Below are 56,169 nucleotides of genomic sequence, written 5' to 3'. Positions count from 1 at the left end.
ATGTTCGCCCGCGTCCCCGGGCCCGCGGACCGGCTCGAGACCGAGGCGACGATCTCGGCGTACGGCACCGGGACCACGGACGAGACCGCGTGGACCATCGGCACGGTGGCCTGGCCCCCGCACGTGATCATGTTGACGTTGGGCGCGTCGAGGTTGAACGAGAGGTTGACCGGGGGGCAGAGGTAGGGGCCGACCGCCGCCGGGGTGAGGTCGACGGCGACGATGCCGGCCTCGGCGTACCGGGGCGCGTTGGCCTGGTGCGCCTTCGCCGAGGTGGCCTCGAAGACGATGTCGGGCAGCTCGTCCTGGGCGAGCAGCCAGTCGACCCCCTCGGCGCTCGCCTCGAGGCCGATGCGGGCGGCGCGGCGCAGTCCGTCGGAATCCGGGTCCACTCCGACCATGAACCGCGGCTCGATGATGTCGCTGCGGCGCCTCAACTTGAACATGAGGTCCGTACCGATGTTGCCGGATCCGACGATCGCCGCCGTGCCCTTCCGTCCGCTCATCTGACGTCCTCTCGATCGGTGGCGAACCGGGCGGTCACCGAGCCCAGTCCGCCGAAGGTCGCGGTGATGGTGTCGCCGGCGGCGACCGGGACCATGGCGCACACCGAGCCGGGCAGGATGACGTGCCCCGCCTCGAGCGTCACGCCGCGGGCGCCCACGGTGTTGGCCAGCCAGACCAGGGAGGTGATCGGCGAGCCGAGGACGGCGCCCCCTGCGCCCGTGCCGACCACGGCCCCGTTGCGGGTCATCACTGCGCCGGTGAGCCGCAGGTTCACCGCGCCGAGGTCGGTCGGGGTCGAGCCGAGGACGACGGCGCCGGAGCTGGCGTTGTCGGCGATCGTGTCGAGCAGGCCGATCTTCCATGCCTCGATGCGGCTGTCGACGATCTCCAGCGCGGGAAGGACGAAGTCGACCGCGGCGATGGCCTCGTGCACCGTGACGCCCGGACCGCGCAGCGGCTTCGCCAGGACGAACGCCACCTCGGGCTCGATCCGGGGCTGGAGGAACCGGCCGAGCGGGATCGGCGCGTGCTCGAGGTGGAAGAAGTCGTCGAGCAGGTGGCCGTAGTCGGGCTCGCCGACGCCGAGGAGGCGCTGCATGGCCGCGCTGGTCAGCCCGACCTTGTGCCCCTTCACCACGCGTCCCGCGGCGACGAGCTCCTCGATCTGCAGCAGCTGGATCGCGTAGGCGTCCTCGAGCGTCAGGTCGTCGTAGGTCGAGGTGAGCGGTGGGATCGGCTTACCGGTGCCGTATGCGTCGAGCAGCCGACGGGCGACCTCGACCCGGGTCATCGGGTCCACGGGACCTCCTCCTCAGGGCGACCGCGGCCGGTGCCGGTCACAGCTTCAGCTCGAGCCGGGCACAGGTCGGGCGCGAGACGCAGATCAGCATGCGGTCCATGGCGGCCTGCTCCTTCTTGGTGAGCACGAGGTCGCGGTGGTCGACGGTGCCCGTGACGATGGGGGTGATGCACGAGCCGCAGATCCCGTCGCGGCAGTCGTTCTCCACCTCGACGCCGAGCGCGAGAACCTTCTCGAGGATGTTGGTCTCCGGGGGCAGTCGGAGCGTGTGACCGCTCTCGGTCAGGACGAGCTCGTAGGCGTCGGCGTCCATCGGCGACGCCGGCTCCGCCTCGACTCCGGTGCGGCTGAACAGCTCGAACCGGACGACGTCCTGGTCCGGACCGCGCACCGCGTCCGCCGCCGTCTGCACCGCTCTGAGGAGCCCGACCGGTCCGCAGACGTAGACCAGACCTCCCTCGGGCAGGGACCGGACGATGCCGTCCAGGTCGGGGCGTCCCTCGACGTCCTCGGCCAGGAACGTGCAGCACTCCCCCAGCTCCGCCAGGCGTCTGCGGAACGCCATCGACGCGGCGGTGCGCCCGCCGTAGGTCAGTGTGAACGGCCGCCCCTCGCGGGCCAGCTGCTCGGCCATCGCCATGATGGGCGTGATCCCGATCCCGCCCGCGACGAGGGCGTACGCCCCGGCGTCCTCGAGGAGGAAGTGGTTCTTGGGCCGGGTGACCAGCAGCCGGTCCCCCACCCGCAGCTCGTCGTGGATGTAGGTGGAGCCACCGCGCGACTCGGGCTCGCGCAGCACCGCGATCTGCCACGAAGACCGGTCGGCGGGGTCTCCGCACAGCGAGTACTGGCGGGTGGTGCCGTCGGGCACGTAGACGTCGATGTGGGCGCCGGGCTCCCACGCGGGCAGCGGATCCTCGCTCTCGATGCGGGCCAGCCGCACCGACACCACGGCGTCGGCCTCCCAGGTCATCTGGACGACCCGCAGTTCACGCTGCTCAACCATGCGGTTCCTCCTCCGGGAGGCCGAGCAGGATCCGGACGGCGTCGAAGCCCGCGTCGGGCACGGCGGGGTCGAACCACACCGACGGGATGCCGAGGGCCTGCGCGCCCCGGATGTTGGTCATCTGGTCGTCGAGGAACACCATGTCGACGAAGTCGACGCCGAGCCGGTCGGCGAGGATCTCGTACAGCCGCCGATCCGGCTTGAGGTAGCCCTCGACGGAGCCGTCGACGAGGACGTCGACGTCGCCCACGATCTCGATCTCGTCGACCCACTCCTGCGAGTGGAAGGCCCGCAGGTCGTTGGTGAGGATCGCGACGGGGTGGCCCGCGGCCCGCGCATCACGGATCAGGGTCCGGGCCTGCTCCCGCACCAGCTGCGGTCGGGCGGGCTCGTAGAGGTGCGCCATCATCGCCGAGATGTCGGGGCCGGACCCGCCGGCGCCGTGCCACTCCCGCGCCCGGTGCGCCCAGTACGCCCGCTCGGTGATCCGGCCCTCCTGGAGTGCGGTCCAGTCGAGGTCGGGCGCCGCGACCGTCGCCAGCGGCCCGCGGCCGAACAGCAGCTCGTGAACGGGGGTGCCGCGACGGTCACCGACGAGTTCGAACGGCGTCAGCAGCACCGGACCGCCGAAGTCCAGGACGAGCGCGCGGGCACCCACTAGTGCTCCGGTTCCTCGATGACCGCCCGGTCGAACAGCACCACGTTGCCCGTCCACCGGCAGGCCGGGCACCAGGTGAGGAAGACCCGGTCGGAGCCGCTCCACCACTCCGAGACCAGCCCTCTCTCCAGCGACGCGGCGCACATCGGGCAGTGCTTCGGGCGGTCCAGGAGGTGGCGGGCCGCGTCCGAGGCGAACCAGTCGCCGGGCGGTGGCAGCCGGTGCGGATCGGGTGGCAGCGTGGGCATGGACCCGTGGTGGGCCGCCCGCCCCGCCGTCTCGTTCAGGTCAGGCACCGGAGCCGGCCTTCTCCCGCGCCGCGGCCGCCTCGTGGTGGAGGGCGAGCAACTGCTCCCGGATCGGGCTGTACCGCATGGACCCGCCGTTGATCCACTGGTCGACGAAGGCCGTGCCGGCACCGAACTTGTCCTTCTCGCAGGGCAGGTGGATGACGTCGTGCTTCACCCGGACGACACCCGGCGGGTCCTCGCCGTCCTCGACCGCCGCCATGGCCTCCTTGAACATCTTCCGGAGCATCGCGACGCCCTGGTCCGAACGCCCGAGGTGCTCCTGCGAGCGGTCGGTGATGGCACCCTGGGAGACCCACGCCATCACGTCCTGGCCCTCGACGTAGTCGGTGATGAACTCGCCGTTCTCGTCACGGAACGGGAACTCGTACACGACCGGCCGGTCCTGCTTCTCCCACTGCCCGGCTTCCGGGTGGTGCAGGGTGTAGAAGAGCTTCCACGTCGTCGTGTCGTCGATCGGCACGCGGATCTGCATCTGGTCGATCCACATCCCGCCGACCCGCATCCCGTACGGGAACATCAGCGGGTGGCCGATGGCCCAGTCGTCGTCACCCTCGCCGTGTCCCTCGAGCACGCGGCGCTTGATGATCCCGTACTCGAACTCGTCGAAGGCCACCTTGATGTGCCTCTTCTGGAACGACTTCGGCGCATCGAACCCTTGCGTCTGACCGAGGAACTCGAAGTAGTAGCCGTGCAGCCACTCGACGTGGTGCGGGTCGACCGAGTTCTCCATGATCTGCAGCCAGTTGCACGGCAGGGTCGCCGTGCCGACCTCGCGGACGCCGTCGAGGACGTAGACGTCGAACCGCGGCAACTCCGGTACGGGGGCGGGGCCGACGTAGACCCACACCATCCCGCCCATGACCTGCGCGGAGCCCGCCTTGGCCTTGATCTTGTCCCGGAACGTCGTGTTGTCGTTCTCGGCCGGCTGCTCGACGCACTGACCGTCGAAGTCGTACTTCCAGCCGTGGTACCCGCAGCGGATGCCGTCCTCGTGCACCACGCCGTAGGTCAAGGACGCCCGGCGGTGCGGGCAGGACTCGCCGATGATGCCGTACCGACCGGACGGCGTCTTGTACAGCGTCCAGTCCTCCCCCAGCAGCCGAACGGTCTTGCTGGGCTTGGTGTCGAAGTCCTGCTCGAACGCGATGGGATACCAGTAGCGCCGCAGGAGCTCGCCCATCCTCGTGCCGGGGCCGACGCTGGTCAGCTCCTCGTTCTGCTCCACGGTGAGCATCTGGTTGTTCTCCTTCGTCTGCGTGTGCTGGACGGTCAGGAGGTCCCCGCGACACGTGCGGTCGCGGGGATCTCGGGTTCAGAGGATCGTGACCTTGCCGGTGTTGCCGTCGACCCTGAGCATCTGCCCGGTCGTGATGGTCTTGGTCCCGAAGGCCGTGCCGGTCACCGCCGGCAGGCCGTACTCGCGGCAGACGATGGCGGCGTGGCTCATCATCCCGCCGACGTCGGTGACGGTGGCCTTGATCTTGCCGAAGACCGGCGCCCAGGACGGGGCGGTCAGCGGGGCGACGAGGATCTCGCCGTCCTGGATCTCCCCGATCTGGTCGGCCGAGGAGATGACCCGCGCCGGGCCCTCCACCAGCCCCGGTGAGGCCGCGAACCCGGAGAGGACGCCTTCCTCGCCGTCGCCGCCCGCGTTGAGCCACGCGGCCACGGAGTCCGACGTGATGCCCCAGAGCATCACGGTGAAGGGCTCCGTCACGACCTCCGGCGGCACGCCGAGGGCGGGCGGGGCCGACCACTCCTGCAGCGCCCGGTGGATGCCGCGCCGACGCTCGATCTCCTTCGGCCAGAGGGCGGGACCCCGCGAGGGGGCCCCCACCGCCCAGGCGGAGTAGAGGTCCCACAGGACGTCGGCCAGCTCGTTGCGCCGGAACATGAAGACGTCGTCGGTCCCGGCGATGAAGCCGGCCGCCTGCAGCACGCCGCCCAGGTCGCGCATCTTGCGCCACAGGACCGAGTGCGCCCAGTGCTCGACGTAGAAGTTGTGGTTCTCGACGTAGGGGAACACCGTCCGCGACAGCCCCAGCTTGGCGTCGAACGCGTCCCGGTCCTCGTCGGAGTCGAGCAGGTCGCGGTACTCGGAGACGACCCGGTCACGCTCGGCGTGCAGCGCCGCGACCGGCCGGTCGAGGTCGACGCCCGCCTTGACCTTGGCGATGTAGTCGGTCACGTACCCGAGGGGCACCTCGACGTTCTCGATCCAGATCTTGTCCGTGTGGTAGAAGCCGGATCCGGTGGAGAAGTTGAACCAGGGTTCGGCGGCCTTCTCCCACTCGGCGACCCACGCGCGCCCGACCTCGTCGGCCTCGAGCTTCTCCCAGACCTGCGGCACCCCGCCTGCGGTGAACCGGTCGTCGATCCCGCTGCTGACCGCCAGCCTGGCGAGACGCTTGAGCTCGTCGTCGGGACGGAAGAGGTCGACGTCGACGCCGGCCACCATCTTGGCGATCGCGAGGTCGGGGATCGAGGGGAACGCGGCCTTGCAGAACCCGAAGAAGTCCAGGTAGGCGGCGTAGCCCAGGTTCAGGAACTCGAAGTGGTACTGCCAGAGGGTGAGCCCGAGGTCGAGGAGTCGGTGATAGGAGGCGAGGAGGGCGTTGCCGGAGCCCTTGCCCGCCCCGGAGGTGATCACCTCGCGGTCCTCCATCGCTGGAAGCGGCTCGAACCGCAACTCGGTCATCTGCTGCACGAGCCCGCGGATCTTCTCGAGCCAGTCGCTGTACAGCCGGTCCCAGTTGCCGAAGTAGAAGCCGGCGCGGTCCAGGAACAGCGGCACCCGCGCCTCGATCTCCTCGACCGGCGCGGGAACGGGGCTGAGGTACACGTAGCCGTTGAGGATGCGGTAGTCGACGCCGTAGGCCGGCGGGATCATGTAGTGCCGGGTGTTGTACTGCGACAGCGACGCGAGGGCGAACTCGAGGAACGTCGTGTCCCACGGCGTCATGGCCTCGGGCCAGTGCACGCCGTCGTGGAACCAGAAGCCGCCGTCCTCGTACTCACGACGGTCCTCGGAGAAGAGGCTCGAGTAGGTGTAGAGCTCCTGCCAGCCTTCGGCCCCCGCGGGGGTCTCGATCTCGAAGGGGCTGGGGAATCGGTCGGCCACGGAAGACCTCCTGTTAGGTCGGGAACGAGGGACGGGTTCGCTGTGCGGCCCGCGTTCCGCACGGGCGCGGTCGTGCCTGACCCGGGTCAGGCCGGCTGGGCCGGCCGGTTCCCCCTCCGGGCATAGAGCGGATTCACGAGGGTGTCGACGATCGAGGACACGAGGTCGGATTTCGCACCGATCGCGTGCCTGCGCTTGCTCCACACGGTCTCGGGGCGGGCCTGGAGCAGCACGACGTCGCGGCCGGCGGGCAGGTCGTCGTCCACGGCCCACTCGATGTCCTGCGGGCAGCCGTAGTGCTTCTCCGCCGTGCGAGCGAGCCGGGCGATCGCGAGGATCTCCTCGTCGGTCAACGACGGCACGTCCACCTGGTGCTCGGGCAGCGGGACGCGCCCGACCCGGGGGCATTCCGACGTCCCGTCCTCGATGAGCAGGTGCGCGTGGGTCTTCGGGCTGATCGTCCGGCGGTTGATCGACCACATCACCTTGTCGACGAGGAAGTTGTCGGGCGTCACGTCCCCGGAGACCACACCTTCACCGAACCCCCAGGCGGCGTCGATGCAGATGCCGGAGCGGTCCCCGTTGCTCGGGTCGAGGGTGAAGGCCACCCCCGCCGTCCGGGGGCGGACCATCTTCTGCACCGCGACGGCCATGTCGACCTTCGCGTGGTCGTAGCCCATGTCCAGCCGGTAGGCGATGGCCCGCTCGGTGTAGAGGCTCGCCCAGCAGGCACGGATCTTGTCGAGGACGGCGTCGGCGCCGCAGACCCACAGGTAGGTGTCGTGCTCGCCGGCGAACGAGGCGTCCGGGGAGTCCTCGACGGTGGCCGACGAGCGGACCGCCACCGGCAGGTCGTCGACCTCGCACTGGGCACAGAGGTCGGCGTACATCCGGCGGATGCGGCTCTCGTGCACCTCGGGCAACGGCCAGCCGTGCACCATCTCCCGGACCTGCTCGGCGACACTCGCCACGCTCGCCGAGCCGGTCCCGTCGACGTAGTCGAACAGCTCGTGGATCCGCGGCATCAGCCCTGACGCGTGCTTCGCGTCCGCGAACACGTCGGTGGTCACCGCGAACCCCGGCGGGACGGGCAGGCCGGCCTGGCTCATCGTGCCGAGCGACGCGCTCTTGCCCCCGACCAGCGGGTGGTGCTCGGGCGCGAGCTGGTCGAAGGGGATGGCCGTGTGGCGGTCGGTCATCGTTCCTCCTGGAAGCGGGGGTCGGAGTTGGGCGGCAGGGCGTCGAGGTCGGGGATCACGACCTCCTGGACCCGGTTGCGGTAGAGGACCAGGGCAGTCGTGCCGCCGGCGACGAGTCGCACGCGGACGAACTCGGTGTTGAACGGCTCACCGGGGTCGTAGCCCATGGCGGCGGTCGCGAAGGCCCGGATGGGACCGGAGTGGGTCGCGACGACGATCTGCTTGGCGGCGGTGTTCTCACGGAGAGCCGCGATGCCACGCCAGAACCGACGGACGCAGGACACCGGCGGTTCGAAGTGGAGCATCGGCATGGTCAGCCAGTGGGTGATCGGGTCTCCCCCGCCCTGCTGGATACCCCAGAAGCGGTCGACGTCGACCAGCCAGCCCGGCCGCTCGCCGAGCCCCACGCGTTCGTACTTCTCCATCTCGCGGTGGTAGACCCGGAACGCCGACGTGACGTCGCGGGGCCCCTCGGGTGTCGCGACCTCGAAGTTGCGGAAGTTCAGGTCGTCGTGCGTCTCGCTGATCGAGGCGTCCCGGCCGAAGAGACGCAGGTTGTCCAGCAGCCCCCGCCGCAGGTGCTCGGCGGTCTGACGAGCCCGGTTCGTCGGGGCGCACACGAGCTCGAGGGCCATCCCGTCGGTGACGCGGCGGGCCAGCTCCTGACCCCTCCGGTGGGCCTGCCACGAACCCAGCGGGGTGAGGCCGGACTCGGAGGAGTAGCCCTGCGTCTCGCCGTGCCGGACCAGGTAGATGTCACAGTCCACCGAGGCGAGCTGGTCGCGTCGCTCGGGGACGATCTCCTTGGTGCGGGTGACCTCGGCCCAGGCGCGCGAGGACCCGACGACGTCGCCGTCGTAGGTGACCGGGTCGCTGTGGTGGTCGCGCTCCCGGAAGCGCCGCAGGTACAGCGGGGTCGCGTCGTCACCGGCCTGGTCACCGGCGCTGTCGCCCGGCTCGTCCGTGGGCGACGCGGTCTGGCCCCGCCGCCGGGTGAGGTGGCGATTGAGGTACGCCGGAGGATCGGTCCGCTCGGTGCGCGGGAGCGCCGGCGATGCGTTGGCGGCCGGCCGTTGCGCCGCTTCCAGTTGCTCGTCGATGGTCATCGCGCGGCCGTCAGCTGTGCACCGTCAGGAACTTCTGGTTGACCACGCCGTCGTAATAGAACATCGCGCGCCCCATCTCGGCCTCGGTCCACGTGATCGGCTCGGAACCGGGGTCGACCCAGTAGCCACCGGTGAACATCTCGTTGCGGTTGCCGGCCGGGTCGAAGAAGTAGAGGCACTGACCGCGGGTGGCGCCGTGCCGCGTCGGGTTCGTCTCGACGTTGACCCCGTGGTAGACGCAGACATCGGCCGCGCTGCGCAGGTCGTTCCAGCCGTCCACCCAGTAGGCGAAGTGGTGCAGCCCACCGTTGGGCCCGGTGATGAAGGCGATGTCGTGGGAACGGTGGGAGACCTCCAACCAACTCGCGATCTGGAAGCCGTCGTCGCCCAGGACCTGCTCGGTGAGCCGGAAGTCCAGGTGCTCGGTGAGGAAATGGCTGTTCGTGTCCACCTCCTCAGCGGTGAGGAACACGTGGTCGACACGCGGCGGGGCGATGCCCACGAGGCCCATGGGTCGCGGCGGCGGATTCGTCTGCGGGAGCAGGTTGCCGACCTGCTGCATCCCGTGGACCAGCTCCATCTCGTGCCCGCTCGGCAGGGGGAAGCGGATCGACTCGCCGTGACCGGGAGCCCATTCGTCGGTTCCGTACCGGCGCACCGGGACGCCCACGGCCTCCAGCCGCTCCTGGTAGTGGTCCAGGTCGCCGGCGTCGGTCACCTTGAAGCCGAAGTGGTTCAGCCCGTGGGTCGGCTCCAGCGTGAGGACGACGCTGTGGTGCTGGTGCTCGTCCCAGCACTTGAGGAACACCCGGGAGGACTCCCGCGCGGTCTCGATCATGCCGACGACCTCGCAGTAGTACGCGGTGGCCAGCTCGAGGTCGGGAACGCGGATCTCGACGTGGGACAGTCGCAGGATCGTCATCAGGTGTGCACCTTCATGAAGCGGTCGTTGAGCTCGCCCTCGTAGTAGAAGACGGCGCGCCCGATGTTGTCCTCGGTCCAGGTCAGCGTGGGGAAGTCCGGGTCCGGCCGGTAGCCGCCGGTGAAGACCTCGTTGCGGGTCCCGAGCGGGTCGAAGAAGTAGATCGTCGAGCCCCGGGTGACGCCGTGACGCGTCGGTCCGACGTCGAGCTGGATGCCGTTGTAGGCGAGGATGTCGGCGGCGTCGCGCACGTCGTCCCAGTCGTCGAGCCAGAACGCGAAGTGGTGCAGGCCGCCGTTCGGCCCGTGGACGATCGCCAGATCGTGCGGTGAGTGGGAGCGCTCCAGCCAGGCGCCGAGCTGGTGGCCGTTGCCGTCGAGGAGCTGCTCGGTGATCCGGAAGCCGAGCACGTCCATGTAGAACTGGCTCGCCTCCCCGACCTCCTCGGCCGTGACCAGCATGTGGTCCATCCGGGGCGGGGCGATGCGGTCGCGGAACCCGGGCCCGGGGGCGCCCTTCTCCGGCCCGTGCTGGAGACGCGAGGTGCCGACCTTCTCCACGTCGTGCACCAGTTCCATGACGTGACCGCTCGGCGTGGAGAAGCGGATGGACTCGCCCTGGCCGAGGCACTCCCCCCGGCTGATCCGCTGAACCGGGAAGCCGAACCGGGAGACCTTGTTCTCGAGGTCGTCGAGGTCGTCCTCGTGGTGGACCTTGAAGGACATGAGGTCCATGCCGACCCGCGGTGCGTAGCGCAGCCGGAGCGAGTGGTGGTCCTCCTCGTCCCAGCACTTGAGGTACACCGAGTCCTCGTCCCGCGCGACGACCTCCATCCCCATGACCTCGGTGTAGTAGGCGGACGTGAGGTCGAGGTCGGTCACGGTCACGTCGACGTGGCCGAGACGGAGGATGCCGCGGGGCCGCCCGGCCACCGTGCTCCGGCGGGCCTGTCGGGTGTCGGACGGGTCGACCCGCATGCCGTCACGGGGAGCGCCAGGTGCCGTCACGCGACGGGCACCCGGCGGCGTGCCCTCGGCCAGGTCTGCGGCGACTGTGACGCCGGCAACATCGAACATGCGGCGAAACGTACGGCCCCCTCGACGCGGCCAGGCTCCTGTGTTCCGCTATGCGGGACACCAATGATCAACCGCCCACGACCGAGCCAGGCTGGTGCCCGTGAACGAGGGTTCGTCCCCGTCTCCCGAGGAGATGCGCGGGATCGTCCAGGACTACGTGCGGACCGTGCACGTGGCCTACCTCGGCCATGCACGCCATCTGGCGCCGGGTGACCAAGGCCGACTGCCACTGGTCGCCGCCGGACACCTGACGGTGGTCGCTGCAGCCAGTCGCGACCTGCACCTCGTCGCCACCACCGATCGCCTGCCGCCCCCGCGGGGGCAGGAGGTCGAGCTCGAAGACGAGTACGACGGGACGACGTGGGCGCTGCGCTTCTACGACCCGACGGTCGCGCCCCAGTTGGGCGTCCTCGCCGAGGACACGCCGGAGGCCGTGCGCCAGGCGCTCGGCATCAGCGACGTGGTCTACCACCTCACGGTCTCGGTCGGTGGGGGGCTGACCGGGCACCACGCCCAGCACTCCGGGGTCGCCCTGGCGAATCGCCACTCGAGCACCGCCCGTGATCTCGCCCGCCTCCGAGCGGCCCATCCCCGGGACGAGGCCCTCGTGGGTGAACTGGACTCGTGCGTACGGCTGGGCCTCCATCGCGCCGCAGCCCTCCTCGCCCGGGAGATCACGTCCGGACGCATCGACCTCCCGGCAGGCACGCCGGCCGACGCCAGCGTCGCCGCCCTCCTGCTGGACGCGAAGCGATGAGCACGACAGCCGCCCGTGGCGCGGAGACGCTCACCAGCGTGGCCAGCGCGGCTCGCATCCTGCGGGAATTCGGCAAGGGCAACGCGCAGCTGGGCGTGAGCCAGCTCGCGCGCCGGATCGGGCTGAGCAAGAGCACCGCGCACCGGGTGGTGTGGACGCTCGTCGCCGAGGGCCTGCTCGAGAAGGTCCCGGAGACCGGTCTGTTCCGGCTCACGACGACGATGAGCTCGCTGGGAGCCAGCGCCGAGACAGCGCACCGCCTCCACGAATCGGCGACCATCCCGCTGGACCAGTTGCGCGCGGTCACCGACGGCACCCTGCACGTGGCCATCCTCGACGGCGTCGACGTCCTCTACATCGAGCGACGGGAGGGCCCGGGCGCCATCTCGGTCTTCCGGGCCGTCGGCAGTCGCAACCTCGCCCACGTGACCTCGACCGGCAAGGTGCTGCTGGCCGCCCTCCCCCCGGAGCAGCAGCGGCGCACCGTCGAGCACATGCGCCTGACGCCGAAGACGCCGCGGTCGATCACGTCGCGCTCGGCCTTCCTCGCCGAACTGGCGACGGTCCGCCGGCAGGGGTACGGCGAGAACCGTGGGGAGTCCGAGCCCGGTATGGCCTCCATCGCGGCACCGATCCGCGACCCCCTCGGCCGGGTGGTCGCCGCGGTGTCCGTGGCCGCCCGCGTCCCTGACGTGACCGTCGGTCTGCGGCACCTCGCCCGGCCGGTGGTCGAGACCGCGCTGCGCATCTCGGCCGGGCTCGGCGGGCAGCGATGACCGAGCAATGGCGCCGCGTCTGCCGGGTCGACGAGGTCGACGCGGGGCAGCCCGTCGGCAAGATCGTCGGCAACGCCGACGAGGGTGACCTTCGGATCTGCGTGGTGCGGCGACCCGGCGGCGAGTTCGTCGCGATGCTCGACCGCTGCCCGCACCGCGACATCCCGCTCTCCCGGGGGCTGGTCAAGGACGGAGTGCTGACCTGCCCCGGACACTTCTGGCGGTTCGACCTGGCCACGGGCGAGCGCTCCGACCTGCCGGAGGTGCGCGCCACCCTCTACCCCACCCGGGTCACCGACGGGTGGGTCGAGGTGTCCCTGCCACCAGCAGCACCTCGCCGGTCGATGCGCGAGTGGTTGCTGGCCCAGGCTCGCGCGAACGATGGTCGTCTCAGGCGCCCGGGCTGACCTCCACGACCCCGGCGGCGTGCCGGCGGGCCAGCTCCTGGTAGATCGACGGGTTGCCGTCGACCCACCCCGCCGCCCCCGCGGACAGGGGACCCCGGACGCGCGCCGGGGAACCGAGTGCCAGCACCTCGTCGGGGATCTGCGCCCCCGGGGGCACCAGGCTGTGCGCCCCGATCAGGGCCCGCCGGCCGATCCGGGCCCCGTCCTGCACGGTGGCGCCGTTCCCGATCAGCGCCTCGGCGCCGACCACCGCGCCGTGCACGACGCACATGTGGCCGACCGTGGCCCCCGGGCCGATCTCGGTCTCGGGGTCGTCGCCGCCGTGCAGCACCGAGTTGTCCTGGATGTTGGCCCCGGCCCGGATCACGATGCGCCCGAAGTCGGCCCGCAGCACCGCCCCGTACCAGACCGACGCGCCGGCCTCGACGACGACGTCGCCGACCAGGGTGGCCGTGGGCGCGATCCACGCCTCGGGATGGACCTGCGGCGACCGGCCTTCGAACGAGAACAGCGGCATGGGGCCGGAGCCTAGAGAGGGCCCTCTCGGGGTCAGCGGTAGGGCGAGAAGTCCGGCGGCCGCTTCTCGGCGAACGCCCGCGCGCCCTCCATCCCCTCGGGGCTCTCGGCGAACTGCGCCAGCCCGTCGAAGGCCAGGTGCGAGATGCCGCTCATGTGGTCGCTGTCGGCGTTGAACGAGTGCTTGAGGAAGCGGATCGCCGTCGGCGAATAGGAGCCGATCTTCCGCGCGTACTCGCGCGCCTTGTCGAGCAGCTCCTCCTTCGGCACCACCTCGTTGACCAGCCCCCACCGCTCGGCGGTCGCCGCGTCGTACCGGTCGAGCAGGAACCAGATCTGCCGGGCCCGCTTCTCCCCCACCACGCGCGCCAAGTAGGCCGAGCCGAAGCCCGCGTCGAACGAGCCGACCCGCGGCCCGGCCTGGGCGAACGTGGCGTTCTCGGCGGCGACGGTGAGGTCGCACAGCACGTGCAGCACGTGGCCGCCACCGATCGCGATGCCGTTGACGGCGGCGATGACCGGCTTCGGGATGTCGCGGATGATCCGGTGCAGTCGCTCGATCTCGAAGGTGCCCCACTCGGTCTCGCCGTAGCCGCCCGTCTCGGCGCGCTCCTTGACGTCGCCGCCGGTGCAGAAGGCCCGCTCGCCTGCGGCGGTGAGGATGACGGCGGCGACCCGGCGGTCGGCCCAGGCGTGCTTGAACGCCGAGATCAACTCGTCCACGGTGCGGCCGCGGAAGGAGTTCATCCGCTCCTGCCGGTCGATCGTGATGACCGCGTGGTTGTCCTCCTCCACCGCGTAGTGGATGTCGGTGAACTCCTCGGGCTTCATCGTTGGCGCCTCCTCGTCGGGTATGTCGCCATGTTGACGGGCGTCACCGCGAAGTGGCAAGCTCCGGCCGTGCCCGCCCGTCGCTGCCTGGTCACGGGCGCCGGGCGCGGGATCGGCGCGGCCGTCGCCCAGCGGCTGGCCGCCGAGGGCCACGCCGTCGCGCTCACCGCCCGCAGCGCCGACGAACTGGACGCGCTGGCCGCCCGGCTGCCCGGCCCCTCCCTCGTCGTCCCCGCCGACCTGACCGACCCCGCCGCCGCGGACGCCGTCGTCTCCCGCGTCGAGCAGGAGTGGGGCGGTCCCGTCGAGGTGCTCGTGCTCAACGCCGGCGCCGCCACGTCGGCCCCGCTGGCACGGACCACCGACGAGGACTGGGCCCAGATGCTCGACCTCAACCTGACCGCGCCGTTCCGGCTGATGCGCCGCGTGCTGCCGGGCATGGTGGACCAAGGGTGGGGCCGCGTCGTCGCGATCGCGTCGATCGCCGCCAAGCAGGGCGACCCGTACGTCAGCGCCTACACCGCCAGCAAGCACGGGCTGCTGGGGCTGGTCCGGTCGGCGGCCGCGGAGGTCGCCCGGAAGGGCGTCACCGTCAACGCGGTCTGCCCCGCCTACGTGGACACCCCCATGACCGCGGGCACGGTCGCCACGATCAGTGCCACCACCGGCCGGTCGGCGGAGGAGGCGCGCGCCGCGCTCGAGCGCCGCCAGCCGATCGGGCGGCTGATCGACCCGGAGGAGGTCGCCGACGCGGTGCTCCTGTGCGTGGCCAGCGCGGCGATCACCGGGCAGGGCATCAACGTCGACGGAGGAGCGGTGCAGTCGTGAGCCTCGAGCGCGTCAACCCACCGGAGCTGGCCCGGCCGGCCGGCTTCTCCCACGCGGTCGTCGCGGGCCCCGGCCGCACGGTGTTCCTCGCCGGGCAGACAGCGCTGGACGCCGAGGGCCGGATCGTCGGCGACGGCGTCGTCGCCCAGTTCGAGCAGGCGCTCGGCAACCTGCTCGCCGCGCTGCGCGCGGCCGGCGGGGAGCCGCAGCAGCTGGCCACGCTGACCGTCTACGCCGTCGACCTCGCCGACTACCGCGCCCACGCGAGGGAGATCGGCGGCGTGTGGAAGCGGCTGGTCGGCAGCGACTACCCGGCGATGGCCGGCATCGGCGTCGCCCGCCTCTGGGACGACGAGGCTCTCGTCGAGGTCCAGGGCATCGCTGCCCTCCCCACCTGACAGACCCGCTTTCGGTACAGAAAGCGCACGCCCCCACCGCCGCTTTCGGTACGGAAAGCTGGGATCAGGGCTCGATGAGGCGGCGGGCGTGGTCGTGCGCGGGGCCGGCCAGCCGACCGCGCAGGTCGGCGAACAGGTCGGCCGCGCGGGCACCGTTCCAGTCGGCGGGCAACAGAGCCAGCGGCAGGCCCGGGTCGGCGTAGGGCAACCGGCGCCAGTCGGTGAGCAGCCGCACGTAGTCGGCGAACGCGCGGGCGGGGGTCGTCTCCGCCACGTCGCGCACCGGCTCCTGGCGGTCGAGGAACTCGGCGTAGCGGGCGTGCAGCTCGTCGAGGTCCCACCAGCGGGCCACGCTGACCTCGCCGAGGTGCGCGCCGCGGAAGAGCTCGACGTAGCCGGCGAGCCCCCGGCGCTCCAGCACCTCGGCCGCCTCGTCGGCCAGGTGCCCGGGCGCCACCCAGACGCCCGGGGCCACGGTGCCGAAGCCGAGCCGGGTCAGCAGCGACCGCAGCTGGTGCCGCTTGTCGCGCTCCGACTCGGGCACCGAGAAGACGACGAGCAGCCAGCCGTCGGCCTCCTCCGCGCGGCGCCGGCCGAAGATCCGCGCGTCGCCGTCGGCGAGGATCTCCTGCGCCACGCCGGTGAGCGCGTACCCGGCCACGCCGTCGACCCGCCGCGCGTCGAGCAGCCCGCGGCGCTTGAGCCGGGAGATCGACGACCGGACCGCCGGCTCCTCCACCCCGAGATCGGCCATCAGGCGCACCACCGAGGCGATCGACAGCCAGCCGCCCCGTTCCCGCGCATACAGGCCGTAGAGCGTGACGATCAGCTGGCGCGGCTGCAGTGCCCCGGACGGGCTCTCCGGCGCACCGGTTGCCTCCTCGACGACGGTCACCGGCACACGATAGCGACGCCGGGCCCGCGACGGACCCGTCCATTGCGCCTTGTTGACTCCCGTTAGTGAACCGCCATACTGGCGCCGGATCACCGCCTCTGGAGAGGTCTTTCGATGACGCAGCACCCCTCCGCCGTCCTGAGCCGGTCGGCACACCAGGACACGTTCTGCCGCGACAACCTGCCCCCGGTCGACCTGTGGCCGGTGCTCGACCTCGGCCCGCTGGGCTACGGCGACCGGCTCAACTGCGCCACGGAACTGCTCGACGCGACCATCGACCGTCTGGGCCCCGACCGGCCGTGCCTGCGCACCCCCGACGGGCCGACGTGGAGCTACGGCGAGCTGCGCGCCCACGCCAACCGGATCGCGCACGTCCTCGTCGAGGACCTCGGCCTGGTGCCGGGCGGCCGGGTCCTGCTGCGCGGCTTCAACGAGCCGTGGCTGGTCGCCTGCTGGTTCGCCGTCCTCAAGGCCGGCGGGGTCGCGGTGACCACGATGCCGCTGCTGCGCGCCGGGGAGCTGGCCACGATGGCGCAGATGTGCGCGCCGACGGTGGCCCTGTGCGACGCCCGGCTGGTCGAGGACCTGCAGAAGGCGGCGATCCCCGACCTGCGGACGGCGACCTTCGGGGCGGCGGGCGACCTGGGCGTGCTGGCGGACGGGAAGCCGGAGAGCTTCGACGACGTCGACACCGCCGCCGACGACGTCGCCCTCCTGGCCTTCACCTCCGGCACCACGGGCCGGCCGAAGGCGACCATGCACTTCCACCGCGACGTGCTGGCCATCGCCGACACGTTCTCGGCGCACGTGCTGCGCCCCGAGCCCGGCGACGTGTTCACCGGCTCCCCGCCGATCGGCTTCACCTTCGGTCTCGGCGGCCTGGTGGTCTTCCCGATGCGCGTCGGCGCGAGCGTGCTGCTGCTGGAGAAGGCGACGCCGGACCTGCTCGCCGACGCGATCGCGCGGCACGGGGTCACGGTCGTCTTCACCGCGCCCACCGCCTACAAGGCGATCCTCGCCGCGGGCGCCGCCGACAAGCTCGCCGGCGTCCGCCGCGCCGTGTCCGCCGGCGAGGCGCTGCCGGAGGCGGTGTGGCGCGCCGTCCACGAGGCGACCGGCCTGAAGATCATCGACGGCATCGGGGCGACGGAGATGCTGCACATCTTCATCTCGGCCGCCGACGACGACATCCGGCCCGGTTCGACCGGCCGCGCCGTCCCGGGGTACACCGCCGCCGTCCTCGACGACGACGGGCAGCCGGTGCCCGACGGGACGCCGGGGCACCTGGCCGTCCGCGGGCCGACCGGCTGCCGGTACCTGCGCGGCGACCGGCAGGAGGTGTACGTCCGCCACGGCTGGAACGTCACCGGCGACACCTACGTGCGCGACGCCGACGGCTACTTCCACTACCAGGCCCGCACCGACGACATGATCGTCTCGTCGGGCTACAACATCGCCGGGCCGGAGGTGGAGCAGGCGCTGCTCGGGCATCCCGAGGTCGTCGACTGCGCGGTGGTCGGGGCGCCCGACGAGGAGCGCGGCATGATCGTGAAGGCCTTCGTCGTCCTCAACCCCGACCGCACGCGGGACGTCCCCGCCGAGGAGTTGCAGGACTTCGTCAAGCAGGCGATCGCGCCCTACAAGCGGCCGCGCGCGGTGGAGTTCCTCGACGAGCTCCCGCGCACCAGCACCGGCAAGCTGCAGCGGTACAAGCTGCGCTAGCCAGCACCCGGAACGCACCGCACCGCCGTGCTCCTGCCTAGGCTCGCCCGATGCTCCTCGCCGAGGACCTCCTGCTGCTCCTGACCGACGACGACACCGGGAAGCCGACCGCGTCCGGCGACGAGGTGGACCTGGCGCTCGGTGGCGCATTGCTGATCGAGCTCGCGTTGGCGGGGCACGTCGACGTCGCCGGTCCCGACGAGGCCCTGCGGCAGGGGCGCCTGCTCGTCAGGAACCCCGGCCCCACCGGCGACGGCCTGCTCGACGAGGCCCTGGCCACGGTCGGCCAGAAGGAGGGCTCGAAGCCGCAGAGCGTCGTGACTGCGCTGGGGAAGCGGATTCGAGGCCGGCTGTACGAGCGCCTGACCGAGGGTGGCGTCCTCCACGCCGAGGAGGGCCGAGTGCTCGGCATCTTCCCCAGCCACCGCTGGCCGGCCGCGGACGCCGCCCACGAGACGTCGATCCGAGCAGAACTCGAGACGGCCCTGCGCAACGGCACGACCTCGGACCCGAGGACCGGTGCCCTCATCTCGCTGCTGTACGCACTGAGGGCGGCGCACCGGGCAGTGGATCCGGAGGCGGTCGGGCTCTCCAAGCGTGAGCTGAACGGGCGGGCGAAGGGGATCGCCGAAGGGAACTGGGCGGCGAAGTCCGTTCGCGGAGCCATCGACAGCATGCATGCTGTCGTCATCGCAGCCACCTCGTCGGCCACGTTCCCGGGAGGAAGCGGCGGCTGACGTCGTCCTCCCGTCAGTGCCCCCGGAACGCCTCCTCGAGCCACCACGACGGCTCGTCGGCGGCCACCTTCGCGTCGATCAGCAGCGGCGCGATGCGCGGTCCGGCCAGCCAGTCCGCGACCGGTGACAGGTCCTCGACGGCGCGCGCGGTGACCGCCTCGAAGCCGTACCCCCGGGCGATCGACGCGAAGTCCGTCTCCGGGAACCGGACCGTCTCCAGCGGCTGCCCGTGCGGCCCGAAGTGGTGCACCTCGGCGCCGTACGCGGCGTCGTCGTAGACGACCACCACCATCGGCAGCCCGAGCCGCACGACGGTCTCCAGCTCGGAGGCGCCCATCAGCGCCCCACCGTCTCCGAGGGCGGCGACCGGCAGCCGGTCGGGGCGGGCCAGCGCCGCACCGATCGCCGTCGACAGGCCGAGGCCGATCGACTGGAACGCCTGCGTGAAGCAGAAGCCGAACTCGTCGGGCACGTCGAGGAACATGCTCGGGTAGCCCATGAAGTTGCCCGAGTCGACGGCGACGACCCGCTCGGCCGGCAGCAGGTCGTCCAGCGCGATGGTCAACGCCCGCGGATCGATGCGGCCGCCGCCGCCGAGGTCGTCGAACGGCACGTCGCGCCAGCGCACCCGCTCCGCGATCGCCGCACGCACCTCCGGCGTCCGGTAGCCGGTCCGCGGCTCGCACTCCACCACCGCCTCCGCCACGGCGCGCACGGGCCCGACCACCCCGAACGCGATCGGGCGCTGGGCGCCGAGCGCGTCGGCGTCGAGGTCCACCTGCACGACGACGGCGTCGTCGGCGATCAGCCGCCCGTGCCGCATCGTCCACATGTTGAGCTGGCAGCCCCACCCCACGACCAGGTCAGCGCCGCTGATCAGCTCGGCGGCCAGCGGGGAGGCGAAGCCGCCGGAGACGTCGAGCGACCACGGGTTGCCGGCGAACAGCCCCTTGGCGACGGCGGAGGTCGCGAGCAGCGCCCCGCACCGCTCGGCCAAGGACTCCAGGGCCGCGCGCGAGCCGCGCGCCCCCCGACCGGCGACGAACACGGGGCGGCGAGCGGTCTCGAGGGCGCGGGCCAGCTCGGCGACGCCGGGTCGGTCGATGACCACGTCCATGGACGCCGGCAGCGCGGCCATCGGCCCGGCGGACGCCTCCTGTCCCTGCACGTCGAGCGGCAGGTTGAGCAGGACGACGCGCCGGTCCCGCACGGCGGTGGCGACGGCCGCCGCGGCCCGCTCCCCCGCCTCGGCGGCCGAGTCCACCCGCATCGGCACCGCGCCGACCGCCGCGGCCAGCGCGGCCTGGTCGACGGAGAAGTTCGACCGCGGCGAGGTCGCCTCCGCGGCGACGACGACCAGCGGCGTCCGGCTCTTGGCCGCCTCGGTGATGCCGGTCAGCCCGTTGGTCAGGCCGCACCCCTGGTGCACGGTGACCGCCGCGGGCCGCCCGGTCATCCGGGCGTACGCGTCGGCCATCGTCGCCGCGCCGCCCTCGTGCCGGGCGGCGACGTACCGGGCGCCGGCGGCCACCATCGCGTTGGTGACGACGAAGTTGCCGGAACCGACGACGCCGAACGCGGTGTCGATCCCGGAGCGGACGAGCGCCCGGCCGACGACCTCCGCGACGGTCATCCGCGCTCGACCAGGGCCAGCACCCGTGCCGGCGACCCGGAGCCACCCACGATCGGCAGCGGCGACGCGATCAGCAGCACACCGGTGGCCGGCAGCTGCGCGAGGTTCTGCAGCTGGGTCAGCCCGTACTTGCCGCTGCCCATCAGGGCCGCATGGCAGGGGAAGGGCGGGTCGAAGGAGTGCGCGGCCCCGGCGTCGGTGCCGACCGTCTCGACCCCGAACCCGATCACCGGGGCCTCCTCGGCCAGCCAGCGGGCACACGCCGGCGAGACCCCCGGCGTGTGCGGCCCGGCGTCGTCGGCGTTGAGGAACTCCTCCTGCGACGACGACCGGGCGTCCCACCCGGTGCGGTAGAGCAGCCAGCCGCCGGTGGGCAGCGGCCCGTGAGCGGACTCCCACGCGCGGATGTGGTCGACCTCGAGCAGGAAGTCGGGGTCCGCGGCCACCTCCGCGGAGAAGTCGAGCACGACCGCCGGCCCGACCAGGCGCGCGGCCGGCACCGAGGCGACGTCGTCGCCGTCCTGGCCGGTCACCCAGTGGTTGGGGGCGTCGAAGTGCGTGCCGGTGTGCTCCCCGGTCCGGAAGTTGTTCCAGTACCAGGCCGGGCCCCGGTCGTCGTAGCGGCTGAGCTCCTCCAGCTCGAAGGTCGCGGTCTGGGCGAACTGCGGCGGGAGCTGGATGACCGGCGTCTGCGCGGACAGCGGCGCGGTGAGGTCGAGCACCTCGACGGTGCCGGAGGCGAGCGCGTCGGCGAGGTCGGCGAGGAGGGGCATGGAGGTCCTTTCGCTGGGGGCGGTCCGCCCGAGCATCCCGTGGCCGGCCCTCCGCCGGAATGCCTACTGGTCTTGTAGCGCATCGTTGACGACCGTCGCACACGCGGCATACAGTCGGGCCACCGATCTGGAGGACGGCCCATGCGCATCGCGGTTGTCGGCGGAGGCCCCGGGGGCCTGTACTTCTCCGCGCTGGTCAAGCAGCTCGATCCGTCCCACGAGGTGACGGTGTGGGAGCGCAACGCACCCGATGACACCTTCGGCTTCGGCGTCGTCTTCTCCGACGAGACCCTCGGCGGCATCGAGCACGCCGACCCCGTGGTCTTCGCGCAGATGCAGCGGCACTTCGCCCGCTGGGACGACATCGACGTGCACTTCCGCGGGACGACGACGACGTCGGGCGGGCACGGCTTCGCCGCCATGAGCCGCCAGGAGCTGCTCGGCATCCTGCAGCGGCGCTGCGCCGACCTCGGTGTGACGGTGCACTTCCGCACCGAGGCGCCCGACCCGGAGCGGCTGCGCGCGGAGTACGACCTCGTGCTGGCCGCCGACGGCGCCCGCTCGCAGGTGCGCACCGCCTACGCCTCAGTCTTCCGCCCGACTTTCGAGACCCGGCGCTGCAAGTACATGTGGCTGGGGACCGACCTGGTCTTCGAGGCATTCAAGTTCTACGTCGAGGAGACCCCGCACGGGGTCATGCAGATCCACGGCTACCCCTACGACCGCACCGGCAGCACCTTCATCGTCGAGATGCACGACGAGGTGTGGCAGCGGGCGTTCGGCGACGTCGCGACCGTGGACCTCCCACCCGGCGAGAGCGACACGAAGTCCATCGAGCTGGTCGAGCAGCTGTTCGCCCGGGTCCTCGACGGTCACCGGGTGTTCGCCAACAACTCGAAGTGGCTGAACTTCCTGTCGCTGCGCAACGAGACCTGGCGGCACGGCAACCTGGTGCTGATCGGCGACGCCGCGCACACCGCGCACTTCTCCATCGGCTCGGGCACGAAGCTCGCCATGGAGGACGCGCTCGCCCTGGCCGCCTGCCTGCACGAGCACCCCGACCTCGAGGCCGCGCTCACCGCCTACGAGGAGGAGCGTCGTCCGGTGGTCCTCTCCACGCAGCGCGCCGCCCAGGCCAGCCTCGAGTGGTTCGAGGACATCGGGCACTACGTGCACCAGGAGCCGGAGCAGTTCGCGTTCAACATCGTCACGCGCAGTCGCCGGGTGACCCACGAGAACCTGCGGCTGCGCGACCCCGAGTTCGTGGCCGGAATCGACGCGTGGTTCGCACGCTCCCAGCCCGTGCCGGCCGAGCCGCGGCCGCCGATGTTCCACTCGTTCCGGCTCGGCCCCCTGGAGCTGAAGAACCGGATCGTCGTCTCGGCGATGGACATGTACTCCGCCCACGACGGCGTGCCCACCGACTTCCACCTCGTCCACCTCGGCAGCAAGGCGCTCGGCGGCGCGGCCCTGGTGATGACCGAGATGCTGTGCACGTCACCCGAGGGCCGGATCACCCCCGGCTGCTCCGGGCTCTGGTCCGCCGAGCAGGAGGCGGCCTGGACGCGCGTCGTCGACTTCGTGCACACGGCCACCGACGCGAAGATCGGCGCCCAGCTCGGCCACTCCGGCCGCAAGGGCTCCACGAAGCTCATGTGGGAGGGCATCGACGACCCGCTGCCCGAGGGCAACTGGGAGGTCGTCGCCCCGTCCGCGGTGCCCTACTCCCCCGCCAACCAGGTGCCGCGCGAGCTCACGGAGGCCGAGCTCGGCGACCTCCGGGACGAGTTCGTGCGCAACGCCGAGGCCGCGGCGCGGGCCGGGTTCGACGTGCTGGAGCTGCACTGCGCGCACGGCTACCTGCTCTCTTCGTTCATCTCACCCCTGTCCAACCACCGCACCGACCGGTACGGCGGTTCCCTGGAGAACCGACTCCGGTTCCCCCTCGAGGTGTTCGACGCAGTGCGCGCGGTCTGGCCGGCCGACCGGCCGATGACGGTGCGCATCTCGGCGACCGACTGGTTCGAGGGCGGCACCGACGTCGACGACGCCGTCGCGGTGGCCCGGGCCTTCGCCGAGCACGGAGCCGACGGGATCGACGTGTCGACGGGGCAGGTCGTGAAGGACGAGCGCCCGGCGTTCGGGCGCAGCTACCAGACGCCCTACGCCGACCGGATCCGCAACGAGGTCGGCCGCGAGTTCGGGATCGCGGTGATCGCCGTGGGGGCGATCTCCAGCTACGACGACGTCAACTCCATCCTGCTGGCCGGCCGGGCCGACCTCTGCGCGCTCGGCCGCCCCCACCTCTACGACCCGCAGTGGACGCTGCACGCCGCCGCCGAGCAGGAGTACAGCGGGCCCGGCGTCACCTGGCCGCAGCCGTACGCCGCGGGCAGCCGCCGTCCGCAGACCGGGCGCAACGAGGGCCCGCGACCGCGGCTCGAACTGGTCCGCCGGGGCGAGCCGCGCACGCGGCACGCGCGCTGGCGCCCCTGACCTACAGAGACCGGGGTGACACCGCCCCGCCCACCCACCACGATGAACCCACAGTCGAACCGAGCGAGGGAGCGGCCATGACCGACCGACCGGGGATCCCGGCCCGCGAACTGTCCGACGAGGAACTCGAACGCCAAGGCGTGCACGCCCACGCGATGCGGCACTGGGTCTTCCTGCACGGCACCGCCGAGCAGTTCCGCACCCACACCGAGCGGATGCTCGAACTGGAGCAGGAGTACCTGCGGCGGCACCCGCAGCGGACCTGGCAGGGCTCCGGCGGGGAAGCGGAGGCGCCCTCGCGCGACGACCGGATCCGCGACCTCGTGCAGACCTTCTCGCGGGCGATCACCGCGCTGCTGGACGAGCAGCCCTCGGCGGCCGCCGAGAGCAGCCACCGGCGCGACCCGGTCCAGGCCCAGATCGACCTGCTGCGCCGGTTCGCCGACGCCCCGGACGGCCGGATGCACAAGCTCGAGGCCCACCAGCTCGCCCGCCAGCTGGCCCCCGACAGCCACCTGGTCGCCCAGCTCTACCGGCAGGACCCGCCGCTGCTGCAGGCAGACCGCGACGTGCGGGTGATCACCGACGCCGGCCGCGCCTGGCTCGAGCAGCACGCCGTCTCGGCCTGACGCGAAGAGGCCCCAATGGCCACCGTGGCCCCTGTCCGCCCGCGGTCAGTCGTGGCGGGCCAGCTCCGCCCACGCGGTCCGGGCGCGCGTCGCCCAGGCTGCGTGCCGCTCGCGGAACACCTCGGCGGCGCGGTTGCCGCTCCAGCGCGGGGGGAGCAGCTCGCGCGGCAGCCGCGGGTCCAGCAGCGGGAAGCGTCGCCACTCCTGGACCAGGCGGACCTGGGCGACCAGCGCCTGCCGGTCGGTGCGCGGGCGAGGGCGGCCGACCAGGTCCAGGAAGTCCTCGTACCGGCGCTCGATCGCGTCGAGGTCCCACGCGGTGCGGGCGAGAGTGCGTTCGTCGCCGAGCCGGCCGGCGGTCGCGACGAACGACCAGCTGCCGGCGAGCAGCCCCAGCTCCTCGAGGACGTGGCAGGCCTCGGGCTCGCGGTCGACGCGGGGTGTCACCCACGTGGTGGCGTTGACCGAGCCCAGGCCGGTCCAGCCCAGGCGGGTGCGCAGGCGCTGCCGCAGCGCCCGGTTGTTCTCGGGGACGCCGATCGTCATCACCAGCCAGCGCCGGTCCCACGGTCGCTCGTCGGCGGCGAAGCCGTAGATGCGGTCGGTGCCCTCGCGCAGCAGGCGGGTGCCGGCGGGCGTGAGGCTCCACCGGGTCTCCCGCCCGACCCGGCTCGCCTCGATCCAGCCGCTGTCGGCGGTGCGCATGATCGCCTGGCGGGCGGCCTTCTCGGCCACCGCGAGGTCGGCGAGCAGATCGATGAGCGTGGCCGTCCAGACCGGACGCCCCTCGGGCAGCACGAACTCCCCCAGCACGGTGAGCAGCAGGCTGCGGGCACTGGCCGCGCCGAGCTCCTGACGCCGGGTGACGACCGGCCCGTCGACGACCTCCACGGGGCACATCGTTGCACCTCCCGTCGAATGCCGGTCCGACCCAGGTCCGGCCCGTCCCGGCGGAACGCCTACCGGCGGGTCACATCACCGATGTGTAACAAGTCCTCCGTCTCCACTGTGAGGCTTGACACACATGGGCCGGACACTACAGGCTGCATCAGCGACGGACGTGCATCTGTAGCACGTCGCGCGACCCTCTGGAGTGTGCAATGGCGCCCCCGTTCCTCGCCCGCCGACGTCTGACCACAACCTTCGGGGCCGGGGCTCTGGCCCTGACGCTCGCTGCCTGCGGCGGCGGCAGCCTCGGTGGCGACGACGGCGGTTCGGACGGCGGAGGCGACGGCGGCGGCACCGTCCGCGTCGGCCTGGTCATCCCCCAGGCGGGCGTCTACACGCCGCTCGGCGAGGACATGCAGCAGGGCTGGGACCTCTTCCTGGACCAGAACGACGGCATGTTCGGCGACTACGAGGTCGAGACCGTCATCGCCGACGAGGGCGAGAGCCCCGACACCGGCGTGCCCGCCGTCCAGCGGCTGCTGACCGAGGACAGCGTCGACGCGATGGTCGGCATCGTGAACTCGGCGACCGCCCTCGGCGTGGCCGAGCAGGTCACCGAGGCCGAGATCCCGCTGATCGTCGCCAACGCCGGCGCCGAGGCGATCACCCAGGACGCGGCCAGCCCGTACGTGTGGCGCTCGTCGTTCACCAACCAGCAGATCGCGGCGGCGATGGGCACCTACCTCGGCGAGGAGGGCGTCGGGCCGGTCTACGTCATGGCGCCGGACTACGCGGCCGGCCAGGAGGTCGTCGAAGGCTTCATCGAGGCCTACGAGGCCGCCGGCGGCACCGTCGCCGGTCAGGCGCTCACCCCGTTCGGCACCACCCAGGACTTCCAGCCCTTCCTCTCCGGCGTGCAGTCCTCGGGCGCGGCGGCCACGTTCGTCTTCTACGCCGGCGGCGAGGCGGTCAGCTACGTGCAGCAGTACGACCAGTTCGGCCTCAAGGACAGCATCCCGCTGTACGGCTCGGGCTTCCTGACCGAGGGCAGCGTGCTCGACGCCCAGGGCGAGTCGGCCGTCGGCGTCCGGACGACGCTGCACTACTCCACCGAGATCGACAACGAGGCCAACGCCGCGTTCGTGGAGGCCTACCAGGCGGCCTACGACGAGCTGCCGACGACGTACGCCGTGCAGGCCTACGACGCGGCCAACGTGCTCGACCGGGCGCTCGCCGACGTCGACGAGGTCTCCGGCCCGGCGATCGCCGAGGCGCTCGAGGGGGTCGGCGAGATCGACGACAGCCCGCGCGGACCGTGGAGCTTCACGAACCAGACCCCGGAGCAGCACATCTACCTGCGCGAGGTCGCCGACGAAGGCGGCACACTGCTCAACACCGTGGTCCAGGACCTCGGCGTCCAGCCGCAGCCCTAGTCCAGCCGCGCTAGCACCGCGGCGGCGGCCGTGGCCGGGAGGAACCACTCCCGGCCACGGTCGCCGATCCGCGCGGAGAGGGGATCTTCGATGGCCGGCTGGTTCGACGCGAACCTGGTCAGCATTCTCAACGGGTTCGCGATCGGCTCGTTGCTCTTCATCCTCGCCGTGGGGCTGTCCATCGTCTTCGGGATGATGGACGTGCTCAACCTCGCCCACGGCGCGTTCTTCCTGGTCGGCTCGTACCTGGCGGTCACGTTCGTCGCCGGCGAGTCCTGGGCCGGGTTCTTCACCGCCCTGGGCGTCGCCGCCCTCGTGGGGCTGCTCGCGGGCGGGGCGCTGGCCGGCCTGACCGAGCCCCTGGCCCGCCGCCCGATCCTCGACCAGGCGCTGCTGACGCTGGGCATCTCGCTCATCGTCGCGGAGGTGCTGTCGATCATCTACGGCAACGACGTCTTCTCCGTGCCCGAGCCGCCCGCCCTGGCCGGCAGCGTCAGCGTCGCGGGCAGCGCCTACCCCACGTACCGGCTGATGCTGATCGCCGTCGGCCTGGTGCTCGCCCTGGTCGTCTGGCTGGTGGTCGAGAAGACCTCGATCGGCGCGCTGGTGCGCGCCAGCGTCGCCGACCGCGAGATGGTCTCGGCGATGGGCATCGACAACCGGAAGGTGAAGTTCGCCGTCCTCGGGGTCGGCTCCCTGCTGGCGACCGTGGCCGGCGTCCTGGCCGCCCCCGTCTACGGCGCGCGCCCCGGGCTGGACAAGACGATCCTGCTGCTCGCGCTGGTCGTGATCGTCATCGGCGGCCTCGGGTCGATCCGCGGCGCGCTGGTGGGCGCGCTGGTGATCGGCCAGGTGGAGTCGCTCGGCCGGGCGCTGGTGCCCGACTACGCGTCGTTCATCCTGTTCGGCACGCTGGCGCTCGTGCTCATCGTCCGGCCGCGCGGCCTCTTCGCCGGGAAGGTGGCCCACTGATGAGCGTCGTCCCCGACAGCACCACCGAGCCGGCCGCGGCGGGCCCGGAGGTGCGGCCGTCGCCCACCCGCGGGCGCGGGCTCGCGCTGCGCGCCGCGCCGCTGCTCGTGCTGTTCCTGCTGCTGGCGGCCGTCCCGCTGTTCGTCGCCCCGTTCACCGCGAACACTCTGTCCCGGATCCTGATCTTCGCGCTGTTCGCCGTCAGCCTCGACCTGCTCGTGGGGATCACCGGCCTCCCCTCGCTGGGGCACGCCGCGTACTTCGGCATCGGGGCGTATACCGCCGGCCTGGTGTCGATCCACTGGACGAGCGAGGCGCCGGTCCCCGTGCTCCTCGCCGCGGCGGCCGGTGCCGTGGCCGCGGCCGCCACCGGCTGGCTGGCCGTCCGCAGCGGCGGCGTGTACTTCCTCATGCTCACGCTGGCCATGGGCGAGCTGGTCCACCAGCTGGCGCAGCGGCTCACGGGCGTGACCGGCGGGTCCAACGGCCTGTTCGGCATCCCGAGCGTGCGCGTCGGCGGGGAGCCCCTGACGCTGGCCGGGCTCCTGTACTGGTACGTCCTCGCGATCGCGCTGCTCGGCTTCGTCGGGCTGTGGCTGGTCGCGCACTCCCCGTTCGGCAGCACCCTGAAGGGCATCCGCGACAACGAGCCCCGCATGCGGTCGCTGGGCTACTCCCCCTTCCGCTACAAGTTCGTCGCGTTCGCGATCGCGGGTGGCTTCGCCGGGCTGGCGGGCGGGCTGTTCGCCGGGCTCGTGCGCATCGTCAACCCGACCGACACCGGCTTCACCACCAGCGCGCTGATCCTGCTGGCGGTCGTCCTCGGCGGGGCCGGGACGCTCTGGGGTCCGGTCCTCGGCGCCGCCGTCGTGGTGCTGGTCCGCGACACCTTCGGTCCCCAGCTCGACGGGCACGGGCCCCTGCTGCTCGGCGTGGTCTTCGTCGTCGCGGTCTACGTGCTGCCGCGTGGGTTCGCCGGCCTCGCCGGCCTCGCGACCCGCCGGCGGCGTGCACCAGGAGGTGCGGCATGAGCGAACCGCTGCTGTCCCTGTCCGGCGTGAGCCGGCACTTCGGTGCCCTCAAGGCCGTGGACGCCGTCGATCTCGGCATCCCCGCCGGCTCCCGGCACGCCCTCATCGGGCCCAACGGCGCCGGGAAGAGCACCCTGTTCAAGCTCATCACCGGGGCGATGCCGGTCTCGTCGGGCACGGTCGCGCTGGGCGGCTCCGACATCACCGGTCTGTCGGAGAACCAGCGGGCCCGCCGGGGCATCAGCCAGACCCTGCAGCACTCGAGCCTGTTCCTCACCCAGACCGTCCTGCAGAACGTGCTGCTGGCCGCCCAGCGCCACCACCCCGGCCGGCGCTCCCTCGTGCCGCGCCGCCAGGCGGCGGCGCGCGAGCGTGCCCGGGCGCTGCTGGCCGACGTCGGTCTCGAACAGCGCTCGGACACGCCGGTCGCGGCCCTGTCGCACGGGGAGCGCCGCCAGGTCGAGGTCGCGGTCGCCCTGGCCTGCGAGCCGCGGCTGCTGCTGCTCGACGAGCCGGCGGCCGGCATGTCACCCGCCGAGAGCGCCCGCCTGGTGGGACTGCTGCAGGCCCTGCCGGAGTCGGTGACCGTGGTCATCGTGGAGCACGACCTGGATGTCGTGTTCGCGCTGGCCACGTCGGTGACCGTGCTGCACCTCGGCCGCGTCCTGCTCACCGGCTCCCCCGACCAGGTCCGCACCAGCGACGCGGTCCAGGAGGCCTATCTCGGCACCGGCCGGGAGTCGCTCTTCCTCGACGGCACCGGCCCGGCCCATCTGGAGGTGAGCTGATGCTCGAGGTCCGCGGACTGGAGTCCGGCTACAAGCGCAGCACCGTCCTGCAGGGGGTCGACCTGGACGTGGAGGCCGGCCAGGTGCTGGGCCTGCTCGGCCGCAACGGCGTCGGCAAGAGCACCCTGATCAACACGCTGATGGGCCTGGTGCGCCCGTCACGGGGCAGCGTCACCCTCGACGGGGCGGAGCTCGCGGGACGCCGTCCCGACGTGATCGCCCGGGCGGGCGTCGCGCTGGTCCCGCAGGGGCGGCGGGTGTGGGCGCCGCTGAGCGTGACCGAGCACCTGGACCTGGCCGCCCGCCGGGGGCGGGGCCGGGGGCCGTGGGACGTCGCCCGGGTGCTGGAGCTGCTACCCCGCCTCGGCGAGCGGCGACGGCACGGCGCCGGTCAGCTCTCCGGCGGCGAGCAGCAGATGCTGGCCATCGCGCGCGCCCTGCTGACCAACCCCCGCCTGGTCCTCATGGACGAGCCCTCCGACGGCCTGGCCCCCGCGGTCGTGGATCTGATCGGTGAGGCCATCGGCGGGATGAAGGCCGAGGGGGTCACCCTCGTCGTCGTCGAGCAGGACCTGCACCTGGCGTTCGCCGTCGCCGACGAGATCGCGGTCATGGACAAGGGCCTGATCGTGCACCGGTCCACCACCCGCGAGTTCCGCAGCGACAGCTCGGTGGCCCACTCCCTGCTGGGCGTGGCGTAGCTGTCGCGCCGAGTGGGCCCCGGAGGGGTCCGCGCAGGCGCGACGAAACGGCTCAACGGCACGGGGGACGGCACCTGGCCGCGGTGTCGTCCGGTAGGACGACGATGTTCTAGAACCGGTGGTTCTCCGGGTCGACGTAGCCGCCGCTCTCCTCGTGGCCGGGCCCGAGGTCGGACCCGCCTGCCGGGGCGTCGTCGGCGTAGGGGCGGGCGGCGGCCCGCTCCCGTGCGGCGGCGTAGCGGGCCCGGTGCGCTTCGTCGGGCAGTTCGGCCTTGCCCGTGCCCGGCCGGCCGTCCTGGTGCTGGCCGATGCCGCGTGTCCGATCACCGACGCGCTTCCACATGGCGCCGTCCTCGGTGCGGGTGAAGCCGTGCGCGAGGAACCACTCGGTGACCGTTGCCCGGTCCGGGTGTGTGTCGCGCACCACATTGACCACGTAGTTGAGCCCGCGCGCCGCCGCCTCGTCCTCGAGCCGGGCGAGCGCGAACTCCCCTGCGCCGGTGCCGCGGGCGGGCTCCTCGACCGCGAGCAGGATCTCCGCGTCACCCCAGACGTCGTCCAGCCAGCCGTAACCGACCACGCGCTCTCCGTCGACGACACGCCACCAGTCGCTCGACAGCCGCTCCCCCGGTGTCCGCGCCTCGGCCCGGAAGACGCCCTCCGGGACGGTCGCGAAGACCCGCTCCCGGTCGGCGTCCCAGCGGGGGTCCGCGTCCTTCACCCAGGTCAGTCGGGCGGTTCGCGCTTCCGTATCGGTCATGCCGCATCCTCGCGCTCGTCCGGGCCCGCGCGCCATCCGGAGGCACATCGGGCGGGTGGGCGCAATCTACACCTGTCGGGCATCTTGCGCATCGGTCTGTAGCACGTCAGGATGGGGTCGCACGCCCCGCGAGGCGCTCACGCCCGCAACCCTCTGGAGGCACCGTGACCACCCTCGAAGACCGCTCGGCCGCGACGACGGAGGGCACGGCTCCCGTCGCCGACCCGGCCGCGACGACCGAGGTCTCCTTCGACACCTCGCCCGACCGCTACAAGCACTGGACGCTGTCGGTCGACGGCGAGGTGGCCACGCTCACGCTGGACGTCGCCGAGGACGGCGGGATCGTCCCGGGCTACGAGCTGAAGATGAACAGCTACGACCTGGGCGTCGACATCGAGCTGCACGACGCGGTCCAGCGGATCCGCTTCGAGCACCCCGAGGTCAAGGCGGTCGTGGTCACCAGCGGCAAGGACCGCATGTTCTGCGCCGGCGCCAACATCAAGATGCTGGCCGCCTCGCCGCACAGCTGGAAGGTGAACTTCTGCAAGTTCACCAACGAGACCCGCAACGGCATCGAGGACGCGACCGAGCACTCCGGCCTGCCGTTCATCGCCGCCGTCAACGGCACCGCGGCCGGTGGCGGCTACGAGCTCGCCCTGGCCTGCGACCAGATCGTGCTGATCGACGACAACTCCTCGGCGGTCTCGCTGCCCGAGGTGCCGCTGCTCGGGGTGCTGCCCGGCACCGGCGGGCTCACCCGCGTCGTCGACAAGCGGGGCGTCCGGCGCGACCTCGCCGACGTCTTCTCGACCACCGCCGAGGGCATCCGCGGCGACCGCGCGGTCAAGTGGCGGCTCGTCGACGCCGTCGTCAAGGCCAGCGAGTTCTCCGACGACATCGCCCGCCGGGCCGCCGAGGCCGCCGCGACGTCGAACCGTCCGGGCGCCGGTGCGCAGGGCGTGCAGCTCACCCCGCTCCGCCGCGAAGTCGAGGGCGACACCACCCGCTACGAGCACGTGCGCGTCGAGATCGACCGCGAGGCCGGCACCGCGACGATCACCGTGCTCGGCCCGACAGCCGCGCCGTCGAGCGTCGAGGAGCTGCACGAGCAGGGCGACTCCGCCTGGCTGCTGGCCACCACCCGCGAGCTGGACGACGCGATCCTGCGGCTGCGCACCAACGAGCTCGCCGTCGGCACCTGGCTGCTGCGCACCGAAGGTGACGTCGCCGGCGTGATCGCCTACGACGAGCTCCTGCTCGCCCACCGCGACGACTGGCTGGTCAACGAGACCATCGGCTTCTGGAAGCGCACGGTGAAGCGGCTGGACACGACGTCGCGGAGCCTGTTCGCGCTGATCGAGCCGGGCAGCTGCTTCGCCGGCCTGCTGGCCGAGATCGCGTTCGCCGCCGACCGCTCGTTCATGCTCGAGGGGCAGTTCGAGGACGACGAGAACCCGAAGCCACCGGCGGTGATCCGGCTCGACGAGTTCAACACCGGGCTGCTGCCGATGAGCAACGACCTGTCCCGGCTCCAGGTCCGCTTCCTCGGGAGCGCCGACGAGCTCGCCGCCGCCGAGGCAGCGGTCGGGCGGGATCTCGACGCCGCCGAGGCGCTCGAGCTCGGCCTGGTCACCAGCGCCCCGGACGACATCGACTGGGAGGACGAGATCCGGCTCGTCGTCGAGGAGCGCAAGAGCTTCTCCCCCGACGCACTCACCGGCATGGAGGCCAACCTCCGCTTCGCCGGCCAGGAGACCCCGGAGACCAAGGTCTTCGGCCGCCTCACCGCCTGGCAGAACTGGATCTTCCAGCGGCCCAACGCCGCTGGCCCCGAGGGAGCACTGCGCCGGTACGGCACCGGTCAGCGGGCCGACTACGACAGGAAGCGGGTCTGACCATGACCACCACCGAGAGCACCCCGCAGTCGGGCACCGTCACCGGCGAGGCCCCGAAGCCCACCGGTCCGCTGTCGAAGATCGACTACAGCGAGCGGATCCCGAACAACGTCAACCTGGCCGGCGACCGCAAGCTCCAGCGGGCGCTGGAGGGCTGGCAGCCGAAGTTCCTCGACTGGTGGAAGAACCTCGGCCCTTCCATCCCGACGCACGACGTCTACCTCCGCACCGCGATCGCCGTCGGCCGCGACGGGTGGGCGCACTTCGACCGGGTGCCCATGGAGGAGTACCGCTGGGGCATCTTCCTGGCCGAGCGCGACCCCGACCGGAAGGTCAACTTCGGGGACAAGCTGGGCGAGCCGGCCTGGCAGGAGGTGCCGGGTGAGCACCGCTCGGACCTGCGCCGGCTGATCGTCGTCCAGGGCGACACGGAGCCCGCCTCGGTCGAGCAGCAGCGCCACCTGGGCATGACCGCGCCGTCGCTGTACGACATGCGCAACCTGTTCCAGGTCAACGTCGAGGAGGGCCGTCACCTGTGGGCGATGGTCTACCTGCTGCACGCCTACTTCGGGAAGGACGGCCGCGAGGAGGCCGAGGAGCTGCTCAAGCGCAACTCCGGCGACTACGACTCGCCCCGCATCCTGGGTGCGTTCAACGAGGAGACGACCGACTGGCTGTCGTTCTTCATGTTCACCTACTTCACCGACCGCGACGGCAAGTACCAGCTCGGGACGCTGAAGGAGAGCGGCTTCGACCCGCTGGCGCGCACCTGCGAGTTCATGCTCAAGGAAGAGGCGCACCACATGTTCGTCGGCACGACCGGCGTGCAGCGCACCGTGCAGCGGACCGCCGAGCTGATGAAGAAGCACGGCACCGACGACATCTGGGAGTACGGGGGGATCCCGCTGTCGGTGATCCAGAAGTACCTCAACTTCCAGTTCTCCGTGTCGATGGACCTGTTCGGGTCCGAGACGTCGTCGAACGCGGCGGCGTACTACACCGCCGGGCTCAAGGGCCGCTGGATGGAGACCCGACGCAAGGACGACCACCAGCTGCACGGCCTGACCATGGAGGTGCCGATCATCGAGAACGGCGCGATGGCCACCAAGACGGTGCCGATGCTGACCGCGCTCAACCTCGACCTGCGCAACGAGTACGCGGCCGACTGCGAGAACGGCGTCAAGCGCTGGAACCAGGAGCTGGAGGACGCCGGCCTCGAGCAGCGGCTGTTCCTGCCGCACCAGGGCTTCAACCGCAAGGTCGGCACCTTCGCCGCGCACCACGTCAGCCCCACCGGCGAGATCGTCGACGACGCGACGTGGGAGAAGAGCGTCGGCGACTGGCTGCCGACACCCGAGGACCGCGCCCGCGTGGCCGAGCTGATGGTGCCGCACTACGAGGCCGGCGACTTCGCCGGCTGGATCTCCCCGCCGTCGGTCGGCATCAACTCGCTGCCCGTCGAGTACGACTACGTCCGGTTCTGAATGTCCTGACCCCTCCGGAGTCGTCGGGTGACCGTCCCGCGTCACCCGACGACTCCGCTGTCACGAGAAGGGACGGGCAGCGTGGCCACCGTCGACACCGCCCCCGCAGCACCCGTACCGCCGCCGGCACCCCCGGCTCCCGACGTCTTCAACGCCGCCGAGTGGCTGGTCACCCGGCACGCCCTCGCGACACCCGAGCGCCGGGCGATCACTGCCATCGGTCTCGACGGCAGCGTCCGCACGTTCAGCTACGGCGAGCTGGACGGCGAGGTCCGCCGGTTCGCCGCGGCCCTGCTCGCGTCGGGCGTCCGGCCCGAGGAGCGGCTGATCCTGTGCATGGGTGACACCCCCGAGCTGCTGACGGCGTTCCTCGCCGGCCTGCGGATCGGCGCCGTCCCCGTGCCGGTGAGCACGATGCTCAAGCCGAAGGACATCGCGGTGCTGGCGCGCGACAGCCGGGCCCGCCTGGTGGCGCTCAGCGCGGAGTTCGCCGAGCTGGCCCCGGCCGTCGGCGGGCTGCCCGATCTCGCCGACGTCGTCGTCCTCACCGACGGCGCACCGCTGCCCGAGGTCGAGGGGACGCGGGTCCGTGACTGGGACTCGTTCGTGACGGCGGGGGCGGACTTCCTGGAGCAGACGGCCACGCCCTACCCGACGGTCGCCGACTCCCCCGCCTTCTGGCTGTACACGTCCGGCACCACCGGCACCCCCAAGGGCGCGATGCACCGGCACGGGTCGCTGCGCGACACCGCCGAGACCTACGCCCGGGACGTCCTGGCGATCGGGCCGGACGACGTCACGTTCTCGGTGGCCAAGTTCTTCTTCGCCTACGGCCTCGGCAACACCCTGACCTTCCCGTTCTCGGTGGGCGCCAGCACGGTCCTCGACCGGTCGCGGCCGAGCCCGGCGGGCACGCTGCGGGTGCTGCGCGACTTCCGGCCGACCCTCTTCTTCGGCGGGCCGACCTACTACGCCGCCCTGCTCGCGGCCGGTCTTCCCGAGGACGCGTTCGCCGGCGTGCGGGCCTGCGTCTCGGCCGGCGAGGCGTTCCCCGCGGCGCTGTTCGAGCGGTTCACGTCGACGTTCGGCGTCGAGATGCTCGACGGCATCGGCTCGACGGAGATGCTGCACATCTTCATCAGCGGCCGGCCGGGGCGGACCCGGGCCGGCGCCACCGGGGAGATCGTCGCCGGGTACGAGGCCAAGATCGTCGACGACGACGGCGTCCCCGTGCCCGACGGCACGCCCGGCAACCTGTTCGTGCGCGGGAGCTCCGCGGCCACCGGCTACTGGTGCCGCATGGAGACCACCCGGCTGGTGTTCCAGGGGCACTGGGTGCGCACCGGGGACACCTACGTGCGCAGCGCCGACGGCTACTACAGCTCGCTGGGACGCACCGACGACATCATCAAGGCCGGCGGCATCTGGGTCTCGCCCACCGAGGTCGAGGAGCGGCTGCGCCAGCACCCCGAGGTGATGCAGGTCGTCGTCGTGTCGGTGCCCGACGAGACCGGGCTCGACAAGCCGGTCGCGTGCACCGTGCTGACCGCGGGCTCGACCACCACCACCGACGACCTCGTCGCCTTCTGCCGCGAAGGGCTGGCCGCGTTCAAGCGGCCGCGCAACGTGCTCGTGTTCGACGAGCTGCCGACGACGGCCACCGGCAAGCTGCAGCGCTTCCGCGTCCGTGAACTCGCCCTCGAGCGCCTCGCCGGCTCGGCGTCCTCCGACCTGGCCCCCACCCCCGGAGGTCCCGCATGACTGCCACCGACACGCTCCAGCCCGACGCCGCCGTGGGCGGCGGCCGCGACGTCGACGTCGACCTGCTCGTCGTGGGCGCCGGACCGGCCGGCCTCTATGCGGCCTACTACGCCGGCTTCCGCGGGCTGCGCACCGCGATCGTGGACAGCCTCCCCGAGGCCGGCGGCCAGGTGACGGCGCTCTACCCGGAGAAGATGGTCTACGACGTGGCGGGCTTCCCCGGCATCAAGGGCCGCGACCTGGTGGCCGGGCTGGTCGAGCAGGCCGCCCGGTTCGACCCGGTCTACGTCCTGGGCGAGCGCGCCGAGCACCTCACCAACGAGGCCGGGCACCGGCCGCGCGCCGGCGAGCGGCTGGTCGTCACGACCGACAAGGGCACCCGCATCCGCACCGGTGCCGTGGTGATCACCGGCGGAATCGGCACCTTCACGCCCCGCCCGCTGCCCGGCGGCGCCGAGTGGGAGGGCCGCGGCCTCACCTACGTCGTCAAGGAGCTGGCCGCGCACGCCGACCAGGACGTGGTCATCGTCGGCGGCGGCGACAGCGCCGTCGACTGGGCGCTGGCCCTCGACGGCATCGCCTCCTCGGTGACCCTGGTGCACCGGCGCAAGCACTTCCGCGCCCACGCGGCCAGCGTCGCCGACATGGAGAAGGGCTCGACCGTCGTCGTGACCGACGCCCAGGTCGACTCCCTCGACGGCGGGCTCGTGGACGGCGTGGAGCGGCTGCACACCGTGAACGTCAAGCACAAGGACGGCGCGGTGACGCCGTACAAGGCGCACTCGGTGATCGCGGCACTCGGCTTCACCGCCGACATCGGGCCGCTGGAGACGTGGGGCATCGAGATCGTCGACCGCAAGATCATGGTCGACACGGCGATGCGCACGTCGGTGCCCGGGGTGTACTCGGCCGGGGACATCACCGAGTACCCGGGCAAGGTGCGGTTGATCTCGGTAGGTTTCGGGGAGGCAGCCACTGCTGTGAACAACGCCGCCACCTACCTCGACCCGGACCAGCCGCTGTTCCCAGGGCACAGCAGCGACGACCCCGCCGGCATCGGCGCGGCCGCCGCCCACTGACCCCGTTCTGGAGGAGATCCCCCCGTGCCCTACGTCATCGGCTCCGAGTGCATCGACACCACCGACATGTCCTGCGTCGAGGAGTGCCCGGTCGACTGCATCTACGAGGGTGACCGCAAGCTCTACATCAACCCCAAGGAATGCATCGACTGCGGCGCCTGCGAGCCGGTCTGCCCGGTCGAGGCGATCGCGCAGGACCGGCGGGTGACCGAGGAGAACGAGCCGCACATCGCCGACAACCGCCGGTTCTTCGTCGAGCCGCTGCCGGGGCGCGACGCCCCGCTCGGGAGCCCCGGCGGCGCCTCGAAGGTCGGCAAGATCGGCGTCGACACCGAGCTGGTCGCCGACGCCTGACCCGGCTGCGCGCTTGCGCGGTTCCCCCTGCGGTTGCGCTGATGCAGCGCTCGCACCACGGGTGCAACCGCGCAAGAGCGGCGCTCAGCCCAGCGACAGCACCCTGATCAGCAGCCGCCCGGCCGCTCCCCCGGCCTCGGTGGCGACGGCCAGCGCCCGCGGCACGTCGAGGTCGTCGAGCAGCGCCGCGCCGACCTCCTGCTCCGCCGCCTCCGACGCACCGGGCCGCGAGGCCGCGGCGTAGAGGTCGTGCAGCTTGCCGGTCGCGGCCTCGAGCAGCTCCGGCCGGTACTCCCAGCGCTCGAACCACCGCCGGTCGAGCAGCATCAGCCGGATCGCGGCGGCCGGCGCGGTCTCCAGCAGGTCGGCGACCAGGGTCAGGTTGCCCGTCGACTTGGCCATCTTGCTGCCGCCCTGGCTCACCTCCCCGACGTGCAGCATCCGCCGGGCGAACGGGCCCACCGACACGGCGGCCTCGACCATCGCCGCCTGGTAGGCGTGGTGCGGGAACGCGAGATCCTCGCCGCCGACCAGGACGTCCACCGACGAGCCCAGCGTGGCCGCGGCCATCGCCGCGCACTCGGCGTGCCAGCCCGGCCGGCCCCAGCCCCACGGGCTCGGCCAGGCGGGGTCGTGCTCCCCCGACGGCCGCCAGATGGGGACGTCGAACGGGTCGTCGCGCAACGGGTCGGCGGGCATGTCGCCGTAGGCCTCGGCGAGCTCCAGGGCGTCGGCCCGGTCCAGCCCGGCGCGGGCGTGGATCCCGGCGCCGCGGAAGAACACGTGGCCCTCGCGCACGTAGGCGCGGCCGGCCACCAGCAGCGCCGCGGCCAGCTGCTGGACGTGCGGCACGTACGCGCGGGCCCGGGGCGTCATGGCCGGCCGGTGGACGTGCAGGGCGTCCATGTCGCGCTCGAAAAGGAACTCCTGGCTGAGCGCGAACTCGTCGTAGTGCTTCCCGCGCGCCTCGGCGGCGCGGGTCAGCACGTCGTCGACGTCGGTGACGTTGCGGCTGATCACCACCTCCACACCGGCGGTGGCGAGCACCCCGCGCAGAGCGTCGGCCCACACGAAGGTGGCCGCATGTCCCAGGTGGGTGACGTCGTAGGGGGTGATGCCGCACGTGTAGATCCGCGCGGTGCCGAGGACGGGCAGCGGGCCGCCGGCCAACCGCAGGTCGGCGCTGCGCAGCGCGCCCGGCTCGGCCACCCGGCCGGCGGCGCCGAGGACTCCGGACGAGGGCACGGGGTGAGGAGCCATGCCCGCATCCTGCCCGGTCCCCCGGACGACCGTGCCGCCGGTGGGTCCCGGTCACGCCTACCCTGCCCGCCGTGGACTTCGAGTTCACCGAACGCCGGCCGGCCGGGCGCCTCGGGCGCTACGTCGAGTCGGTGTGGCACGCCCGCGGGCAGATCCCCTATGCCCGCGAGCGGATCGCGCCGACCGGCTCGACCGTCGCCGGCATCGTGCTCGGTCCGCCGATCCGCCAGATCCCGGCCGGCGGGTCGCCGTTCCTGGCCGAGACGGGTTTCCTCATCGGCCCGCACGACCGGCCGCTGGTCAACGAACCGACCGGGCGCACCGACTGCGTCGGCGTCGTGACCACGCCGATCGGCTGTGCGGCGGTGTTCGGCGTGCCGCCGGCGACGCTGCGCGGCCAGGTGCGCTCCCTGCTGGACGTCTGGCCGCCAGGGGTGGCGCTGCGCCGCGACCTGCTGACCGGAGACCCGACGACGAAGCTCGACCGCACCGAGGCCGTGCTCACGGCGGGGCTCGACGAATCCGACCGGGCCCTCGACCGCTGCGCCGCGGTCGTGGCGACCCTGGAAGCCGGTCCGGCGCGGCCCGTCGGGGAGATCGCCGCCGAGCTCGGCATCTCGCACGGCCACCTCGACCGCGAGTTCACCCGCGTCGTCGGGCTGGCGCCCCGGACCCTCGCCCGCGTGCTGCGCGTGCGCCGACTCCTCGAGCAGATCGATGTCGAGGAGGCCCTCGTCTGGGGCGACCTGGCTGCCGACCTGGGCTGGTACGACCAGGCGCACCTCGTGCGCGACGTCACCCGCCACACGGGCGTCCCGCCGACGGCGTACGTACGGGCGCAGCGCCGGTTCCTCGCTCCCGCCGAGCAGGCGCCCGGGTTCGTGCCCGACGACGGGTGAAGTCCGTCCAAGACCGGCTGAGGGTCTCCCCGCCACGATGACGCCTCTGCCGCCCGCCGAGGAGACGCGATGACGAGAGCCTTCACCGCCAGCCGCACGTTCGACCGCCCGGCCACCGAGGTGTGGGCGCAGTTGACCGACTGGGAGCACGCGGCCCGGTGGCTCGGCGTGGACGACATCCACCCGGGCGGGCCGACCGCCGTCGGCACCGAACTGGTGTTCCGGGCTCGCGGCAAGAGCCGGCGCAGCGAGATCGTCGCGCTCGACCCCGGCCGATCCATCACGCTGCGCTCGCGGCAGGGCGGCGTCACGGCGGACTACACCTACGCGGTCGAGGCCCAGGGGGCCGGCAGCCGGGCGACGCTCACCGCCGAGGTCCGCACCACCGGCGCGTGGACGCTGCTCGCCCCGGTGATCCGGGCAGCCATCCGGCGCGAGGACGCTCGGCAGCTCGATCGCCTGGCGCAGGCGCTCGCCGGAACGTGAGCCAGGTGCGCCCACGGTGGTTTCCCGGACATCTCAGAACGGGGGTGGATCGGTCGTCGCGGTGAGCCCGGACGGTGTCGTGATGATCAACGTGCCCTCGGCGGTCAGCTCGTAGCACCAGCCGGGCGCCTGGTGCTTGCCGCGGTGGTGACCGGTGCAGAAACCGACAAGGTTCTCGGCCGACGTCGCCCCGTCCGGCCACGACTCCCTGTGGTCCAGCTCGCCGCCCAGCGGCACCCTGCGGCGGCACCCGGGGAACCGGCAGCGACGGTCGCGGGCTCGGACGAATCGGTCGAGCTTCAGGCCGGGCCGGTACGTGCTGGACGCATCGGGCGGGCCCAACCCGCGCCCCGCGACTGCGGCCGCGCGGAGCTCGCGGGCATCGGTGAGGACGAGGAGTGCTCCGGTGAGCGCGTCGGTGACCGCGATCCGCGGCCGGTCGGCCAGCCCGCCGCCGGCGGTGCGGTCGAGCAGCTCGGCGAGCGCGGCCCGTTTCCCGACGCTCGCGTGGGCCAGCGCGCTGATCGCGTCCGTCGCAGCGGACACCCGCCCCGCCGGGGACTGTTCCCAGTCGTCGCGATCGTCGAGGTCGGCGAGCCGCGCCCGCTCCACCGCCCGCCGGGCGGCGGCGAGTCGCCGATCGAGCTCGAGCAGCGAGCGACCGGCCTCCGCGACGCTCCGGTCGGCCAGCGCCCACCAGGGCGTGTCCGGCTCGGTGGCTGTCGCGGCGCGACCATCCATGGGCTGGGCGGCGCCGTCGGGGGCGGCATCGGGGCCGGTGCCGGGGGCGGCGTCGGGGCCGAGCTCCCGCGGGAAGGACTCGTCGTCGGCATCGGGCCAGTCGGCCATCCACTCGGCCTCGGCGGCCCAGTACCGCTCGAGCTGGTCGAGCGGCGGGTCGTCCTCGCCGCCCCACTCCCCGCGCAGGGCCCTCGCCTCGACCTCGGCCCACCACCGCTCGTCGGCCGCGGCCAGGACCAGGCCCGTGACCTCGTCGTCGGGGTCGACGGTGAACTCGGCCGGCGGCACTGCGGTGGCCGGCGTGCTCGGGGAGTCATCCCCCGACCCGTCGTCGGGGAGCAGGCCGAGCCCCTTCGCGAGAGCGCGAACCATCTCGGCCGGCACCGGGTGATCGTTGACCTCGCCGGGCTGGTCACCACCCACGAGGGCGGCAACCGGCGCCACCACCGTCAGCTGGGCCTGGACCGTCGGCAGCTGCGTCTCCCCCGGTCGCAGCACGAGATCGAGCATGCAGTCGGCCATCTTCTGCTGGCGCGTGCGTGGCGGGCCCTCGGTATCGGTGTCGTCGAGCGCGTCGGCGTACCGGCCCAGCGCATCCAGCAACGCTTCGGCCTCCGGCACGGTCAGCAGCGCCTGCAGCATCGCCATCCCGTCGACGGATGCCGGCACGCACCGCACCCCACGGCGAGCCAGCGCCTCCTTCAACTCCTGCGCAGCAGTGCGCACGTTGCGGGCCAGCAACTCACGGCGGATCTTGGAGCCCAGTTGGGCCGGGGTGGTCACCGATCGCCCAGCGATCCACGCCAGCAGGTCCCGCTCCAGCCGCGCACGGACCGCCGCCGCGCCGATCGGGGCCACTTTCTCCAGCAACGGCCACAGGTGACCGACGTGCAGGGAACCCGCCTCGAGCGCCGACAGCACCCCCGGGAGGCGGTGGACAAGCGTCAGCGCCCGGGACACCTGCATCTCGGCAGCAGGGGTCGTGATCGACAGCGCGATCGCCAGTTCCTGCGCCGCCCACTCGCTCACGTCGGCCAGCACCTCTGGACGGCTGGCTCGCCGTTCGGAGCTCATCGCCCCCGGATGGCCGGGTTGGCGGTCTGCCGACGCGGGGCGGGTCGCGGCGAACGCCGCCAGCGCCCGCGCGCGCAGCGCGGTCTGCCGGGCGATCTCCCGATCCGCCGCCTGGGCCGCTCCCAACGGGCCCGACGCCCACCCAACCGTCGGCGCTGTCGGGGCGGGCGCCACGGCGCCGCACTCCATCTCGTCCACGTGTTCGATCGTATGTTCGACCTCTGACAGAAATGCGCTCCATGACGAGGCGATACGAGAATTTCAGCGGCCGAATCTGACTGGCGGTCGCTGCGGGAGAGAAGAGCCGACGGCCAGGCGCGATGGCAGGGAAGGCGTCGGGTCAGTCGCGCGGTTCGAGGACGACGACCGGCGTCATGGTCGACCGCCGGCCGGCGTACCCGTCGAGGTCCGGGTTGATTTCGGCCCAGCGCTGCCACAGCCGGTCCCGCTCCTCCCCCTCGGCCTGGCGCGCGTGCACGGGGCGTGGCTCGGCGCCCGCCAACCGGACGACGGCGTCCGGGTGCTCCTGGAGATTGAGCCACCACGAGGGGTGGCCCTCGTCCCAGCCGTTCATGGCCAGCGCCACGAGATCGGCGCCGTCCTCGAGGTAGCCGATGAGCACGGTGCGCTCCTGACCGGACGTCCGCCCGATGGTCGTGAGGCGCAGCGCACCCCAGCCGCGCTTGTTCGCCGGGGTCCAGAGGAATCGCCCGCCGCTGAGCCGGTGCAGCGCGCGGTGGACGCGCCAGGCCGTGTGCACGAACCATGGCGGCGGCATCCTCGGTGGTCGGGTCGCCGGAGCGCTCATGGCCGTCCCTCCTTCAGTCCACCCCACCGCGCACGGTAGTGGCGAACCACTCCTCGGCGAACAGTCGCTTCGCCGCCCGGAAGTACGGCAGCCAGGGCATCAGCGTGCAGGCGGCCGGCCCGGCACCCGAGGCGGGCCCGGTGAAGTCGCACTGCAGGAACGACGCCGTCTCCCCGGTGTCGAGGAAGCATATCGCCGACATCACCGGGTGCTCGCGCGCGGGCGGTCCACCCGCGACCGCGGCGATCCGGTCGGCGACGAACGCCGCCTCGTGCACGGCGAGCGTGCCCGCCATGCCGACCTTCAGGGAGGCCGACGCGAGGTCGCCGATCACGCTCACGCCCTCGGCGCCGTCCACCCCGAACGACGGGAAGCGCACCACCGGCCAGCCACCAGGGCCGGCCAACGGCGAGTCGGCAACCAGCGAAGGTGGCCGGTGCGGCGGGACGACGAACGCCGCGTCGTAGGGCAGCTCGTCTCCCGAGGCGCTGACCAGGACGCCGGCGTCGACCTCGCTGACCTCGAAGCCGCCGTGGAAGCCGACCCCGGCGTCGGCCAGCAACCGGGTCGCCGCCGCGGACGGTCCCGGGCCGAAGGGCGCCAGCGGCGCGGGCCAGGGGTGGACGACGTCGACGCGGGCGCCGGTCACCCGGCGGATCCGCACCGCGAGGTCGAACACCGCCGGCGGGCAGCGATAGCCCACCCCCGTCGGGCCGACGACCACGCGGTCGCGCGGGCCCAGCCGCGTCAGCGCCGAGGCGCCGGCCAGCGCGCCGTCGAGGGTCCACGGGGCCAGGTCCCCCGACGGCGGCGGCCCCAGCGGCCAGCCGACCTCGGCCCCGAGAGCCAGCACCAGGTCGTCGTACTCGAGATCCCCGAACGAGCCGCGCACCCGACGGCCGGCGACGTCGAGCTGCGTGGCCTCGCCGGTGACCAGCCGGACCGCCGGGTCGAGCAGGTCGCGCAGCGGCCGGCGGAAGGCCTCCGGCTCGGCCTCGCCGAACATGACCGCGACGAAGCCGGGGGCGAAGACGTGGTCGGCCGACCGGTCGACGAGCACGACCTCGAGAGCCGCGCCGTGCTGGGCGAGCCGGTTGGCCGCCGCCAGACCCCCCGCCCCACCCCCGAGGACGACGACGCGACGGCTCACCGGTTTCCCCCTCCGCTCAGGCCAGTCCCCTCAGCATGAGGTTCCAGTACATGAACGGCAGGCCGTACCGCTTGAGCAGCCACATGTCATAGCGCTCGTGCGTGGTGTCGATCATCGGGAAGCTCGGGTGCGGCTGGAGCGTGTAGTCGAACTCGCAGAGCAGCATCCGGTCCCGGGCCGTGGTGATCGGGCACGAGGCGTAGCCGTCGTACTGCGCCGTCGGTGCGCCACCGCCCATCACCGAGAGCAGGTTCGCCACCGCGACCGGCGCCTGCTTCCGGATCGCCGCCCCGGTCTTGGAGTTGGGCGAGGAGCCCGCGTCCCCGAGCGCGAAGACCTCCGGGAAGCGCACGTGCTGCATCGTGTTCTTGTCGATCTCGACGTAGCCGTTCGGGTTGGCCGGGTCGGCCAGTGGCGTGGCCTTGAGCCAGTCCGGCGCCGACTGCGGCGGCACGACGTGCAGGAAGTCGTAGCTGATCGACTCCTTCGTCCCGGCGGCGTTGTCCGTGACGATCGCCGAACGGCCCTCGCCATCGATCTCGGTGACCTCGCTGTTGAGGTGCACCTCGATGCCGTACTTCGCGACCACGCGGTCGAGCTCGTCGGAGAACACCTTCACGCCGAACATCGCCGGCGTCGGGAGCACGAGCACGACCCGGATGTCCTTCAGCACGCCCTGCTCGCGCCAGTAGTCGGCCGCCAGGTAGGCGATCTTCTGCGGGGCCCCGGCGCACTTGATCGGGCCCGCCGGCATGGTGAACACCGCGGTGCCGCTGCGCATGGCCTTGATCCGCGACCAGGTCTTGGGCGCCAGCCCGTACGTGTAGTTGCTCGACACGTGCGGGGTGTCCAGCGCCTCGCTCATGCCGGGGACGCGGTTCCAGTCCAGCTGGATGCCGGGGGCCACGACGAGGTGGTCGTAGGTCACCCGCCGTCCCGACCGGAGCACGACCCGACGGTTCGCCGGATCGATGTCCTCGGCGGCGTCCTGGATCCAGTCGGTGCCCTTCGGCATGACCTTCGCCTCGGGCCGCGCGCTCTCGGCGATCGGCGCGCGGCCGCCGCCGACCAGCGTCCAGAGCGGCTGGTAGTAGTGCGTCGTCGCCGGCTCGATGATGCCGACGTCGTCCTGCCCGGCCCGCTTCAAGCGGGAGGCGACGCTGATGCCGGCGGATCCGCCGCCGACGATCAGGACGCCGTGGTGGGCGTCGGTGGGAGGCATGGGCGGTACTCCTTCGGAACGGTTTCCAGGGTGAGCGGGAGAGATCAGGCGACCTGGCGGTGGGCCAGCGCCCAGGCGTTGAAGCCGCCGAGCAGGTCCGAGACGTCGGACCAGCCGGCCTTGCGCAGCACCGAGGCGGCCACGCTGGAGCGGTAGCCACCGGCGCAGTGGACGACGACCGGGCGGTCCCGCGGGATCTCCTCGAGCCGCTTGGGCAGCTGGGCCAGCGGGATGTTCACCGCGTCGGGGATGGTGCCGGCGATCAGCTCGCCCACGTTCCGGACGTCGACGACGACGGGCGCGACCGGCCGGGCCAGCGCCTCGTCCAGCTCGGGCACGGCCAGGCGACTGGCCCGCACGATCCGCTCCGGGGCACCGAGGAACGCGCCCTCGGGCTCGCGGAGGTAGCCGGCCACCTTGTCGAAGCCGATCCGGGCCAGCCGGACGACGATCTCCTCCTCGCGGTCCTGCGGCGCGACGACGACGATCTCCTCGTCGGGCCGCACGAACATCCCCGCGGTCTCGGCGAACCGCCCGTCCGCGGGCACGTTCACGGCGCCGGGCAGGTGCCCGGCGGCGAACTCCTGGGGCTCGCGCGCGTCGAGCACGAACGCCCCGCCCGCCTGCCGCTCGAGCAGCTCGGCCAGTTCCAGCGGGACCGGCGCGCTTGCCGCGTCGAAGACCTGGTGCTGCTTGCGGTTGAGGATCGCGTCGTAGACGAAGTAGTCCGGCGCCGACGGCTGGCCCTCGGTGACGATCGCGAGGAACTCGTCCTCGGTCATCGGCTGGCAGGCGTAGTTCATGGCCCGCTGCTCGCCGATGGTCGACTGGCGCTCGGTCGAGAGGTTCTTGCCGCAGGCCGAGCCCGCGCCGTGGGCGGGGAACACCCGGACCTCGTCGGGCAGCGCCATCAGCTTGTGCTGCACCGAGTCGTAGAGCATCCGGCCCAGCTCGTCGGCGGTGACCCCGATCGAGGCGAGCAGGTCGGGGCGGCCGACGTCGCCGATGAACAGCGCGTCGCCGGTCAGCACCCCGTAGGGCACCGTGTCACCGGCGTGCTCGAACACCTGCACGCTGATCGACTCCGGCGTGTGCCCGGGCGTCTCCATGATCTGCAGCTGGACGTCGCCCAGCGAGATGCGCTCGCCGTCGGCCAGCTTGCGGATCGGGAAGTCGGCCTCGGCGCGCTGCCCGAAGCCGATCCATGCGCCGGTGGCCTGCGCGAGCTCCAGGTGCCCGGCCAGGAAGTCGGCGTGGAAGTGGGTGTCGATGACCCCGACGATCGTCAGCCCGTGGGCCTCGGCGTCGGCGAGGTACTCGGCGACGTCGCGGCGCGGGTCGACGACGACGGCCTGGCGGGTGGTCTCGTCGCCGACCAGGTAGGAGGCCTGGGACAGGCAGTCGAGGTAGTACTGGGTGAACAACATCGCGGAAGCCCCTCCGGTCGGTGCCAACATCGGAACCGTACCCCCGGGGGTATGCCTTCCCGCAGCGGTCGAAGGTCCCGTCCTCGGGCGACCTTCGCCGCAGCGCGGGGTCAGCCGGCGGCCAGCTCCGCCCCGATCGCCGCCGCGGCGGCGGTCAGCGCCGCCACCCAGCCCGGCAGCCGGTCGCGCGCGAAGCGGACGGTCGGCACGGCCAGCGAGAGGCCGGCGCGCACGGTCGCATCCATCCCGGGCACGGCCACCCCGACGGCGGCCAGCCCCGTCTCGGTCGCCTGGTCGTTGAGCGCGAAACCGCGGCGGCGCACGAGCGCGAGTTCCTTGCGCAGCCGCGGCAGGTCGACGTCGACGCCCTCGAGGAGCGCGTCGCGCTCGCCGTCGGGCAGCCCGGCCAGGATCGCCTTGCCGCCCGACGCCAGGTGGGCGGGCAGCGTCCGCCCGGTCCGGTCGCCCACGCGCAGCACCTGGTCGCACTCGACGGTCGCGACGAACCGGACGTCGGCGCCGGCCAGCACCGCCACGTTGGCGGTCTCCCCCAGGTCGTCGACCAGCCGGCGCAGGTGCGGCAGCGCCACCTCTCGCAGCCGCGCGACCGGCGCCTCGGGGGGTGTCGCCGCCCGCCAGACCGGCCCGGCCCGGTACCGCCGGTCCTCCTGCTGCTCGGCGAAGTCGCGGTACACGAGCATCGCCAGCAGCCGGTGGGCCGTGGAGACCGAGACGCCCAGCCGCTCCGCCGCGTCGGTCACCCGCATCGGCCCCTCCTGCTGCAGCAGCGCCGCCAGCAGCAGGGCCGCGTCGACCGAGGCGATCGCGTACGGCGGCTTGTTCTTCATAGCAGAAAACCGTATCCCCTCCAGCAGAAGATCGGCATGGTGGGGGCACGGACGTCGACCGGAAAGAAGGACCCGAGCGATGAGCACCCCCTCCCCCGTCTCGATCACCGCCGGGGACGGCCCCGGCCAGCCCGAGCGCACGCCGGAGCTCGAGGAGCTCTACCGCGGCTTCGAGAAGGAGCTGCTCGTGCCGCTCTGGACCGAGATCGGCGACCTCATGCCGCACGCCCCGCAGTCGAAGGCGCTGCCGCACTGCTGGCGCTGGTCGGACCTGCTGCCGCTCGCCGAGCGCGCCGGCGAGCTGGTCCCGGTCGGCCGCGGCGGCGAGCGCCGGGCCATCGCGCTGGCCAACCCGGGGCTCGACGGCCGTCCGTTCGCGGCCCCCACCCTCTGGGCGGCGATCCAGTACCTCAACCCGCGCGAGGACGCCCCGGTCCACCGGCACACCCAGAACGCCTTCCGGTTCGTCGTCGAGGGCGAGGGCGTCTGGACCGTGGTGAACGGCGACCCGGTCGCCATGCGCCGCGGCGACTTCCTGCCGCAGGCCGGCTGGAACTGGCACGGCCACCACAACGTCAGCAGCACGCCGATGGCCTGGATCGACGGCCTCGACATCCCGTTCCAGTACTTCGCCGACTCGACCTTCTTCGAGTTCGGGCCCGACGAGGTCGAGGACACCAGCGCGCCCGACCGCTCCCGGTCCGAGCGCCTCTGGGGGCACCCGGGTCTGCGCCCGCTCACCCACCTGCAGCCCACGCCGTCCACCCCGCTGCTGGCCTACCGCTGGGAGCACACCGACCGCGCGCTGGCCGAGCAACTGGCGCTGGAGGCGGAGGGCTACGCCGCCACCGTCGAGCCCGGGCACGCCGCCGTCCGCTACACCAACCCGACCACCGGCGGCGACGTGCTGCCGACGCTGCGCACCGAGTTCCACCGGCTGGCCCCGGGCACCGAGACCGCCGGCCGTCGCGAGGTCGGCTCCTCGGTCTTCCAGGTGTTCGAGGGCACCGGCGAGGTGACGGTGGGAGACGCCTCCTGGAGGGTCGAGCACGGCGACATGTTCGTCGTCCCCTCCTGGCAGCAGCTGACCCTGCGCAGCGAGGCGGGGCTCGACCTGTTCCGCTTCAGCGACACCCCCGTCCTCGAGCGCCTGCACCAGGACCGCGTCGAGATCACCCCGACCAGCAAGGAGAACGCGTGAAGCTCGCGACCGTCCGGACCGCCACCGGCACCACCGCCGTCCGGATCGAGGACGACGGCGCCTACGACCTGGGCGTCGCCGACGTGGGCGCGCTCCTGGCCCAGCCGGACTGGCGGACCAGCGCGGCGACCGGCGGCACCCCGATCGCGCTGGACGGCCTCGACTTCGCCCCCGTGGTGCCGCGGCCGGGCAAGGTGCTCTGCGTCGGGCTGAACTACCGCACCCACATCCTCGAGATGGGCCGGGACCTGCCCGAGCACCCCACGCTGTTCGCCAAGTTCGCCGAGGCGCTGATCGGCGCGACCGACGACATCGCGCTGGCACCCGAGTCCGACGCCGTCGACTGGGAGGCGGAGCTGACCGTCGTCATCGGTGCGCCGGTGCGCCGGGCCGACGAGGCGCAGGCCGAGGCAGCGATCGCCGGGTTCACCGTCATGAACGACGTGACGATGCGGGACTGGCAGTTCCGCACCAAGGAGTGGCTGCAGGGCAAGACCTTCGAGGGGACGACGCCGCTCGGCCCCGTGCTCGTGACGCCCGACGAGCTGCCCGGCGGCGTCCGCCCGGCCCTCACCGTGACCGCGACGGTCGACGGCGAGACCGTCCAGAAGGCCGACACCTCCGACCTCGTGTTCGACCCGGTGGCCCTGGTCCGCTACGCCTCGACCATCCTCACGCTGCAGCCCGGCGACGTCATCGCCACCGGCACCCCCGGCGGCGTCGGCCACGCCCGGAAGCCACCGCGGTACCTGGCCGACGGCTCCGTGCTGGTCACCGAGATCAGCGGCATCGGGCGCCTTCAGAACAGGGCCCGCACGGCGTGAGCACCCGCGAGTGGACGACGGCGGCGACGGCGCTGTTCCTCGACGCCGTCGACCGGCTCTCCGACGAGCAGCTCGCCGCGCCGAGCGCGCTGCCGGGCTGGAGCCGGGCCCACGTCGTGGCCCACGTGCACGGCAACGCGCTCGCGCTCGGCCGGCTGGCGAGCTGGGCGGCGACCGGCACCGAGAGCCGGATGTACTCCTCGCGCGAGGCCCGCGACGCCGAGATCGAGCAGCTGGCCGCCCTGCCCGCGGCGGAGCTGCGGAAGCTCGCGCACGCCTCGGCCGAGGAGCTGGGCCGCGCCCTCGACGGGCTCTCGCCCGACCAGTGGCAGCAGCCGGTGGTCACCGCGACCGGCCGGACCGTGCCGGCGACCGAGATCCCGTGGATCCGCGCCCGCGAGGTCGCCGTGCACGCCGTCGACCTCGACGCAGGCGTCACCTTCGCCGACCTGCCCGACGACCTGCGCACCGCCGTCGCGGTGGAAGTCGTCACCAAGCGCGCCGCCGGCCCCGAGGGCCCGGCGCTGACCGCCTGGCTGACCGGGCGGAGCACCGAGGCACCCACCCTGGGGCCCTGGCTGTGACACCCGGAGGGAGCACCGACGTGGGGACGACGAACGACGTGGTCGTGGTCGGCGGGGGCATCGGCGGCCTGGCCACCGCCTACGCGCTCGCGCGGAAGGGCCTGCGGGTCACGGTCCTCGAGCGCTCGTCGGAGTTCGGCGAGGTGGGTGCCGGCATGCAGATCGCGCCGAACTGCACCCGGATCCTCGACGCCTGGGGGCTGCTGTCCGAGGTGGAGTCCCTCGGCGTGCGGCCGAAGAACCTGGTCATGCGCGACGCGGTCGACGGCTCGGTGCTCACCCGCCTCGACCTCGACGACGTCCAGTCGCGCTACGAGTTCCCCTACGTGGTCATCCACCGCAGCGACCTGCACGGGACGCTGCTGCGGGCCTGCCAGCGCGCGGGCGTGGAGCTGGTCACCGACGTCAAGGTCACCGGCTACGAGCAGCTCGCCGACGGCGCGGCCGCCGTGCACGCGGGGGGCCGCGTCGAGGCCCGCGTGGTCATCGCCGCCGACGGCCTCCACTCCGTGGCCCGCCCGCTGTTCAGCGACGACCAGCCGGTGAACTCCGCCTACGTCGCCTACCGGGGCGCCGTCCCGATCTCCGCCGTCGCCGGCAAGGACGTGTCGCTCGAGGACGTCGTGGTCTACGTGGGACCGCAGCGGCACTTCGTGCAGTACCCGCTGCGCCAGGGCGAGATGCTCAACCAGGTGGCCGTGTTCGAGTCACCGAAGGCGCTCGCCGGCCAGGAGGACTGGGGGACGCCCGACGAGCTCGACGGCGCCTTCGCCGGCTCCTGCGCCCAGGTCACCGAGGGCCTGCCGCTGATGTGGCGGGACCGCTGGTGGCGGATGTTCGACCGCGAGCCGCTCATGCACTGGGTGCAGGGCCGCGTGGCCCTCACCGGCGACGCCGCGCACCCGCCGCTGCAGTACCTGGCCCAGGGTGCGGTCATGGCGATCGAGGATGCCTGGGTGCTGTCCGAGCACGCCGGCGCGCACCGGCTGCCCGACGGCGGTGTCGACTGGGACGCCGCTCTGGCCGCCTACGACGCCGTCCGGCCCGAGCACTGCCGGCGCGTGCTGACCACGGCCCGGGCCTGGGGCGAGCTGTGGCACCTCGACGGCGAGCAGCGCGAGCTGCGCAACGAGCTGCTGCGGGCCCGCGACGTGCACGACTACAGCTTCGTCGACTGGCTCTACGGCCCGACGGCGCTGACGCCCGACCAGGAGCCGCCGATGTTCGAGCCGCAGCCGCTCGGGCACCCGGTCACCGCCTGACGGCACGCGCGGCTCAGGCGGCGTCGCCGTCGTGCCGCGCGGCCGGGTGCCCGACCAGCCGGTCGGCCAGTTCCACGAGCAGCGCGCCGGCGGCGCCGACGACCGCCGCGACGGCGAGCGCGGTCGGCGTGATGACCAGCAGCACGATGCCCTCGGCCAGCGCCGGCACGATCGCGACCAGCACGACCACGCCGGCCATCGCGCCCAGCAGCCCGAGCTTCCAGGGCGCCAGCGGCCGGGCCAGGATGACCAGCGTCCACAGCGCGACGACCAGCACCACGAACGTCGCGGTGGTCCGCGCGCCGGCCACGCCGGTCCCGGGCTCGAGCCAGCGGGCGGCGAGGTACCCGGCGTAGGCGAACAGGCCGGTGACGACCCCGACCGGCACGGAGAACCGGAGCACGCGGCCGAGGAAGCCGGGCAGGTACCGGCGACGGTTCGGGCCGAGCGCGAGGAAGAAGCCGGGGACGCCGATCGTCACGGTCGAGATCAGCGTCAGCTGGATGGGCGCGAGCGGGTAGGCCGACAGGGTCGCGACGGTGATGACGGCGAGCACCAGCGAGTAGATGTTCTTGACGAGGAACAGGTTCGCCGCGCGCTCGATGTTGGCGATCACCCGGCGGCCCTCGGCGACCGCGTCGGGCAGGTGCGCGAACCGCCCGTCGAGCAGCACGAGCTGGGCCACCGCGCGGGTGGCCGGGGAGCCGTTGCCCATCGCGACGCCGATGTCGGCGTCCTTGAGCGCGAGCGCGTCGTTGACCCCGTCACCGGTCATGGCGACGACGTGGCCGCGCTGCTGGAGCGCGCGCACCATGGCCCGCTTCTGGTGGGGGGTGACCCGGCCGAACACCGAGCCGGTCTCGACCGCGTCGGCCAGCGCGTCGCCGTCCTCCGGCAGGTCCCGGGCGTCGACGCCGTCACCGGCCCCGCGCACCCCCGGCACGCCGACGGCGGCGGCGACCGCCCCCACGGTCCGCGGGTTGTCCCCGGAGATCACCTTCAGCGCCACGCCCTGCTCGGTGAAGTAGCCGAGCACCTCGCGGGCGTCCTCGCGGATCCGCTCGGCCAGGACCACGAGCGTGACCGGCACCAGCGCCGGCGGCAGCACCGCCTCGTCGCCGTCCTCCCCCCAGAGCTGCACCGAGCGGGCCAGCAGCAGCACCCGCCGCCCCTCGGCGGCCAGCTCGTCGGCCCGCGCGCGGGCCGGGTCGCCCGGCGCCGCGCCGGGCAGGACCATCTCCGGGGCGCCCAGCACCCAGCTCACGCCGTCCGCCGTCCGCACGGCCGACCACTTCCGGGCGGAGGAGAACGGCACCGAATCCGCCGGCACCGCATCGTCCGGCGCCCCGGCGGCGGGGAACGCCGCGGCGAGCGCCTCGGCGGTGGCGTTGGCCCGGTCGGCCGCGGCCAGCAGGCCGAGCGCGGGGCCGGCCGAACCGGCACCGTCGCCGGGCAACGGCACCAGCCGGTCGAACTGCACGTCGCCGTGGGTGAGGGTGCCGGTCTTGTCCAGGCAGACGACGTCGACCCGCGCCAGTCCTTCGACGGCGGGCAGCTCCTGCACCAGCGTCTGCCGGCGGGCGAGGCTGACCGTCGCGACCATGAACGCGAGGGTCGTGAGCAGCACCAGCCCTTCGGGGATCATGCCGACCAGCGCCGCGACCGTTCCGGTGACCGCGTCCCGCCAGCCCGGGTTGTCGGGTGTGCGGAACTGGCTCCATAGCACCGCCGGCCCGACGACCAGCAGCATGATCGAGATCCAGCGCAGCAGCCGGTTGGTGCTGTGCACCAGCTCGGAGAACGTCGTCGTGAACCGGCGGGCCTCGGTGGCCAGCCGGGCGGCGTACGACTCGTCGCCGACCGCCGTCGCCTGCACGCACCCCCGGCCGGCGACGACGATCGAGCCCGACCGGACGTCGTCGCCGGCCTCCTTGGCGACCGGCTCGGACTCGCCGGTCAGCAGCGCCTCGTCGATCGACAGACCGTTCGAGGAGCGCACCACGCCGTCGGCCGGCACCTGGTCACCGGCGACGAGGACCAGGAGGTCGTCGCGGACGACGTCGGCCACCGGCAGGTCCTGCTCGCCGCCCTCGCGCAGCACCCGCGCGCGTGGTGCGTTGAGCACGGCGAGCCGGTCGAGCGTCCGCTTGGCCCGCAGCTCCTGGACGATGCCGATCGCCGCGTTGGCGACCACGACGCCGCCGAACAGCCCGTTCTGCCAGTGGCCGGTCGTCATCACCAGCACGAACAGCGCCGCGAGCAGCCCGTTGAACACCGTGAAGACGTTGGCCCGGACGATCTCGCCGACGGTCCGGCTCGTCCGCACCGTGGTCGCGTTGGTGAGACCGGCCGCCACCCGCTCGGCCACCTCCGCCGCCGACAACCCGGCCGGGGCGGTCACCTCCACGGACACGGTGCGAAGGATGGCACGCAGCGCGTCCCTCGGACGCGGGGACTTCAGCCCTGGGGTTGGAGCACGAAGTCGTACCGCGCCTCGAACCACGGCTCGTCGATGGTGCCGCCGTCCGGGGTCGGCCCGGGCTCCCGCTTCTCGAAGCGGACGACGAGCGGCTCCTTGACGCCGAACACCACGTCGCTGTCGAGGTAGTCCGCGCCCTCCTCGAACAGGTGGGTGATCAGCGGCTCGTACCCCGGCACGTTGAGCAGGAAGTGCACGTGCGCCGGTCGGAAGTGGCTGATGTCCGTCCGCGCGATCAGGTCGCCCACGGGCCCGTCCATCGGGATCGTGTAGCCCAGCGGGGCCACGGTGCGCACGCAGTAGCTGCCGTCCTCGCGGGACGTGTACTTCGCCCGCAGCCGCGCCTCGTCGACGTCGGCGTGCTGGGACTCGTAGAGCCCCTCGTTGTCGGCCTGCCAGAGGTCGAGCACCGCGCCGGGCACGGGGTTGCCCTCGAGGTCGGTGACCACCCCGGAGATGACCAGGGGCGTGCCCGGCAGGCCCTGCGACATGTCGGCCCCGTACCCGAGCTCCGGCGACCCCTCGATGTGGAACGGCCCGAGCACCGTCGCGGGGGTGGCCCGCGGGTCGAGCTGGTGGTTCAGCTGGACGACCAGCATCGACAGCCCGAGGACGTCGGAGGTGAGGATGAACTCCTCGCGCTTCTCGTTGCTGATCTGCCCGGCGCGGTTGAGCCACTGGATCGCGGCCATCCACTCGGCCTCGGTGAGCCGGACCTCCCGCGCGAAGGCGTGCAGATGGCGCACCAGCGCGGTCATGAGCTCGCCCAGCCGCGGATCGTGGGCGGTGGCCCAGCGCTCCACCGCGAGGTCGGTGATGTTCTCCTCGGTGACCAGCTGCACGTCGTCCTCCTGCGGGATGCGGATTGTCAGGGCGTCAGTACCAAGCGGACGCCGGCCTGGCCAGAAGCCTGGCGCCGCCATGCGTCGGCGACCTCGGTCAGGGGCAGCACCTCGTGCGCCACGGCCAGGCGTCCTGCCGCGGCGTGACCGGCGACCTCGGTGAGCGCGGCCGCCCGCTCGGCGGGGTCGAGTGCGTTGTTCGTGTAGCCGAGCAGCTGCAGGGACTTGCTGCGCAGGACGGCGGAGGAGAACTCCGCGACGTCGCCCGAGGCGCCGCCCAGGTTCACCAGCCGGCCGCCCTCGGAGAGCACCCGGGAGGCTGCGGTCGCGGCGATGCCGAAGACGGGGTCGACGACGACGTCGGCCCGGCCGTTGCACGCGTCCTGGAAGCGGGCGGTGAGCGAGTCGACGTCGCCCTCGAGCGGGACGACGGCGTCGGCGCCGGCCTGCCGGGCCCGTTCCTGCGCCTCGGCCGAGCGGCACACCGCGACCACGCGGCCGGCGCCGAGCAGTTTCGCGGCACCGACGGCGGCCTGTCCCACCGCTCCCCCGGCGCCCAGCACCAGCACGTGCTCGCCGGCCTGCAGCCGCGCGCGGGCCGAGAGGATGACCCAGGCGGCGACGCCGGAGAGCCCCAGCGCGGCCAGCGCGCTGTCCTCGACGTCGGCAGTCACGGGGACCAGGTCGCGCTCGGGCACCGCGCAGAGCTCGGCCAGGCTGCCGTCGCCCGGCGCCATGCCGGCCGAGGTGGCGAACCAGACCCGGGCGCCCGGCTCGTGCACCGCGGAGCGCTCGACGACGCCGACGCCCTGCACGCCGGGCACGTAGGGCACGGCGGGGCGGCCGAAGTACGACGTCCCGGAGGCCGCCAGCAGGTCGAGCGGGACGATCGGCGCGGCCGTGACCCGGACGACGGTGCCGTCGGCGGGGTCGGGGTGCTCCCCGTACGCGGGCGCGCTGCCGGGTTCGGTGAGGACGGCGGCCTTCACCGTTCTGCCTCCGGATCGACATAGACGGCGTTGCGGTCGACGGCCAGGTAGGCGTCCATGCCGATCGGCCGCCGGCGCTCCTCGGCGATCTGCCCGAGCAGGCCCGCGGCCCGGGCCAGCAGGGCGAACCCCCGCAGCATCTCCACCGGCAGGCCGAGGTCGGCCAGCGCCGCCCCGCACACGCCCGCCCCGTTGAGCGGCAGCCGGCGCCCGAGGATCTCCTCGTGCACGCGGCCGATGGCCTCGAACAACCGCAGGTGCGGGCCGCGGAGCCCCTCCTCCTCGGCGATGCGGATCAGCACCGGGGTCCGCGGGTCGCGCACCTTGTGCACCGGGTGGCCCAGCCCGGGGACGAACCGCTTCGCGGCCCGGGTGTCGGCGACGGCCCGGCGGGCCAGCTCGTCCCAGCCGGCGTCATCGGTGGGCAGGGGCCGGGCCGGGGAGCTCGAGGACTCAGCCTCGAGCACCTCGTGCAGGTAGCTGCCGCAGTCCTCGGTGACGCCGAGGAAGCGGGAGCCGCCACCGAGCAGGCCGGCCGCCAGGGCTCCCTGCAGGGAGTCCGGCGCCGACAGGTAGGTCAGCCGCGCGGCGATCGCGGTCGGGGTGAAGCCGTGGTCGGCCAGGGCGACCAGCACGGCCTCGAAGACCCGGGTCTCCGACGGCGTCGGGCGGCGCAGCGCCACCAGCCAGAAGGCCAGCTCGCCGAAGCCCACCGTGCCCATGAGGTCGGCGGTGAGGTCCTTGCCCAGCAGCCGGATCTCGTCGGCGGTCGACGTGCCGAGCGAGGTGGGGAAGCTCAGGTCGTCGGTCACGCGGTCCGCTCC

The 56,169-nt window shown here is 72.8% G+C and carries 55 protein-coding genes (2 of these 55 cut by a window edge); 25 read left to right on the top strand and 30 right to left on the bottom strand.

What is annotated here, in order from left to right; all coding sequences use genetic code 11:
• The 11 genes from ABD644_RS06955 to ABD644_RS06905 all read right to left on the bottom strand — a co-directional run.
• Window positions 1-506, bottom strand: partial view of an acetaldehyde dehydrogenase (acetylating) gene (locus ABD644_RS06955; RefSeq protein ID WP_344687981.1) — the 5' portion only. Its footprint begins 484 nt before the window's first position; 506 of the gene's 990 nt are visible here — the first part of the coding sequence; it begins with the start codon at window positions 504-506; the stop codon falls past the left edge of the window.
• Window positions 503-1,297, bottom strand: coding sequence for a 2-keto-4-pentenoate hydratase (locus tag ABD644_RS06950; RefSeq protein WP_344688025.1), 795 nt, complete (start codon window positions 1,295-1,297; stop codon window positions 503-505). Before ABD644_RS06950 ends, ABD644_RS06955 begins: the two co-directional genes overlap by 4 nt.
• A gap of 46 nt (window positions 1,298-1,343) precedes the next feature.
• Window positions 1,344-2,312 carry a PDR/VanB family oxidoreductase gene (locus tag ABD644_RS06945; protein ID WP_344687980.1) on the bottom strand — a complete coding sequence of 323 codons (969 nt, stop codon included), beginning with the start codon at window positions 2,310-2,312 and terminating at the stop codon, window positions 1,344-1,346.
• Window positions 2,305-2,970 (bottom strand): HAD-IA family hydrolase, encoded by a 666-nt coding sequence (locus ABD644_RS06940; RefSeq protein ID WP_344687979.1) that lies wholly within the window; start codon window positions 2,968-2,970, stop codon window positions 2,305-2,307. Before ABD644_RS06940 ends, ABD644_RS06945 begins: the two co-directional genes overlap by 8 nt.
• Window positions 2,970-3,266: a hypothetical protein gene (locus ABD644_RS06935; RefSeq protein ID WP_344687977.1), complete on the bottom strand. Its 297-nt coding sequence runs from the start codon at window positions 3,264-3,266 to the stop codon at window positions 2,970-2,972. The genes ABD644_RS06940 and ABD644_RS06935 overlap by 1 nt, the downstream gene beginning before the upstream one ends.
• Window positions 3,259-4,515: a Rieske 2Fe-2S domain-containing protein gene (locus ABD644_RS06930; RefSeq protein WP_344687976.1), complete on the bottom strand. Its 1,257-nt coding sequence runs from the start codon at window positions 4,513-4,515 to the stop codon at window positions 3,259-3,261. The genes ABD644_RS06935 and ABD644_RS06930 overlap by 8 nt, the downstream gene beginning before the upstream one ends.
• Before the next feature lie 78 nt (window positions 4,516-4,593).
• Complete coding sequence (locus ABD644_RS06925; protein ID WP_344687974.1) at window positions 4,594-6,402, bottom strand: PEP-utilizing enzyme; 1,809 nt, start codon at window positions 6,400-6,402, stop codon at window positions 4,594-4,596.
• A gap of 86 nt (window positions 6,403-6,488) precedes the next feature.
• A complete protein-coding gene (locus ABD644_RS06920) occupies window positions 6,489-7,601 on the bottom strand; it encodes a PEP/pyruvate-binding domain-containing protein (RefSeq protein ID WP_344687973.1) in 1,113 nt (370 codons plus the stop codon).
• Complete coding sequence (locus ABD644_RS06915) at window positions 7,598-8,707, bottom strand: histidine phosphatase family protein (RefSeq protein WP_344687971.1); 1,110 nt, start codon at window positions 8,705-8,707, stop codon at window positions 7,598-7,600. The genes ABD644_RS06920 and ABD644_RS06915 overlap by 4 nt, the downstream gene beginning before the upstream one ends.
• 10 nt (window positions 8,708-8,717) lie before the next feature.
• The gene (locus ABD644_RS06910; protein WP_344687970.1) at window positions 8,718-9,629 is read right to left on the bottom strand and encodes a catechol 2,3-dioxygenase; all 912 of its coding nucleotides are present in this window, start codon (window positions 9,627-9,629) and stop codon (window positions 8,718-8,720) included.
• The gene (locus ABD644_RS06905) at window positions 9,629-10,705 is read right to left on the bottom strand and encodes a catechol 2,3-dioxygenase (RefSeq protein ID WP_344687969.1); all 1,077 of its coding nucleotides are present in this window, start codon (window positions 10,703-10,705) and stop codon (window positions 9,629-9,631) included. Before ABD644_RS06905 ends, ABD644_RS06910 begins: the two co-directional genes overlap by 1 nt.
• Window positions 10,706-10,805: 100 nt before the next feature.
• Here ABD644_RS06905 and ABD644_RS06900 point away from each other — a divergent pair, with 100 nt between their 5' ends.
• Genes ABD644_RS06900 through ABD644_RS06890 form a run of 3 tightly spaced genes read left to right on the top strand, consistent with a single transcriptional unit; the run spans window position 10,806 to window position 12,645 of the window.
• Entirely contained in the window at window positions 10,806-11,462 is a 657-nt protein-coding gene (locus ABD644_RS06900) for a hypothetical protein (RefSeq protein WP_344687968.1), read from the top strand.
• Window positions 11,459-12,238, top strand: a complete 780-nt coding sequence (locus ABD644_RS06895; protein ID WP_344687967.1) for an IclR family transcriptional regulator — start codon at window positions 11,459-11,461, stop codon at window positions 12,236-12,238. The genes ABD644_RS06900 and ABD644_RS06895 overlap by 4 nt, the downstream gene beginning before the upstream one ends.
• Entirely contained in the window at window positions 12,235-12,645 is a 411-nt protein-coding gene (locus ABD644_RS06890) for a Rieske (2Fe-2S) protein (protein WP_344687966.1), read from the top strand. The genes ABD644_RS06895 and ABD644_RS06890 overlap by 4 nt, the downstream gene beginning before the upstream one ends.
• Here ABD644_RS06890 and ABD644_RS06885 read toward each other — a convergent pair.
• Both ABD644_RS06885 and ABD644_RS06880 read right to left on the bottom strand, forming a co-directional pair.
• A complete protein-coding gene (locus ABD644_RS06885) occupies window positions 12,629-13,162 on the bottom strand; it encodes a gamma carbonic anhydrase family protein (protein WP_344687965.1) in 534 nt (177 codons plus the stop codon). The genes ABD644_RS06890 and ABD644_RS06885 overlap by 17 nt on opposite strands.
• A gap of 32 nt (window positions 13,163-13,194) precedes the next feature.
• The gene (locus ABD644_RS06880) at window positions 13,195-13,992 is read right to left on the bottom strand and encodes an enoyl-CoA hydratase-related protein (RefSeq protein ID WP_344687964.1); all 798 of its coding nucleotides are present in this window, start codon (window positions 13,990-13,992) and stop codon (window positions 13,195-13,197) included.
• Window positions 13,993-14,061: 69 nt separating this feature from the next.
• Here ABD644_RS06880 and ABD644_RS06875 point away from each other — a divergent pair, with 69 nt between their 5' ends.
• The gene (locus tag ABD644_RS06875; RefSeq protein WP_344687962.1) at window positions 14,062-14,820 is read left to right on the top strand and encodes an SDR family NAD(P)-dependent oxidoreductase; all 759 of its coding nucleotides are present in this window, start codon (window positions 14,062-14,064) and stop codon (window positions 14,818-14,820) included.
• The gene (locus ABD644_RS06870; RefSeq protein ID WP_344687961.1) at window positions 14,817-15,218 is read left to right on the top strand and encodes a RidA family protein; all 402 of its coding nucleotides are present in this window, start codon (window positions 14,817-14,819) and stop codon (window positions 15,216-15,218) included. Before ABD644_RS06875 ends, ABD644_RS06870 begins: the two co-directional genes overlap by 4 nt.
• Window positions 15,219-15,282: 64 nt before the next feature.
• Here the strand turns inward: ABD644_RS06870 and ABD644_RS06865 are convergent, their stop codons facing one another.
• Window positions 15,283-16,113, bottom strand: coding sequence for a PaaX family transcriptional regulator (locus tag ABD644_RS06865; protein ID WP_344687959.1), 831 nt, complete (start codon window positions 16,111-16,113; stop codon window positions 15,283-15,285).
• Window positions 16,114-16,227: 114 nt separating this feature from the next.
• On the opposite strand from ABD644_RS06865, the gene ABD644_RS06860 reads away from it, so the two are divergent.
• A complete protein-coding gene (locus ABD644_RS06860; protein ID WP_344687957.1) occupies window positions 16,228-17,835 on the top strand; it encodes an AMP-binding protein in 1,608 nt (535 codons plus the stop codon).
• Window positions 17,836-17,885: 50 nt separating this feature from the next.
• Window positions 17,886-18,572 carry a GOLPH3/VPS74 family protein gene (locus ABD644_RS06855; RefSeq protein WP_344687955.1) on the top strand — a complete coding sequence of 229 codons (687 nt, stop codon included), beginning with the start codon at window positions 17,886-17,888 and terminating at the stop codon, window positions 18,570-18,572.
• A 13-nt stretch (window positions 18,573-18,585) separates the two neighbouring features.
• Here ABD644_RS06855 and ABD644_RS06850 read toward each other — a convergent pair whose 3' ends face one another.
• Window positions 18,586-20,205, bottom strand: a complete 1,620-nt coding sequence (locus ABD644_RS06850; protein ID WP_344687954.1) for a thiamine pyrophosphate-binding protein — start codon at window positions 20,203-20,205, stop codon at window positions 18,586-18,588.
• Window positions 20,202-20,978, bottom strand: a complete 777-nt coding sequence (locus ABD644_RS06845; RefSeq protein ID WP_344687953.1) for a cyclase family protein — start codon at window positions 20,976-20,978, stop codon at window positions 20,202-20,204. Before ABD644_RS06845 ends, ABD644_RS06850 begins: the two co-directional genes overlap by 4 nt.
• Window positions 20,979-21,119: 141 nt before the next feature.
• Between ABD644_RS06845 and ABD644_RS06840 the strand changes: the two genes are divergently transcribed.
• Window positions 21,120-23,474, top strand: coding sequence for a bifunctional salicylyl-CoA 5-hydroxylase/oxidoreductase (locus ABD644_RS06840; protein WP_344687951.1), 2,355 nt, complete (start codon window positions 21,120-21,122; stop codon window positions 23,472-23,474).
• 77 nt (window positions 23,475-23,551) lie between these two features.
• On the top strand, window positions 23,552-24,103 hold the full coding sequence (locus ABD644_RS06835) for a DUF6158 family protein (protein WP_344687950.1): 552 nt from the start codon (window positions 23,552-23,554) through the stop codon (window positions 24,101-24,103).
• Between the two features lie 45 nt (window positions 24,104-24,148).
• On the opposite strand, the gene ABD644_RS06830 is transcribed toward ABD644_RS06835, so the two are convergent.
• On the bottom strand, window positions 24,149-25,003 hold the full coding sequence (locus ABD644_RS06830; protein WP_344687949.1) for a PaaX family transcriptional regulator: 855 nt from the start codon (window positions 25,001-25,003) through the stop codon (window positions 24,149-24,151).
• A 200-nt stretch (window positions 25,004-25,203) separates the two neighbouring features.
• Here ABD644_RS06830 and ABD644_RS06825 point away from each other — a divergent pair, with 200 nt between their 5' ends.
• The 5 genes from ABD644_RS06825 (at window position 25,204) to ABD644_RS06805 (ending at window position 29,916) form a co-directional block, all read left to right on the top strand.
• The gene (locus tag ABD644_RS06825; protein ID WP_344687948.1) at window positions 25,204-26,424 is read left to right on the top strand and encodes an ABC transporter substrate-binding protein; all 1,221 of its coding nucleotides are present in this window, start codon (window positions 25,204-25,206) and stop codon (window positions 26,422-26,424) included.
• A 90-nt stretch (window positions 26,425-26,514) separates the two neighbouring features.
• A complete protein-coding gene (locus ABD644_RS06820; protein WP_344687946.1) occupies window positions 26,515-27,396 on the top strand; it encodes a branched-chain amino acid ABC transporter permease in 882 nt (293 codons plus the stop codon).
• Window positions 27,396-28,427, top strand: coding sequence for a branched-chain amino acid ABC transporter permease (locus tag ABD644_RS06815; protein WP_344687945.1), 1,032 nt, complete (start codon window positions 27,396-27,398; stop codon window positions 28,425-28,427). The genes ABD644_RS06820 and ABD644_RS06815 overlap by 1 nt, the downstream gene beginning before the upstream one ends.
• Entirely contained in the window at window positions 28,424-29,215 is a 792-nt protein-coding gene (locus tag ABD644_RS06810; RefSeq protein ID WP_344687944.1) for an ABC transporter ATP-binding protein, read from the top strand. The genes ABD644_RS06815 and ABD644_RS06810 overlap by 4 nt, the downstream gene beginning before the upstream one ends.
• Window positions 29,215-29,916 (top strand): ABC transporter ATP-binding protein, encoded by a 702-nt coding sequence (locus ABD644_RS06805; protein WP_344687942.1) that lies wholly within the window; start codon window positions 29,215-29,217, stop codon window positions 29,914-29,916. The genes ABD644_RS06810 and ABD644_RS06805 overlap by 1 nt, the downstream gene beginning before the upstream one ends.
• 109 nt (window positions 29,917-30,025) lie before the next feature.
• Here the strand turns inward: ABD644_RS06805 and ABD644_RS06800 are convergent, their stop codons facing one another.
• A complete protein-coding gene (locus ABD644_RS06800; protein WP_344687941.1) occupies window positions 30,026-30,676 on the bottom strand; it encodes a GNAT family N-acetyltransferase in 651 nt (216 codons plus the stop codon).
• Window positions 30,677-30,840: 164 nt separating this feature from the next.
• Here ABD644_RS06800 and boxC point away from each other — a divergent pair, with 164 nt between their 5' ends.
• The 5 genes from boxC (at window position 30,841) to fdxA (ending at window position 37,249) form a co-directional block, all read left to right on the top strand.
• Window positions 30,841-32,571, top strand: coding sequence for a 2,3-epoxybenzoyl-CoA dihydrolase (gene boxC / locus ABD644_RS06795; RefSeq protein WP_344687940.1), 1,731 nt, complete (start codon window positions 30,841-30,843; stop codon window positions 32,569-32,571).
• A 2-nt stretch (window positions 32,572-32,573) separates the two neighbouring features.
• Window positions 32,574-34,055 carry a benzoyl-CoA 2,3-epoxidase subunit BoxB gene (gene boxB, locus ABD644_RS06790; protein ID WP_344687939.1) on the top strand — a complete coding sequence of 494 codons (1,482 nt, stop codon included), beginning with the start codon at window positions 32,574-32,576 and terminating at the stop codon, window positions 34,053-34,055.
• Between the two features lie 81 nt (window positions 34,056-34,136).
• Entirely contained in the window at window positions 34,137-35,816 is a 1,680-nt protein-coding gene (locus tag ABD644_RS06785) for a benzoate-CoA ligase family protein (RefSeq protein WP_344687937.1), read from the top strand.
• Window positions 35,813-36,895 (top strand): NAD(P)/FAD-dependent oxidoreductase, encoded by a 1,083-nt coding sequence (locus tag ABD644_RS06780; protein WP_344687936.1) that lies wholly within the window; start codon window positions 35,813-35,815, stop codon window positions 36,893-36,895. Before ABD644_RS06785 ends, ABD644_RS06780 begins: the two co-directional genes overlap by 4 nt.
• Before the next feature lie 24 nt (window positions 36,896-36,919).
• Window positions 36,920-37,249: a ferredoxin gene (fdxA, locus tag ABD644_RS06775; RefSeq protein WP_344687935.1), complete on the top strand. Its 330-nt coding sequence runs from the start codon at window positions 36,920-36,922 to the stop codon at window positions 37,247-37,249.
• An 84-nt stretch (window positions 37,250-37,333) separates the two neighbouring features.
• Here the strand turns inward: fdxA and ABD644_RS06770 are convergent, their stop codons facing one another.
• Window positions 37,334-38,509: a cysteine--tRNA ligase gene (locus ABD644_RS06770; protein ID WP_344687934.1), complete on the bottom strand. Its 1,176-nt coding sequence runs from the start codon at window positions 38,507-38,509 to the stop codon at window positions 37,334-37,336.
• A gap of 71 nt (window positions 38,510-38,580) precedes the next feature.
• On the opposite strand from ABD644_RS06770, the gene ABD644_RS06765 reads away from it, so the two are divergent.
• Window positions 38,581-39,408 carry a helix-turn-helix domain-containing protein gene (locus ABD644_RS06765; RefSeq protein ID WP_344687933.1) on the top strand — a complete coding sequence of 276 codons (828 nt, stop codon included), beginning with the start codon at window positions 38,581-38,583 and terminating at the stop codon, window positions 39,406-39,408.
• Between the two features lie 69 nt (window positions 39,409-39,477).
• Window positions 39,478-39,894, top strand: coding sequence for an SRPBCC family protein (locus ABD644_RS06760; protein ID WP_344687932.1), 417 nt, complete (start codon window positions 39,478-39,480; stop codon window positions 39,892-39,894).
• 33 nt (window positions 39,895-39,927) lie between these two features.
• Here the strand turns inward: ABD644_RS06760 and ABD644_RS06755 are convergent, their stop codons facing one another.
• From ABD644_RS06755 to ABD644_RS06730, 6 genes are all read right to left on the bottom strand, one after another.
• Window positions 39,928-41,898, bottom strand: coding sequence for an HNH endonuclease signature motif containing protein (locus tag ABD644_RS06755; protein ID WP_344688023.1), 1,971 nt, complete (start codon window positions 41,896-41,898; stop codon window positions 39,928-39,930).
• Between the two features lie 151 nt (window positions 41,899-42,049).
• Window positions 42,050-42,517 carry a nitroreductase/quinone reductase family protein gene (locus ABD644_RS06750; RefSeq protein WP_344687931.1) on the bottom strand — a complete coding sequence of 156 codons (468 nt, stop codon included), beginning with the start codon at window positions 42,515-42,517 and terminating at the stop codon, window positions 42,050-42,052.
• Between the two features lie 13 nt (window positions 42,518-42,530).
• Window positions 42,531-43,667 carry an NAD(P)/FAD-dependent oxidoreductase gene (locus ABD644_RS06745; RefSeq protein WP_344687930.1) on the bottom strand — a complete coding sequence of 379 codons (1,137 nt, stop codon included), beginning with the start codon at window positions 43,665-43,667 and terminating at the stop codon, window positions 42,531-42,533.
• A gap of 16 nt (window positions 43,668-43,683) precedes the next feature.
• On the bottom strand, window positions 43,684-44,889 hold the full coding sequence (locus ABD644_RS06740; RefSeq protein WP_344687927.1) for an NAD(P)/FAD-dependent oxidoreductase: 1,206 nt from the start codon (window positions 44,887-44,889) through the stop codon (window positions 43,684-43,686).
• A 44-nt stretch (window positions 44,890-44,933) separates the two neighbouring features.
• A complete protein-coding gene (locus ABD644_RS06735; RefSeq protein WP_344687926.1) occupies window positions 44,934-46,316 on the bottom strand; it encodes a rhodanese-like domain-containing protein in 1,383 nt (460 codons plus the stop codon).
• A 110-nt stretch (window positions 46,317-46,426) separates the two neighbouring features.
• Window positions 46,427-47,164 (bottom strand): IclR family transcriptional regulator, encoded by a 738-nt coding sequence (locus ABD644_RS06730; protein ID WP_344687925.1) that lies wholly within the window; start codon window positions 47,162-47,164, stop codon window positions 46,427-46,429.
• A gap of 79 nt (window positions 47,165-47,243) precedes the next feature.
• Here ABD644_RS06730 and ABD644_RS06725 point away from each other — a divergent pair, with 79 nt between their 5' ends.
• From ABD644_RS06725 to ABD644_RS06710, 4 genes are read left to right on the top strand one after another with little or no spacing between them, the layout of a single operon-like run.
• Window positions 47,244-48,365: a cupin domain-containing protein gene (locus ABD644_RS06725; RefSeq protein ID WP_344687924.1), complete on the top strand. Its 1,122-nt coding sequence runs from the start codon at window positions 47,244-47,246 to the stop codon at window positions 48,363-48,365.
• Window positions 48,362-49,189 (top strand): fumarylacetoacetate hydrolase family protein, encoded by an 828-nt coding sequence (locus ABD644_RS06720; RefSeq protein WP_344687923.1) that lies wholly within the window; start codon window positions 48,362-48,364, stop codon window positions 49,187-49,189. The genes ABD644_RS06725 and ABD644_RS06720 overlap by 4 nt, the downstream gene beginning before the upstream one ends.
• Entirely contained in the window at window positions 49,186-49,773 is a 588-nt protein-coding gene (locus ABD644_RS06715; protein WP_344687921.1) for a maleylpyruvate isomerase family mycothiol-dependent enzyme, read from the top strand. The genes ABD644_RS06720 and ABD644_RS06715 overlap by 4 nt, the downstream gene beginning before the upstream one ends.
• 20 nt (window positions 49,774-49,793) lie before the next feature.
• Window positions 49,794-51,035: an FAD-dependent oxidoreductase gene (locus tag ABD644_RS06710; protein WP_344687920.1), complete on the top strand. Its 1,242-nt coding sequence runs from the start codon at window positions 49,794-49,796 to the stop codon at window positions 51,033-51,035.
• 13 nt (window positions 51,036-51,048) lie between these two features.
• On the opposite strand, the gene ABD644_RS06705 is transcribed toward ABD644_RS06710, so the two are convergent.
• The 5 genes in view from ABD644_RS06705 to ABD644_RS06685 are tightly spaced (at most 44 nt apart) and all read right to left on the bottom strand, a layout consistent with a single transcriptional unit that may run on beyond the window.
• A complete protein-coding gene (locus tag ABD644_RS06705; RefSeq protein WP_344687919.1) occupies window positions 51,049-53,448 on the bottom strand; it encodes a cation-translocating P-type ATPase in 2,400 nt (799 codons plus the stop codon).
• Between the two features lie 44 nt (window positions 53,449-53,492).
• Window positions 53,493-54,356: a dioxygenase family protein gene (locus ABD644_RS06700; RefSeq protein ID WP_344687918.1), complete on the bottom strand. Its 864-nt coding sequence runs from the start codon at window positions 54,354-54,356 to the stop codon at window positions 53,493-53,495.
• A 26-nt stretch (window positions 54,357-54,382) separates the two neighbouring features.
• Entirely contained in the window at window positions 54,383-55,345 is a 963-nt protein-coding gene (locus ABD644_RS06695; RefSeq protein WP_344687916.1) for a quinone oxidoreductase family protein, read from the bottom strand.
• Entirely contained in the window at window positions 55,342-56,157 is an 816-nt protein-coding gene (locus tag ABD644_RS06690; protein WP_344687914.1) for a citryl-CoA lyase, read from the bottom strand. The genes ABD644_RS06695 and ABD644_RS06690 overlap by 4 nt, the downstream gene beginning before the upstream one ends.
• Window positions 56,154-56,169, bottom strand: the final stretch of a protein-coding gene (locus ABD644_RS06685; protein WP_344687913.1) for a CaiB/BaiF CoA transferase family protein. The gene runs 1,199 nt beyond the window's last position; the window shows 16 of its 1,215 coding nt (coding positions 1,200-1,215); the start codon falls outside the window, past its right edge — the gene reads right to left on this strand; the stop codon is at window positions 56,154-56,156. The genes ABD644_RS06690 and ABD644_RS06685 overlap by 4 nt, the downstream gene beginning before the upstream one ends.

It is taken from the genome of Blastococcus jejuensis (genome assembly GCF_039534705.1).
Lineage (GTDB): Bacteria > Actinomycetota > Actinomycetes > Mycobacteriales > Geodermatophilaceae > Blastococcus_B > Blastococcus_B jejuensis.
This window is presented reverse-complemented; position numbering and strand designations above follow the sequence as displayed.

Bases quoted from the DNA above. Each gene is read 5' to 3' on its own strand.
- ABD644_RS06945 (WP_344687980.1), bottom strand. From the start codon at position 2,312: ATGGTTGAGCAGCGTGAACTGCGGGTCGTCCAGATGACCTGGGAGGCC.
- ABD644_RS06845 (WP_344687953.1), bottom strand. From the start codon at position 20,978: ATGCCCCTCCTCGCCGACCTCGCCGACGCGCTCGCCTCCGGCACCGTC.
- boxB (WP_344687939.1), top strand. From the start codon at position 32,574: ATGACCACCACCGAGAGCACCCCGCAGTCGGGCACCGTCACCGGCGAG.
- ABD644_RS06850 (WP_344687954.1), bottom strand. From the start codon at position 20,205: ATGACCGTCGCGGAGGTCGTCGGCCGGGCGCTCGTCCGCTCCGGGATC.
- ABD644_RS06755 (WP_344688023.1), bottom strand. From the start codon at position 41,898: ATGGAGTGCGGCGCCGTGGCGCCCGCCCCGACAGCGCCGACGGTTGGG.
- ABD644_RS06840 (WP_344687951.1), top strand. From the start codon at position 21,120: ATGCGCATCGCGGTTGTCGGCGGAGGCCCCGGGGGCCTGTACTTCTCC.
- ABD644_RS06895 (WP_344687967.1), top strand. From the start codon at position 11,459: ATGAGCACGACAGCCGCCCGTGGCGCGGAGACGCTCACCAGCGTGGCC.
- ABD644_RS06740 (WP_344687927.1), bottom strand. From the start codon at position 44,889: ATGCCTCCCACCGACGCCCACCACGGCGTCCTGATCGTCGGCGGCGGA.
- ABD644_RS06750 (WP_344687931.1), bottom strand. From the start codon at position 42,517: ATGAGCGCTCCGGCGACCCGACCACCGAGGATGCCGCCGCCATGGTTC.
- ABD644_RS06810 (WP_344687944.1), top strand. From the start codon at position 28,424: ATGAGCGAACCGCTGCTGTCCCTGTCCGGCGTGAGCCGGCACTTCGGT.
- ABD644_RS06760 (WP_344687932.1), top strand. From the start codon at position 39,478: ATGACGAGAGCCTTCACCGCCAGCCGCACGTTCGACCGCCCGGCCACC.
- ABD644_RS06890 (WP_344687966.1), top strand. From the start codon at position 12,235: ATGACCGAGCAATGGCGCCGCGTCTGCCGGGTCGACGAGGTCGACGCG.
- ABD644_RS06780 (WP_344687936.1), top strand. From the start codon at position 35,813: ATGACTGCCACCGACACGCTCCAGCCCGACGCCGCCGTGGGCGGCGGC.
- ABD644_RS06800 (WP_344687941.1), bottom strand. From the start codon at position 30,676: ATGACCGATACGGAAGCGCGAACCGCCCGACTGACCTGGGTGAAGGAC.
- ABD644_RS06730 (WP_344687925.1), bottom strand. From the start codon at position 47,164: ATGAAGAACAAGCCGCCGTACGCGATCGCCTCGGTCGACGCGGCCCTG.
- ABD644_RS06905 (WP_344687969.1), bottom strand. From the start codon at position 10,705: ATGTTCGATGTTGCCGGCGTCACAGTCGCCGCAGACCTGGCCGAGGGC.
- ABD644_RS06885 (WP_344687965.1), bottom strand. From the start codon at position 13,162: ATGCCGCTGTTCTCGTTCGAAGGCCGGTCGCCGCAGGTCCATCCCGAG.
- ABD644_RS06855 (WP_344687955.1), top strand. From the start codon at position 17,886: ATGCTCCTCGCCGAGGACCTCCTGCTGCTCCTGACCGACGACGACACC.
- ABD644_RS06820 (WP_344687946.1), top strand. From the start codon at position 26,515: ATGGCCGGCTGGTTCGACGCGAACCTGGTCAGCATTCTCAACGGGTTC.
- ABD644_RS06815 (WP_344687945.1), top strand. From the start codon at position 27,396: ATGAGCGTCGTCCCCGACAGCACCACCGAGCCGGCCGCGGCGGGCCCG.
- ABD644_RS06835 (WP_344687950.1), top strand. From the start codon at position 23,552: ATGACCGACCGACCGGGGATCCCGGCCCGCGAACTGTCCGACGAGGAA.
- ABD644_RS06770 (WP_344687934.1), bottom strand. From the start codon at position 38,509: ATGGCTCCTCACCCCGTGCCCTCGTCCGGAGTCCTCGGCGCCGCCGGC.
- ABD644_RS06860 (WP_344687957.1), top strand. From the start codon at position 16,228: ATGACGCAGCACCCCTCCGCCGTCCTGAGCCGGTCGGCACACCAGGAC.
- ABD644_RS06830 (WP_344687949.1), bottom strand. From the start codon at position 25,003: ATGTGCCCCGTGGAGGTCGTCGACGGGCCGGTCGTCACCCGGCGTCAG.
- ABD644_RS06930 (WP_344687976.1), bottom strand. From the start codon at position 4,515: ATGCTCACCGTGGAGCAGAACGAGGAGCTGACCAGCGTCGGCCCCGGC.
- ABD644_RS06805 (WP_344687942.1), top strand. From the start codon at position 29,215: ATGCTCGAGGTCCGCGGACTGGAGTCCGGCTACAAGCGCAGCACCGTC.
- ABD644_RS06880 (WP_344687964.1), bottom strand. From the start codon at position 13,992: ATGAAGCCCGAGGAGTTCACCGACATCCACTACGCGGTGGAGGAGGAC.
- ABD644_RS06735 (WP_344687926.1), bottom strand. From the start codon at position 46,316: ATGTTGTTCACCCAGTACTACCTCGACTGCCTGTCCCAGGCCTCCTAC.
- ABD644_RS06950 (WP_344688025.1), bottom strand. From the start codon at position 1,297: ATGACCCGGGTCGAGGTCGCCCGTCGGCTGCTCGACGCATACGGCACC.
- ABD644_RS06910 (WP_344687970.1), bottom strand. From the start codon at position 9,629: ATGACGATCCTGCGACTGTCCCACGTCGAGATCCGCGTTCCCGACCTC.
- ABD644_RS06915 (WP_344687971.1), bottom strand. From the start codon at position 8,707: ATGACCATCGACGAGCAACTGGAAGCGGCGCAACGGCCGGCCGCCAAC.
- ABD644_RS06920 (WP_344687973.1), bottom strand. From the start codon at position 7,601: ATGACCGACCGCCACACGGCCATCCCCTTCGACCAGCTCGCGCCCGAG.
- ABD644_RS06725 (WP_344687924.1), top strand. From the start codon at position 47,244: ATGAGCACCCCCTCCCCCGTCTCGATCACCGCCGGGGACGGCCCCGGC.
- ABD644_RS06825 (WP_344687948.1), top strand. From the start codon at position 25,204: ATGGCGCCCCCGTTCCTCGCCCGCCGACGTCTGACCACAACCTTCGGG.